The organism is Paenibacillus sp. BSR1-1, assembly GCF_030403775.1.
Taxonomy (GTDB): domain Bacteria; phylum Bacillota; class Bacilli; order Bacillales; family Cytobacillaceae; genus Neobacillus.
The window spans coordinates 1-57,671 of sequence record NZ_JAQMWQ010000008.1 but is presented as its reverse complement, the minus strand read 5'-3'; the positions used below and the strand labels follow the sequence as shown (position 1 = coordinate 57,671).

At 40.9% G+C, this 57,671-nt stretch carries 43 protein-coding genes (1 of these 43 running past the window's edge); 41 read left to right on the top strand and 2 right to left on the bottom strand.

What is annotated here, in order from left to right:
• The 3 genes in view from PH210_RS13920 to PH210_RS13910 are tightly spaced (at most 23 nt apart) and all read left to right on the top strand, a layout consistent with a single transcriptional unit that may run on beyond the window.
• On the top strand, positions 1-701 hold the 3' portion of the coding sequence (locus PH210_RS13920) for a carbohydrate ABC transporter permease (RefSeq protein WP_289986244.1). The gene continues 190 nt to the left of window position 1, outside the view; the window shows 701 of its 891 coding nt (coding positions 191-891); its start codon lies off the left edge, out of view; its stop codon occupies positions 699-701.
• A gap of 6 nt (positions 702-707) precedes the next feature.
• Positions 708-1,538 (top strand): carbohydrate ABC transporter permease, encoded by an 831-nt coding sequence (locus PH210_RS13915; protein WP_289986242.1) that lies wholly within the window; start codon positions 708-710, stop codon positions 1,536-1,538.
• A 23-nt stretch (positions 1,539-1,561) separates the two neighbouring features.
• A complete protein-coding gene (locus PH210_RS13910; RefSeq protein ID WP_289986241.1) occupies positions 1,562-3,370 on the top strand; it encodes a glycoside hydrolase family 2 protein in 1,809 nt (602 codons plus the stop codon).
• A gap of 45 nt (positions 3,371-3,415) precedes the next feature.
• Here PH210_RS13910 and PH210_RS13905 read toward each other — a convergent pair whose 3' ends face one another.
• Entirely contained in the window at positions 3,416-4,639 is a 1,224-nt protein-coding gene (locus tag PH210_RS13905) for an ROK family transcriptional regulator (protein ID WP_289986239.1), read from the bottom strand.
• Between the two features lie 174 nt (positions 4,640-4,813).
• Between PH210_RS13905 and PH210_RS13900 the strand changes: the two genes are divergently transcribed.
• The 25 genes from PH210_RS13900 to PH210_RS13780 all read left to right on the top strand — a co-directional run bounded on the left by PH210_RS13900 (position 4,814) and on the right by PH210_RS13780 (position 38,897).
• Positions 4,814-6,346, top strand: a complete 1,533-nt coding sequence (locus PH210_RS13900) for a response regulator transcription factor (protein ID WP_289986238.1) — start codon at positions 4,814-4,816, stop codon at positions 6,344-6,346.
• Between the two features lie 12 nt (positions 6,347-6,358).
• On the top strand, positions 6,359-8,131 hold the full coding sequence (locus tag PH210_RS13895; RefSeq protein WP_289986237.1) for a sensor histidine kinase: 1,773 nt from the start codon (positions 6,359-6,361) through the stop codon (positions 8,129-8,131).
• A gap of 184 nt (positions 8,132-8,315) precedes the next feature.
• Positions 8,316-9,605 (top strand): ABC transporter substrate-binding protein, encoded by a 1,290-nt coding sequence (locus PH210_RS13890; protein WP_289986235.1) that lies wholly within the window; start codon positions 8,316-8,318, stop codon positions 9,603-9,605.
• Between the two features lie 148 nt (positions 9,606-9,753).
• Positions 9,754-10,683 carry a carbohydrate ABC transporter permease gene (locus tag PH210_RS13885; protein ID WP_483312114.1) on the top strand — a complete coding sequence of 310 codons (930 nt, stop codon included), beginning with the start codon at positions 9,754-9,756 and terminating at the stop codon, positions 10,681-10,683.
• Positions 10,676-11,494 carry a carbohydrate ABC transporter permease gene (locus PH210_RS13880; protein WP_289986234.1) on the top strand — a complete coding sequence of 273 codons (819 nt, stop codon included), beginning with the start codon at positions 10,676-10,678 and terminating at the stop codon, positions 11,492-11,494. The genes PH210_RS13885 and PH210_RS13880 overlap by 8 nt, the downstream gene beginning before the upstream one ends.
• 33 nt (positions 11,495-11,527) lie before the next feature.
• Positions 11,528-14,572: a beta-galactosidase, LacZ type gene (lacZ, locus tag PH210_RS13875; RefSeq protein WP_289986232.1), complete on the top strand. Its 3,045-nt coding sequence runs from the start codon at positions 11,528-11,530 to the stop codon at positions 14,570-14,572.
• Positions 14,573-14,642: 70 nt separating this feature from the next.
• A complete protein-coding gene (locus tag PH210_RS13870) occupies positions 14,643-16,883 on the top strand; it encodes an alpha-galactosidase (RefSeq protein WP_289986230.1) in 2,241 nt (746 codons plus the stop codon).
• Between the two features lie 143 nt (positions 16,884-17,026).
• Positions 17,027-17,863, top strand: a complete 837-nt coding sequence (locus PH210_RS13865) for a DMT family transporter (RefSeq protein ID WP_289986228.1) — start codon at positions 17,027-17,029, stop codon at positions 17,861-17,863.
• Positions 17,864-18,023: 160 nt separating this feature from the next.
• Positions 18,024-19,205: a galactokinase gene (locus PH210_RS13860; RefSeq protein ID WP_289986227.1), complete on the top strand. Its 1,182-nt coding sequence runs from the start codon at positions 18,024-18,026 to the stop codon at positions 19,203-19,205.
• Positions 19,205-20,194 (top strand): UDP-glucose 4-epimerase GalE, encoded by a 990-nt coding sequence (gene galE, locus PH210_RS13855; RefSeq protein WP_289986225.1) that lies wholly within the window; start codon positions 19,205-19,207, stop codon positions 20,192-20,194. The genes PH210_RS13860 and galE overlap by 1 nt, the downstream gene beginning before the upstream one ends.
• A gap of 4 nt (positions 20,195-20,198) precedes the next feature.
• On the top strand, positions 20,199-21,680 hold the full coding sequence (galT, locus tag PH210_RS13850; protein ID WP_289986223.1) for a UDP-glucose--hexose-1-phosphate uridylyltransferase: 1,482 nt from the start codon (positions 20,199-20,201) through the stop codon (positions 21,678-21,680).
• 30 nt (positions 21,681-21,710) lie between these two features.
• The gene (locus PH210_RS13845; protein WP_289986220.1) at positions 21,711-22,769 is read left to right on the top strand and encodes an aldose epimerase family protein; all 1,059 of its coding nucleotides are present in this window, start codon (positions 21,711-21,713) and stop codon (positions 22,767-22,769) included.
• 3 nt (positions 22,770-22,772) lie between these two features.
• On the top strand, positions 22,773-23,765 hold the full coding sequence (locus tag PH210_RS13840) for a LacI family DNA-binding transcriptional regulator (protein WP_289986219.1): 993 nt from the start codon (positions 22,773-22,775) through the stop codon (positions 23,763-23,765).
• A gap of 145 nt (positions 23,766-23,910) precedes the next feature.
• Positions 23,911-24,912, top strand: a complete 1,002-nt coding sequence (locus PH210_RS13835; protein ID WP_289986217.1) for a sugar-binding protein — start codon at positions 23,911-23,913, stop codon at positions 24,910-24,912.
• A complete protein-coding gene (locus tag PH210_RS13830; protein ID WP_289986215.1) occupies positions 24,912-26,396 on the top strand; it encodes a sensor histidine kinase in 1,485 nt (494 codons plus the stop codon). The genes PH210_RS13835 and PH210_RS13830 overlap by 1 nt, the downstream gene beginning before the upstream one ends.
• Positions 26,368-27,948, top strand: a complete 1,581-nt coding sequence (locus PH210_RS13825; RefSeq protein ID WP_289986213.1) for a response regulator — start codon at positions 26,368-26,370, stop codon at positions 27,946-27,948. The genes PH210_RS13830 and PH210_RS13825 overlap by 29 nt, the downstream gene beginning before the upstream one ends.
• Before the next feature lie 224 nt (positions 27,949-28,172).
• Positions 28,173-29,237 (top strand): galactose/glucose ABC transporter substrate-binding protein MglB, encoded by a 1,065-nt coding sequence (gene mglB / locus PH210_RS13820; RefSeq protein WP_289986212.1) that lies wholly within the window; start codon positions 28,173-28,175, stop codon positions 29,235-29,237.
• Positions 29,238-29,588: 351 nt separating this feature from the next.
• Positions 29,589-31,091 (top strand): galactose/methyl galactoside ABC transporter ATP-binding protein MglA, encoded by a 1,503-nt coding sequence (gene mglA / locus PH210_RS13815; protein ID WP_289986210.1) that lies wholly within the window; start codon positions 29,589-29,591, stop codon positions 31,089-31,091.
• Between the two features lie 12 nt (positions 31,092-31,103).
• The gene (gene mglC, locus PH210_RS13810) at positions 31,104-32,126 is read left to right on the top strand and encodes a galactose/methyl galactoside ABC transporter permease MglC (protein ID WP_223594386.1); all 1,023 of its coding nucleotides are present in this window, start codon (positions 31,104-31,106) and stop codon (positions 32,124-32,126) included.
• 438 nt (positions 32,127-32,564) lie between these two features.
• The gene (locus tag PH210_RS13805) at positions 32,565-32,954 is read left to right on the top strand and encodes a GntR family transcriptional regulator (protein ID WP_289986208.1); all 390 of its coding nucleotides are present in this window, start codon (positions 32,565-32,567) and stop codon (positions 32,952-32,954) included.
• Positions 32,947-33,849 (top strand): ABC transporter ATP-binding protein, encoded by a 903-nt coding sequence (locus PH210_RS13800; RefSeq protein WP_289986205.1) that lies wholly within the window; start codon positions 32,947-32,949, stop codon positions 33,847-33,849. The genes PH210_RS13805 and PH210_RS13800 overlap by 8 nt, the downstream gene beginning before the upstream one ends.
• Positions 33,824-35,788: a multidrug ABC transporter permease gene (locus PH210_RS13795; protein ID WP_289986202.1), complete on the top strand. Its 1,965-nt coding sequence runs from the start codon at positions 33,824-33,826 to the stop codon at positions 35,786-35,788. Before PH210_RS13800 ends, PH210_RS13795 begins: the two co-directional genes overlap by 26 nt.
• A gap of 12 nt (positions 35,789-35,800) precedes the next feature.
• Positions 35,801-36,322 (top strand): RNA polymerase sigma factor, encoded by a 522-nt coding sequence (locus tag PH210_RS13790; RefSeq protein ID WP_289986200.1) that lies wholly within the window; start codon positions 35,801-35,803, stop codon positions 36,320-36,322.
• 155 nt (positions 36,323-36,477) lie between these two features.
• Positions 36,478-38,103 carry an ATP-binding protein gene (locus tag PH210_RS13785; protein ID WP_289986195.1) on the top strand — a complete coding sequence of 542 codons (1,626 nt, stop codon included), beginning with the start codon at positions 36,478-36,480 and terminating at the stop codon, positions 38,101-38,103.
• A gap of 38 nt (positions 38,104-38,141) precedes the next feature.
• Positions 38,142-38,897, top strand: coding sequence for an NRDE family protein (locus tag PH210_RS13780; RefSeq protein WP_289986193.1), 756 nt, complete (start codon positions 38,142-38,144; stop codon positions 38,895-38,897).
• A 670-nt stretch (positions 38,898-39,567) separates the two neighbouring features.
• Here the strand turns inward: PH210_RS13780 and PH210_RS13775 are convergent.
• Positions 39,568-39,810, bottom strand: coding sequence for a hypothetical protein (locus PH210_RS13775; RefSeq protein WP_223594356.1), 243 nt, complete (start codon positions 39,808-39,810; stop codon positions 39,568-39,570).
• Between the two features lie 284 nt (positions 39,811-40,094).
• Here PH210_RS13775 and PH210_RS13770 point away from each other — a divergent pair, with 284 nt between their 5' ends.
• The 13 genes from PH210_RS13770 to gcvPB all read left to right on the top strand — a co-directional run bounded on the left by PH210_RS13770 (position 40,095) and on the right by gcvPB (position 57,405).
• The gene (locus PH210_RS13770) at positions 40,095-42,281 is read left to right on the top strand and encodes an alpha-galactosidase (protein WP_289986187.1); all 2,187 of its coding nucleotides are present in this window, start codon (positions 40,095-40,097) and stop codon (positions 42,279-42,281) included.
• A 113-nt stretch (positions 42,282-42,394) separates the two neighbouring features.
• Entirely contained in the window at positions 42,395-43,294 is a 900-nt protein-coding gene (locus tag PH210_RS13765) for a GNAT family N-acetyltransferase (RefSeq protein WP_289986186.1), read from the top strand.
• A 17-nt stretch (positions 43,295-43,311) separates the two neighbouring features.
• Positions 43,312-44,124 carry a VOC family protein gene (locus PH210_RS13760; RefSeq protein ID WP_289986185.1) on the top strand — a complete coding sequence of 271 codons (813 nt, stop codon included), beginning with the start codon at positions 43,312-43,314 and terminating at the stop codon, positions 44,122-44,124.
• Positions 44,125-44,506: 382 nt separating this feature from the next.
• Positions 44,507-45,682 carry an ABC transporter substrate-binding protein gene (locus tag PH210_RS13755; RefSeq protein WP_289986184.1) on the top strand — a complete coding sequence of 392 codons (1,176 nt, stop codon included), beginning with the start codon at positions 44,507-44,509 and terminating at the stop codon, positions 45,680-45,682.
• 139 nt (positions 45,683-45,821) lie between these two features.
• Positions 45,822-47,534, top strand: coding sequence for a sensor histidine kinase (locus PH210_RS13750; protein ID WP_289986181.1), 1,713 nt, complete (start codon positions 45,822-45,824; stop codon positions 47,532-47,534).
• Complete coding sequence (locus tag PH210_RS13745; protein WP_289986180.1) at positions 47,534-48,658, top strand: response regulator; 1,125 nt, start codon at positions 47,534-47,536, stop codon at positions 48,656-48,658. Before PH210_RS13750 ends, PH210_RS13745 begins: the two co-directional genes overlap by 1 nt.
• Before the next feature lie 136 nt (positions 48,659-48,794).
• Entirely contained in the window at positions 48,795-50,060 is a 1,266-nt protein-coding gene (locus PH210_RS13740) for an ABC transporter substrate-binding protein (protein WP_289986179.1), read from the top strand.
• A 60-nt stretch (positions 50,061-50,120) separates the two neighbouring features.
• On the top strand, positions 50,121-51,020 hold the full coding sequence (locus tag PH210_RS13735; protein ID WP_289986435.1) for a carbohydrate ABC transporter permease: 900 nt from the start codon (positions 50,121-50,123) through the stop codon (positions 51,018-51,020).
• A gap of 35 nt (positions 51,021-51,055) precedes the next feature.
• Positions 51,056-51,886, top strand: a complete 831-nt coding sequence (locus tag PH210_RS13730) for a carbohydrate ABC transporter permease (protein WP_289986178.1) — start codon at positions 51,056-51,058, stop codon at positions 51,884-51,886.
• Positions 51,887-51,901: 15 nt separating this feature from the next.
• Positions 51,902-53,584, top strand: a complete 1,683-nt coding sequence (locus PH210_RS13725) for an amylo-alpha-1,6-glucosidase (protein ID WP_289986177.1) — start codon at positions 51,902-51,904, stop codon at positions 53,582-53,584.
• 15 nt (positions 53,585-53,599) lie between these two features.
• On the top strand, positions 53,600-54,379 hold the full coding sequence (locus tag PH210_RS13720) for an SDR family NAD(P)-dependent oxidoreductase (RefSeq protein ID WP_289986175.1): 780 nt from the start codon (positions 53,600-53,602) through the stop codon (positions 54,377-54,379).
• 46 nt (positions 54,380-54,425) lie between these two features.
• Positions 54,426-55,814 carry an aminomethyl-transferring glycine dehydrogenase subunit GcvPA gene (gene gcvPA, locus PH210_RS13715; RefSeq protein WP_289986172.1) on the top strand — a complete coding sequence of 463 codons (1,389 nt, stop codon included), beginning with the start codon at positions 54,426-54,428 and terminating at the stop codon, positions 55,812-55,814.
• A gap of 16 nt (positions 55,815-55,830) precedes the next feature.
• Positions 55,831-57,405, top strand: coding sequence for an aminomethyl-transferring glycine dehydrogenase subunit GcvPB (gene gcvPB / locus PH210_RS13710; protein WP_289986171.1), 1,575 nt, complete (start codon positions 55,831-55,833; stop codon positions 57,403-57,405).
• The last annotated feature ends 266 nt before the right edge of the window (positions 57,406-57,671 follow it).

Sequence of the window (57,671 nt, the reverse complement as noted above, 5' to 3'; positions counted from 1 at the left end):
CTTCCTATCTAAATGACTTGTTTTTGGAAGGTCTTAAAAATACGTTCCAATTCGTTGTATTTAGTGTTCCTTTATTAGTAGCTGTGGGATTAGGGCTGGCGTTGCTGGTGAATGCCCTCCCAGGAAAATTTAAAGGATTTTTCCGTACCGTTTACTTTATCCCATACGCAGTTTCCGTTTCAGTTGTGGCGATCATTTGGTTATGGCTCCTCGATACAAACAGCGGTCTGATTAATCAATACATGCAAAAGCTTGATTTGCCAATGATTCCTTGGTTGACAGATATGCCATGGGCCTGGATTTCACTTGTGATCGCAACACTCTGGTGGACAATCGGCTTTAACATGGTCATTTTCATTAATGCCCTAAATGATGTGTCCGAAGAGTTATATGAAGCGGGATCCCTGGACGGCGCATCCCGTTGGCAGCGATTTATTTACATTACTTTACCGAGTATTAAACCAACGATGTTGTTTGTCGTTATTACATCAACGATTGCCTCTTTTAACATTTACGGTCAACCATTCTTGATGACGCGCGGAGGTCCGGGAACTTCTACAAAAGTGCTTTTAATGAACATTGTAGATGAAGCGTTTAAGCAGCGGCAATTAGGAAATGCAGCCGCGATGTCATTACTTATGGCATTAATCATGATTGTTATTTCGGTATTTCAATTCAAAATTTCTAATCGAAAGGAGTAGTGCAGCATGCAAAGTAAAGGGTTTAAGGTCTTCATTATTATAATAGCGATTATTGTTGGCTTAATTTTTATCGTACCAATTTTATGGATGCTGGCTACTTCCTTTAAAACCGATCAGGAAGCCTTTACAGCCGGTATTAAGTGGATTCCTAAAGTATTTACACTAGAAAATTACCAGTTCAGCTTAGCAGGGAATTCAGATACACCAGTAATTCAATGGATGGGTAACTCTCTATTTGTTGGTATTGTTGGGACGTTAATTGTTCTTTTTGTCGATACATTAGCAGCGTATGGCCTCGCTCGTTTAGATATTCCTTTTAAAAAATTGCTTATTAGTATCTTTATTGGCTCCTTAACCATTCCGTGGGTTATTACGTTTTTACCATTATATATGGAGTTTAATAAGCTGGGGCTTTTAGATACGTATGCTGTATTGATACTTCCGTATTCAGCCAATGCATTTGGTGTATTTCTTCTTTATCAGTATTTCCGCGGTTTTCCAAAAGAGCTGGAGGAGGCTGCATTTCTTGATGGCGCTAATAAATGGCAGGTGTTTGTAAAAGTCGTTCTTCCTTCTGCACGCCCAGTCATTTGGACTCTTGCCATTTTCACTTTTATGGGGATTTACAATGACTTCCTATGGCCGCTTGTTACAACGAATTCTCCTGAAATGCGGACGATTACAACAGGAATTGCCATCATGCAGCAAGGAAGCTTTGTTTCTTCACCTGGCAGGTTGATGGCCTTAACTTCGATTGCAACCATACCAGCCGTACTATTGTTTATTATTGGTCAGCGTTCCTTTATTAAAGGCGTGACGCAATCAGGAATTAAATAGGATTAGTAGGAAGGATTGATAATATGTCTACACCCCGCAATGAGTACCCAAGACCACAGTTGGTGAGAAAAGAGTGGGTCAATTTAAACGGCGAATGGGACTTCGCCTTTGATGATGATAATGTTGGCTTAAAAAATAAATGGTTCCAAATAGAAGCTCCATATGATAAAAAAATAAATGTGCCTTTTGCTTATCAAACAAAATTAAGCGGAATCCAGGATCCATCCTTCCATGACTTTGTATGGTATCGCCGGGATTTTACTGTGCCTCAAAACTGGAAAGATCAGAGGGTGGTCCTTCATTTTGGAGCAGTAGATTACCGCGCTTGGGTATATGTAAATGGGCAGTATGCTGGTTTTCATGAAGGAGGCCACGTTTCCTTCTCACTAGATATTACCCATCTTTTAACTTGGGGTAATGAGACCGTGGCAGTAAGAGTGGAAGATCCGTCAATAGACGAAACAATACCACGAGGAAAGCAATTCTGGGTGGAACAATCGGATTCCATTTGGTACACACGTACAACTGGGATATGGCAAACCGTTTGGCTGGAGCCGGTAAGCCTTACAAGTATTTCTAAATTGAGATTAACGCCAGACATAGACCGTGGCGATATTATTGTAGAGTTCGAGGCTGCAGGTGAATTTATTCACAAAACAGCAGACATTGAAATTAGTTTTAAAGGGGAAAAGGTAGCAAAGGACACGATTGAACTATTTGAATCCTATAACAAGCGTGCTATTAACCTCTATAACCGCCAAATTTTCAGAACTTCTTTCCATCATATTGGCTGGAATTGGTCACCTGAGAATCCAAATTTATTTGACATTAAAGTCACGCTAAAGGACGAAGCAAATCAAATCGTTTTAGACGAAGTAGATTCCTACTTCGGGATGAGAAAGGTTCATATTGAAAATGGCATGGTCTATTTAAATAACAAGCCATACTATCAAAAATTAGTTCTTGACCAAGGGTATTGGCCAGAGGGTTTATTAACGGCCCCAACCGATGAAGATTTAAAAAGGGATATTGAATTGGCATTAGAAATGGGCTTTAACGGGTGCAGAAAGCATCAAAAAGTAGAGGATCCGCGCTTCCTTTTTTGGGCAGATAAGCTAGGTTTCCTAGTTTGGGGAGAATGTGCAGCATTCCCATCTTATAGTGAAGATGCGGCTTCAAGATTAACAAAAGAATGGCTCGAAATCATTGAACGGGATTACAATCATCCATCTATCGTCGCTTGGGTTCCTGTAAATGAAAGCTGGGGAGTACCATTTATTAAAGGCAACAAACAGCAGCAACACCATTCTTTAGCAATGTACCATTTGATTCATTCACTTGATACGACTCGTTTAGTCATCTCAAATGATGGCTGGGAGCTAACAGAAACGGATATTTGCGCAATCCATAATTATAATCATGGATCAGACGATGAAAAAGCAAAGTATGAAGCCTTTAAAGATTCATTGGCCACAAAAGAGAATCTACTAAACTCTAAGCCAGCTAACCGTGGCATTTATGCCGATGGATTTGAGCATAAAGGAGAACCAATTCTTTTAACTGAGTTCGGAGGAATTGGCTTTAAAGTGGGCGAAGATAATGGCTGGGGCTATACATCTGTAAGAGATGAATCCGAGTTTATTGCCGATTATCGCAGGGTGATGGAAGCAGTTTATGCTTCAAAAGCGTTACATGGCTATTGTTACACGCAGCTAACGGACGTGGAACAAGAAATCAATGGCTTATTAACCTATGATAGAAAGCCAAAATGTGAATTGGCGAAGATAAAAGAATTAAATGATATTTGGCATTCTAATATTGTCAGAATCTAAAATAGAAATGCAAAAAAGAGTTGGATCATCCGTATCCAACTCTTTTTATATTTCATCTGTTTTGAACATTTTTTGTAATACCAAGGTTACTGCCCCTAATACCATACCGGTTTTTCCTAAGTTTGAACACACAACAGAAATATCTTCATTGGAACTTTTAAAAGTATATTTTTCGATACTTTTTTTGAGTGGAGCTAAAACAAAATCTCCTGCTTCGAAAATACTTCCTTCCACAATCAGTTTTGCTGGCTTAAGAATATTAATCATGTTGGCTGCAGCTAGCCCGAGGGATTGGCCGGCTTCTTCTAATACTAATTTAGCAAAGAAATCATCTTCCCTTGCAGCTTTAAAAATCATTTTTAAATCAAGCTCATCTATTCTATCCTTCAACCATTCATGAAGAAGCGAATCAGAATGATTCCTTAGCTCAGCCTTTACTCTGTTAAGGATGGCTGATTCTGATGCATAAGCTTCCAAACAGCCGTTATTCCCGCATTGGCATTTTGGACCGTTGACATCTAAAATGGTATGTCCTATTTCTCCTGCCGTATTAAATGAGCTTTTATAAATTTCATTATTAATATAGATACCTGAACCAATCCCTCGTCCTACACTAAGAGAGATAAAATCAGACACACCTTGTCCTTGTCCAAACCAACTTTCCGCTTTGGCTAATGCGCGTACATCATTTTCGACTATAACAGGAATATCGAACTCATTTTCTAAGGTATCTTTTATCGGTATATTTTCTAAATGTAAATGAGGAGAAAAAATGGCTATGCCTTTATCCGGGTCTACTAGGCCGTGCATGGCAAAACCAATGCCAAGGATTAAATCCTTCTCTACATTTGTATGTCTTAGGATTTGATGAATGGTCTCAATGATCATGCTCATAAATTCAACTTTAGAAGGGAGCTCAGTAATATCCTTACTAAAATCGGATACTATGTTCCCATCCATTGTAGTCAAAATAACTCGAATAACCTCCGCTGCAGCATAGACTCCGATTATATAATGGGCAGAATAGTTGATTCGAAGCATGATTGGCTTTCTTCCGCCTGACGTTGAGCTGGTAGATTGTTCCTCTGTAATCAGATTTTTTTCAATTAATTCACTAACTAATGAACTTACTGTCGGTGGAGTTAACTTTGTTAATTTGGCAATTTCCGCTCTTGAAATCGGTTCTCTTAATCGAATCATGTTTAAAACAGTGGATTGATTCAGCAATTTCATTCTTTCAAAACTTCCGGTTTTGGTATCGAAACTCATATTACATCACGCCTTTTTTTGCAGTACCTTCCTTTAATCATATCATATGTAAGCATTAAAAAGTAACCGCCTTCAATAGGTGGGAATTTTTTCAACGCTATTTCAGATGATTATTGTATTATAAAATAAATATTAGATATTTCAAAAAACATGGAACCATTAGGGGGGATTGGGATGACAGCAGTGAACCAATGCAGGACGCTGATTGTTGACGATGAAATGCTAATCAGACAAGGGATTAAACATTATATCGATTGGGAGAAGGAAGGTTTCACGGTTGTGGGGGAAGCTTCTAATGGACAAGAAGCACTTGAATTGATAGAGTCGGCTAATCCCCATATCATCATTACCGATATTGTCATGCCCATCATGGATGGAGAAGAATTAACAAGAATCGTCAAGGAAAGATACCCTCAGATTGAAATCATCATCCTGAGTAGTTTTGGTGAATTCGACTATGTTCGTTCCACTTTCCAAAATGGAGTGGTTGATTACATTTTGAAGCCGAAGCTGGATGCACAAATCCTATTAAAAGCTTTGAAGACAGCATCAAGCCGAATCCCTGCGTTTCAGAAAGCAGACAAACAAGCAGATGCCCGCCTCTCAATCGGTCAAATTATCCAAAAGTTAATATCGGGGTATGAAGCAAATTTTGATGTGGGTTCAGTATCAGAAGCCTTTCCATACAGCCATTACTGCCTATTAGGTGTTGACCTTAAAAAACAGCAGACCGACATACTAAAAAAATTGGAGGAGGCGCTTCTCCATTCTATCGGTCAAGTTGCACATTATTCATATAGTGTTGACCTCAATATTCAGGTCCTATTATTAAATGTTAACGAAGAAAATATAACCGAAGTGATGAACTTCGCCTCAACATTTGCAATTGCGAATCCTGGGATTGGCTTAGTGCTGACTGAAGAATTTTTGGATTTTTCTCAAATAGGAACAATCTACAAAGAAAGTCTGTTAAAACTAATAAACTATCGTTTTTATTTCCCTCAACTGCCATTCTTATCGAAAAAGGATTTGCCGGAGCTTCCGATTAAGAAAGAAAATTTCAATTTGGATTGGTTTACGGAAGAATTTAAACGGAAGAATTTTGATGCGGCTATCCAAAATTTACATGATCATGTTTCCTTTTTATCAAAGTGTTACACAACAGATGTTTATGAATATAAGGCTTTCTTTGGAAACATTATTTTTAACATAACTATCCTGTTAAGTAATATGGAATATAACGTTAAACAATTAGAAGATGCCAGGTATTCCTATTTTAAATCGATCGAAAATGCAAGTAATGCAGTAGAAGTTGCGACCCTGTTGAATCAGTTTATCGAGGAAGCCAAAACATGTATAATTTCGACCAAAACGGAGCCTGACAATCTAAACATGAAAAAGATAATGGAATATATACGGAACCATTATGCAGAACCGATTACCCTGAAGGATGTCGCCAAACAATTTCATTTTAATCCTTCGTATCTATCAAACTATTTTTCAACCCATAATAATAAAGGGTTTATTGAATATTTGAATAAGATTCGGATTGAGGAAGCGGCTAAACTACTTATCCAAGGGACAGTATCCATTTCTGAAATCAGCGGAATGGTCGGCTACTCTGATCACAGTTATTTTTGTAAGGTATTTAAGAAAATTAAGGGAGTATCACCGAGCCAATACAAACGAAAACAAACCTTAAGATAAGAGATGATATCCATGATGCTTATTCCAAATCGCTTTAAACATAACAACCTGTTTATCATTATGTTCCTCATTACAGTTCTTATGATTGTAATCGTTTCCGTCACAATCACGTGGATGACCATTCGCATGTCAGAGCAATTCTTTTTTGAAAAGTTCAGTATTACGAATTCGAAGGTTATGAATCAAGTAAAAGAGAGCTTCGAGTCGTTTCATTATTCAATCGTAATTGCGTCAAACAACCTCCTGCAAAGCGGCAATCTCAAGAAAATACTAACGGAGGAAGGCTCCAATACGGAAAAAATGAATGCCATTTTTACGATAGGCCAGCAAATGGAACATATCCAATCCAATTTAAACGCCTATGAAGTTGAAATCATTGTTACCGGGAAAAATGGGCTAAGCTATGCAACTGATCGCAGGTACTGGCCAATATCAGATGAAGAATTAAAGTATAGTCATCTGACTCGCAATACGTTTAACAACCCGAAAAGGCTCTTGTATCAGTATGACCACCGATTAGTCCAGACTTCAGAGGATGGTGATGGAAATGTCATTGTTGCCTCCAAAGCACTGATGGACCGTTTATCAGGAACGATTTATGGTTCAATGTATTTTGCGATTCAAGAGAGAGAGTTCAGAAAGTTTTACTCGAGCTACACCACACCTGGAAATAATGTTGTCATGGCAGACAGGCAGGGAGTGATTGTGTCGAGTAACATATCGAAGCTCATTGGGAAAAAAGATGAACAGCTTGTAAACTATGCAGCAAAAATCGAAAAAGGCTCTAACAATTACACCATCGAAAAATTCATGGGAAAGGATCAAATTATCACGATGGAATACCTTCCATCCTTCGATATGTTCCTTTTTAATATCATTGATAAACAAAAGGCAGTCGGCGATCTGATTAATAAAAAGGCGATTGTTCTGATCTCGATGGGAATTGTTTTTGCTGCTCTAATTATCGTGTTTTTAGCCTCTAGACGAGTAACAAATTCGCTTTCGAAACTGGTGAAGCAAATCGGAAATGCTCCGAAACACAACTTCGACCAATATGTTGCTGTTACCGGCACATATGAAACAAGACAAATTGGCAATGCCTTTAACTCGATGCTTGATGAACTGCATGATTATGTTAAGCAACTGGTTTTGGCACAGAAACAACAGCGTAACGCCGAACTGGCTGCCCTTCAGCAGCAAATTAATCCACATTTCTTATACAATACATTGACTTCCATTAAATTCATGGTTCAGCAGGGTGTGAAGGAAGAAACAGAGGAAGTTATTAATGCCCTTATATCCTTGCTGCAGAATACGATTGGTAATGTCAGTGAAACCATTACAGTTCAACAGGAATTAGAGAACTTAAAAAATTACGTGTTAATCAATCAAAAACGATATGGGAACCGAATAAATGTAAACTATTTCGTTTCACCGGATTGCAGGGAATATCCTATCCCAAAATTAATTTTACAGCCTTTCATCGAAAATTCTTTCTTTCATGGTTTTAATAAAAAGGCTAATGGGTATATCAATGTTCTTGTTTGGCAGGAGGGGGCCAATCTAATTTGTGAAGTGGTCGATAACGGAGACGGAATGGAAGTTTCCTCAGAAAACAAACTTCCGAATACAAAGAGGAAACAGGCGCTTTTCTCCGGCATTGGAGTCCGGAATGTCCATGAACGCATTCAGCTTATTTATGGGGAAGCATTCGGGGTAACCATTTCCAGTGAACTGGGTGAAGGGACAAAAGTTCGGATCACGCTTCCTTGTTCGACTTTGTAAAAAAAATCTTAGAATCTAAAAAAAGTACAAATTTAGTAAAATGGAAGCGCATTCAACTCGTAAAAATATTACCAACTCTAAAAAATATCGTCCTAACGGTAAAGCCCCAGCAGGTGCTACGATAGTACTTGTAAGGAGATAACGCTTACAAAAACACATTAGATACGCTTGGGGGGAATATTGAATGAAAAAAGTATTAGCACTATTTTTAGTAAGTATTTTACTTTTAACTGCTTGTTCTTCTGGATCAAAGGATAAACAAGCTTCAGGCGAGTCAAAAGATACGAAGGAAATTACCGTATGGGCATGGGACCCGAATTTTAACATTAAAGCAATGAATCTGGCAAAAGAAGCCTATAAATCTGAAAATCCTGATCTTAAGATTAAGGTAGTTGAAAATGCTCAAGCAGACATCGTTCAAAAGCTAAACACCAGCTTAAGCTCTGGAACTACGAAAGGCCTGCCGAATATTGTGTTGATTGAGGATTATCGGGCGCAAAGCTTCTTGAAAGCCTATCCGGACATGTTCCAGGAACTGACTGGTTCTTTCAACCCAGAAGACTTTGCTCAGTATAAAATGGCTCCAACCAGCTTGGACGGCAAAAACTATGGACTTCCATTCGACACTGGCGTAACTGGATTATATGTTAGAACGGATTATTTAGAAAAAGCCGGCTACAAAGTAGCTGATTTACAAAATATCGACTGGAATAAGTACATTGAGATTGGTAAAAAGGTAAAAGCAGCAACTGGTAAAGTCATGCTGACACAGGATCCAAAAGACCTTGGACTTATCCGCATGATGATTCAGTCAAGTGGTGCTTGGTATTTAAAGAAGGATGGGGTTACACCTGACTTAGCTGGTAATGCAGCTTTAAAAGAAGCATTCAAAACATACAAAGAAATTTTAGATGCTGATTTAGTGAAACCTGTTTCTGACTGGAGCCAGTTTGTCGCAGGATTTAACAGCGGGGATGTTGCAACTGTTCCAACTGGGAACTGGATTACACCATCCATTAAATCTGAAGCCTCCCAATCTGGCAAATGGGCAGTTGTGCCAATGCCAAAACAATCTGGAATTGCAAGTTCGGTAAACGCATCAAACCTAGGTGGAAGCTCTTGGTACGTCCTTAACGTTCCAGGAAAAGAAAAAGCAGTGGATTTCCTTGCTAAAACCTTTGGTTCCAATGTTGACTTCTACCAGACTTTGAATAAAGAAATCGGTGCCATTGGTACCTATAAGCCAGCTGCAGAAGGGGAAGCCTATAAGGCATCCGATGATTTCTTTGGAGGACAAAAAATCATTACTGATTTTGCTAACTGGACTGAGCAAATTCCACAAGTAAACTATGGTTTGCATACGTATGCCATTGAAGATATTTTAGCAGTTGGAATGCAGGACTACCTTAAAGGAAAAGACCTTGATAAGGTGTTAGAGGACGCTCAAAAACAAGCCGAAGAACAAATTAAATAAACCTAACATCTAAAAAATAATAAAGAAGTAAGCCTCGGAAATTCGCCGGCTTCTCCTATACGGTTTAACGGTAACGGAGCTAACTGTTTGATCAGGCGATTCGTTCTGAGGCTGTTTCTTTTATTGACAAGGTAAGGAGTCGATCGAAGTGATTACAGCTAAAGTTAATCAAAACCAGGCGCTGAAAACGGCAAAATCAGGCCGAAAAATTCGAGCGAAAAATACTGCAATCGGCTGGTCCTTTGTGACGATTGCATCTCTCATGATTTGCTTATTTTATTTCTATCCAATGGTTCAAGCACTTATCTTATCCTTTCAATCTGGTACTGGCGCGAATCTGACCTTTACAGGTCTTGATAATTATGCACGGTTATTGAAGGATCCGACATTCTTAACGACAGTGAAAAATACTGTTATTTATCTCGTCATTCAAGTGCCTATCATGATCATTCTTGCTTTATTTCTTTCTGTTTTACTGAATAATAAAACGCTGAAGTATAAGGGATTATTCCGAACTGCTATTTTCCTTCCCTGTGTAACCTCGCTTGTCGCGTATTCGGTTATCTTTAAGTATCTGTTCGGACAGGATGGCATTATCAACATTATGTTAATGAAGCTTTCGCTTATTTCTGAGCCGATCCAGTGGCTGACAGATCCCTTCTGGGCAAAAATTGCCATCATTGTGGCGATTACATGGAGATGGACTGGCTATAACATGATCTTTTATTTATCTGCTTTGCAAAACGTGGATGAATCAATTTATGAAGCAGCGAAAATCGATGGAGCTTCATCGATTCAGCAGTTTTTCAAAATTACGATTCCGATGCTTAAGCCGATTATCTTGTTTACGTCGATTACCTCAACAATTGGTACGCTTCAATTGTTTGATGAAGTCATGAACATTACAAAGGGTGGACCGGGAAATGCGACGATGACGATTTCTCAATATATTTATAATCTATCATTTAAATATACACCTGACTTTGGCTATGCAGCTACTGTCTCCTATGCCATCGTCATCATGATTGTCATTTTCTCTATCATTCAGTTTAAAGTGGCAGGTGATAAAAATGAGTAAACGGATCTTTAGTTATACAGTCCTTATTATCGCTTCCATTGTATCGATATTCCCATTTTTATGGATGATTGTTAGTTCCACCAATAAGTCAGTGGATGTAACGAAAGGAAGATTGCTGCCAGGCACTCATTTTATCGAGAATCTTCAAAATCTGTTGAATACGGTCGATCTTATCCCGGCATTAATCAACTCAACTAAAATCTCGATTATTACAACGGTTCTTGCGATGCTGATTGCCTCCTTAGCTGGATATGGATTTGAAATTTTTAAAAGCAGGACAAAAGACTTTTTATTCAACTTTTTGCTCCTTTCCATGATGATTCCTTTTGCAGCGCTGATGGTTCCGTTATTCCGGATGTTTGGGACAATATCACAATCTGTTCCGATTATCGGCATTGATACTAAGACAGCTGTTATCCTACCAACGGTTACTACTGCTTTTCTTATCTTTTTCTTTCGACAAAGTACTAAAATGTTCCCGAAGGAAATATTGGAAGCAGGGAGGATTGACGGATTAACCGAATTAGGAGTCTTTTTTAGAATTTATGTTCCAACGATGAAAACGACCTATGCGGCAGCAGCGATTATTACATTCATGGCTAGCTGGAATAGCTATCTATGGCCCCTTGTTATTTTGCAATCTCCTGAAAATCAGACGATTCCGCTGCTCATTTCCAATCTTGGTTCCAGCTATTCACCCGACTTTGGAATGATTATGACTGCGATTGTGATTGCAACCCTGCCAGCAGCACTTATTTTCTTCATTATGCAAAAACATTTTGTTGCGGGTATGATGGGCTCTGTGAAATAGTGGAATAAAAATAGTTAGGAAGTGTACTAGATTATGTCAACGATTTCAAAAATAAAGAAAACCATTCCATCATTAGACTGGCTGACCGATTTAAATGTGTTCGCTGTTAATCGACTCCCGGCACACTCGGATCACTATTTTTACGAGACAATGGAAGAAGCGAAAAATGCAGCCCCAATGAAGTGTCGTTTTGATTTAAACGGAGATTGGAAATTCATTTACAATATCAATCCGAACAACCGTCCGGCCGATTTTTATAAGCTCGAATTTAATTGTTCCGGCTGGGGAAACATCTCCGTTCCTGGACATATTCAGCTACAAGGGTATGGGAAACCGCAATATGTAAATACGATGTACCCTTGGGATGGGCATAATGAAATCCGTCCGCCGGAGATTCCTGCGGATCATAATCCAGTCGGCAGCTATGTGAAGTTTTTTAATATTCCAGCCAATATGTTAAATAAGCCGGTTTATATTTCCTTTCAAGGAGTAGAATCTGCCTTCTATATGTGGGTGAATGGTGAATTTGTCGGCTATAGTGAGGACTCATTTACCCCTTCAGAGTTTGAGCTTACTCCTTATCTTGTAGAAGGAGAAAATAAGCTTGCCGTAGAGGTCTACCAAAGAAGCACGGGCAGCTGGCTTGAGGATCAGGACTTTTGGAGATTTTCAGGTATTTTCCGTGATGTGTATCTTTACACCGTTCCTGAGGTACATGTTACAGATTTACATGTTCGTCCAGAGTTGGACGCAACTTTTACAAAAGGTACACTTGCTGCGGATATCAAGATTCAAGGGACTGCTTCCAAGATCACTGCGGAATTAGTTGATGCCAATGGAGTTCGGGTGGCAAGCACAAATGGTGAACAGCTTAATGGAAAATGGACGGTAACACTTCAACTGGACAATCCAGAGCTATGGAGTGCAGAGAGTCCATATTTATACAAATTATATATTCAACTCTTTAATGAATCTGGAAGTTTGGCAGAGGCAGTACCCCAAAAGGTCGGCTTTAGAAGGTTTGAACTTGTGGATAAGATTATGTGCTTAAATGGGAAACGGATTGTGTTTAAAGGAGTAAACCGTCATGAATTTAATCCACGCCGCGGCCGGGCGATTACAAAGGAAGATATGCTGTGGGATATTAAAACCCTGAAGCGTCACAATATGAATGCCGTTCGGACCTCACATTATCCGAATCAGAGTTATTGGTACGAGTTATGTGATGAGTACGGAGTCTATGTCATCGACGAGATGAATTTGGAAACACATGGATCATGGCAAAAGATGGGAGCTGTTGAGCCATCCTGGAACATTCCGGGCAATAAGCCCGAATGGGAGCCCATCGTCATGGACCGTGCGATCTCGATGGTTGAGCGGGATAAGAATCACCCATCCATTTTGATTTGGTCCTGTGGCAATGAATCTTATGCCGGGGAAGTCATCCTTAATGTCTCAAAATATTTCAAGAAGGCAGACCCAAGCCGCCTTGTCCATTATGAGGGTGTTTTTCACAATCGCGCTTACAATGATACAAGTGATATGGAAAGCCGTATGTATGCAAAACCTGCGGACATTGAAAAGTATTTAACGGAAAACCCAGAAAAGCCTTATATTAGCTGTGAGTACATGCATGCGATGGGAAATTCGCTTGGCGGCATGTACAAATATACGGACTTAGAACAAAAGTATCCAATGTACCAAGGCGGATTTATTTGGGATTACATTGATCAGGCAATTTATAAGAATGACCGTTATGGAAGAGAATTCCTTGCATATGGGGGTGATTTTGGGGATCGTCCGACTGATTACGGCTTCTGTACGAATGGTATTGTGTATGCGAATCGTAAACTTTCACCAAAAATGCAGGAAGTAAAATTTTTATATCAAAATTTCAAGCTGGTACCAGATAAGAATGGGGTTACAATCAAAAATGAAAGCCTGTTCTCCAATACAGAAGACTTTGTGCTTGAATATGGTCTTTTCTTTGAGGGCCAAGAATTGTACCGAAATACTCTTGAAGCGGCTGTAGAACCTCAAAGTCAGGGGTACTATGAATTCAATTTACCTGATAACATTGATACCCTTTCGGGTGAGTATTCTGTTCAAGCATCATTAAAGCTTCAGGAAAACACACTTTGGGCAGATGCAGGGTATGAGATTGCCTTTGGACAGTTTGTATATCAGGCGGGTTCAAGGGAAACTGTTCCTGTTAAGGGAGAGTTGAGGGCAGTCAATGGTGACGTCAATATTGGTGTTCACGGCCGAGATTTTACGGTGATGTTTTCGAAGCAAGTTGGAAGTTTAATTTCACTGAACTATGCTGGCAGAGAAATGATTGCTCTTCCACCGGCACCATTATTCTGGAGAGCGACAACGGATAATGATCGAGGCTTTTCTCAGAGCTACCATTCAGGGCTTTGGTACGCTGCGAGCCTGGCTCGAAAGTGTGTAAAGATCGAATTGGAAGAAAAGGGCGGTCATGTAAGCGTTGGGTTTACTTATAAATTCTCAATTAATGATGATATTGAAGTAATTACTGTTTACACTGTTTATCCAGATGGAAGCGTCAAGGTTCGTTCTAAGTATAAAGGTGCTGAGAAATTGCCGCAGCTGCCCATTTTTGCAGTGTCCTTTAAGGTTCCAGCTAATTATGACCAGCTTGAATGGTATACGATGGGGCCAGAAGAGAATTACTCTGACCGAAACAGGGGAGCAAGATTAGGTATTTATAAAAATCATGTAGCAGATAATCTTTCAGGCTATGTGTTGCCGCAGGAATCGGGCAACCGAACCGGAGTACGCCGTGTGAGCGTGACAGACAAAGAGGGAAAAGGAATCCGAATTTCTTCAGTGACAGAACCGCTTGAATGCAATTTCTCACCTTATACAGCATTTGAGCTTGAGAATGCTCAGCATGTTTTCGAGCTGCCGAATGTTCATTATACCGTGGTGACGGTGGCAGGCAGGCAGATGGGTGTTGGCGGGGACGACAGCTGGGGGGCGCCAGTTCACAGCGAACATCTCATTCAGGCAGAACAGGATATGGAATTTGAGTTTATGATTCAGCCAATTTGAATATTAAAATAGGGGGTATCATGAGCCCCCTATTTTCAAATCGACATCAATTTGAAAAAGGTGATGTTTTATGCAGATACATACGAATTTAGAAAAACAGCAATTTCATTTAACAAACGGTCAGATAAGCTACATTTTCCACGTGATGAAGAATGGACAGCTAGGTCATCTTTATTATGGCAGGGCAATACGGCATCGAAACGATTTCTCTCATTTGCAGCAGTATGATGTGCCAACACCCGCCAGCTGTCATGTTTATGCAGACGATCCAGCTTTTTGTCTCGAGACACTGAGGCAGGAATACCCGGCATACGGAAATTCAGATTTCCGGGAACCCGCCATCACTCTAACCAAAGCGAACGTAAACCATGTTCCCGATTTTAAATATGAATCGTTTCGTTTGCTGGAAGGTAAGCCTCATCTCGAGGGTCTGCCGGCAACCTATGCAGAAGACAATAGCGAAGCCAGCACCATCCAAATCATCTTAAAGGATGAGGTTTTAGAAGCCGAATTAGTTTTAAATTATACGATTTTCCGCGATAAACCAGTCATTTCAAGAAGCGCCTTGTTAAAAAACAATGGTCAAGAAGAATTGGCCATTGAAAGATTAATGAGCGCCTCACTCGATTTGCCTGATAAGGATTTTGAGTTTGTCCATTTAGCCGGGACATGGTCAAGGGAACGGCATGTAAAGGAAAGAAAACTAGAAACAGGAATTCAGTCTATTTCTAGTCTGCGCGGGGCAAGCTCCCACCATCATAATCCATTTTTAGCATTAAAAAGACCATCTGCGACGGAGCATGCAGGCGAGGTATACGGATTTAATTTTGTATATAGCAGTAATTTTCTTATGCAAGTAGAAGTGGACCATTATGACACGGCCAGGTTGACCGTTGGGATTCATCCATTTGGCTTCAAGTGGTCATTAAAGCCGCAGGAGTCCTTTCAAACACCTGAAGCAGTGATTGTGTATTCAGATCAAGGGCTAAATGGAATGAGCCAGGCATTTCATGCTCTTTATCGAAAAAATTTAATCCCCGCTCAATGGCGGAAGAAAGAACGGCCAATATTAATTAATAACTGGGAAGCCACCTACTTTGATTTCAATGAGGAAAAGCTGGTGAACATTGCAGAATCCGCTAGTGAATTAGGAATCGAATTGTTTGTGCTCGACGATGGCTGGTTTGGAAAACGAAATGATGATACATCCTCACTCGGAGACTGGCATGTAGATTTAAATAACCTTCCCAATGGGTTAGAGAGCCTGGCTCAAAAAATTTCTGCGCTCGGCATGAAGTTTGGTCTGTGGTTTGAACCTGAGATGATCAGTCCAAACAGTGATTTATTCAGAGAACATCCGGATTGGGCGGTCGGGATGCCGGAACAGCGTACGCTTGGCCGCAACCAGCTGGTGCTTGATTTTTCAAGGCAGGAAATTGTTGATTATCTTTATGAAAAGATGTCCGATTTCATTAAACGGGCAGGTCTTTCTTACATTAAATGGGATATGAATCGAAATATTACGGAACCCTTCTCACAAAAATTAGCACCAAATCAGCAAGGGGAATTTTTCCACCGCTATATTTTAGGCGTATATCATCTATACGACCGGTTAACAAGTGAGTTTCCTCATGTGTTGTTTGAATCGTGTGCGGGCGGGGGCGGACGGTTTGATCCGGGAATGATGTATTATGCACCACAGGCCTGGACAAGTGATGATACGGATGCCATCGAAAGGCTCAAGATTCAATACGGAACGTCATTTGCTTACCCGTTGTATAGCATGGGTTCTCATGTTTCAGCCGTTCCGAATCACCAAACATTAAGGACCACGCCATTATCGACGAGAGCGAATACCGCTTACTTTGGAACCTTTGGCTATGAGTTAGATCCTCTTCATTTAACTGAAGAAGAACGTCTGGAAATTAAAGAGCAGGTCGCTTTTTATAAAAAGCACCGAGGGTTAATGCGCGATGGCCAATTTTATCGCCTGCTGAGTCCTTTTAACGGAAATGAAACAGCATGGATGGTCGTCTGCCAAGATCAATCGGAAGCTTTAATTGGTTACTATAAAGTTTTGGCAACCCCAAATTCTCCGAAGCAGCAAACATTAAAGCTTTATGGGCTGGACGAAGCGAAAGTCTATCAAGTGGCTGAGAGTGGTCAGTGGTATTATGGGGATGAACTGATGCACGCAGGGCTTCAGCTTCCAGTCGAGTTCAATGGTGCAAACAGCCAAAGTGCCGAGCGTGGTGGAGACTTTCAATCACATGTTTTTTATTTAACGAGTACAGAGGGCCGGATAGATTAATAGAATGGAGGCTAATCCAATTTTGGATTCAGCCTCTTATTTTTGCAAAATCTTCTTTTTTCGCAACTTAAAAAAATTATTGCGAATACTTTACTTCAGGAATTAAAATGAGTATGTAACTTGATAGGGAAGAAGGTTTCAGCATGTGGATTGCTGCAGCATTGATAACAACCTTAAGCTTCGGAACGAACAATACTCTATTTAAATGGAGTACAAGCCGCGGCTTGTCAAAGGTGCATATTCAGTTTTTCTTTTATTTTACGGCTTTTTTGCTTACGCTCGGGTATGGGATTTCTACAGGGAAATTCCAATTTAATCTTTATGCCATCATCCTTGGCGGGTTGATTGGAATCTTAAATGCTAATGGCAATATTCAAATGTCAAAGGCCTTTGAAAAAGGGCCAGCCAGTCTAACTTCACCGCTGATCGGCGCAAATGCCATCCTTCCGATCTTCGGGGCAGCGATTATTTTTCATGAAAATATCACCCTTCTCCACTGGATAGGGATTGCGGTTATCTTAGGATCGGCAATGGCCATTCAATATTCGCCGGGGCAGAGCCGGGGCACAGAGTACGGTCCATGGCTATTCCGAGTACTTTTGGCTATCCTGTCCTTCGGTATCCTGGGCATATTAATGAAAACAACGTCCTATATGCACATCAGCTCGTTCAATACAATCATTTGTATGTACGGTGTAGGAAGCGTGTATTTAGGAATAACAAGTATTCGGGAAAAGGAAACCTGGCAGAGATCCGAAGCCAATATCGGTTCATTTGTTGGATTGGTCAGTGTAATAGGCTACAGTTGTTATTTTTACGCGCTGCAGATTGGGACCGCAAGTATCATCTTTCCAATTGTCAGCTTGAACTGTCTCGTTGTGATCCTTGCAGGCTGCTGGTTTTTTAAAGAAAAATTAAAACGATATCAGCTCGTAGGCATATTTTCTGCTATTCTTGGAATTATTTTTACAAAAATATGAGATAGGAAGCAGCTCCATTTGGGGCTGTTTTTTTATATTCAAAGATTAGAAAATAAATTGGTTAATTTTTTAGTAAAAATTTTAGTAAAAATAATTGCGTAATTTTACTGACGGAATTAAAATGGAATTAAAGATAATTTGCCTGGAGGGGACTATACCCATGAACTTGACGATGCTAAACACAACATTTGAAAACGTATTCTATACTTTACCTGAAAGATCCTTTTTTGCCCCTGGCCGGATTAACTTAATAGGCGAACATACCGATTACAATGGCGGCCATGTATTCCCATGTGCGATTACTTACGGAACTTATGCGGTTGTAAGGAAGCGCGAGGATCAGCTTGTACGTTTATATTCCATGAACTTCGCCGAAAAAGGAATCATCGAATTTAACCTAAATGAACTTGAATACGATAATAATCATAATTGGGCCAACTATCCAAAAGGCATGATCCGCTACGTGAAAGAAGCGGGATACGAGATTCCAACCGGATTTGAGTGTGTAATCCAAGGAAATATTCCGAATGGAGCGGGACTATCTTCTTCAGCATCGATTGAGCTGTTAACAGGAGTTCTTGTGAACGGTCTTTTCAACTTAGAGATACCCCGGCTTGATCTCATCAAGCTTGGTAAGAAAGTAGAAAACGAATTTATTGGTGTTAACAGCGGGATCATGGACCAGTTTGCTATTGGGATGGGCGTGAATGATGCGGGTATTCTATTAGACTGCCAAACTTTGAAATATGAATACGCACCGATTCAACTTGAAAATCACAAAATCTTAATCATGAATACAAACAAGCGCCGCGAACTAGCAGATTCTAAATACAATGAGCGTCGAGCCGAGTGTGAAGAGGCATTAGCTTTGCTTCAGCAAAAGCTCCCGATTGAAGCGCTTGGTCAGCTATCGGAAGAGGAGTTTGATACAAATCAAACCTTGATTACCAATGAAACCGTCCGTAAGCGGGCGAAACATGCAGTCTATGAAAATGTTAGAACCCTGAAGGCTTTGAAGGAACTAAAAGCCGGGAATGTGGAGGCCTTTGGCCAATTGATGAACCAATCGCATATTTCCTTGCGAGACGACTATGAAGTAACGGGCGTTGAACTCGACACGTTAGTGGAAGCGGCTTGGAATCATCCAGGAGTTCTTGGAGCGCGGATGACAGGAGCAGGCTTTGGCGGCTGTGCCATTGCCATTGTTGCCAATGAAGAGGTTGAGAGTTTTATTGCAAACGTTGGCGCATCCTATCTTGACAAGATTGGCTACGAAGCCGATTTTTATGTTGCCAGCATTGGGGACGGAGCAAAGGAAATTGAAATGAAGGAGGCACTATAATGAGTATCCTAGTTTTAGGCGGGGCCGGTTATGTCGGTTCGCATGCTGTTTACCAGTTAATCGATCAAGGTTATCCGGTAGTAGTCATTGACAATCTGCAAACAGGTCACCTGGGTGCCGTCCATCCGGAGGCTCGTTTTTATCAAGGAGATATTCGCAGCCGAGATTTTATGCGATCTGTATTTGAAAAAGAAAAGGTTGAAGCCATCTTGCATTTTGCCGCCAACTCCCTTGTTGGCGAATCGATGGTCGAGCCGTTAAAATACTTTGATAACAATGTATATGGCACCCAGATAGTCCTCGAAATGATGAAGGAATTTGGCGTTAAGCACATTGTCTTTTCGTCCACGGCTGCCGTGTACGGGGAGCCGAAGGAAGTGCCGATTACAGAAACAGCCCAGACCATGCCGACCAACACCTATGGGGAAACCAAATTGGCAATGGAAAAAATGATCTCCTGGTGCGAGCAGGCATTTGGCATCAAATACGTATCCTTAAGATATTTTAATGTTGCCGGGTCCAGAGGAGACGGGCAAATTGGCGAAGATCACAACCCTGAAACACATCTTATTCCTGTTGTCCTAGAAGCAGCATTGGGAAAAAGACCGGCAGTTACCATCTTTGGGGATGACTACGAAACAGAAGACGGTACGTGTGTCCGTGACTATATCCATGTCGAGGATTTAATTGCTGCCCATATTTTAGCGCTGAAATTTTTACAGCAAGGTGGAGAAAGCAGTATTTTCAATCTCGGTTCTAGTCAAGGCTTCTCTGTTAAAGAAATTGTCGAGACCGCTAAAGCGGTAACAGGAATTGATATTCCAGTAAAAATGGGTGAACGGCGATCCGGTGATCCAAGTACATTAATTGCTTCTTCGGAAAAAGCAAAACAAGTGTTAGGCTGGAATCCAACAAGAATATCCATCGATCAAATTATTAACGATGCCTGGAACTGGCATAAGCAGAATCCGAACGGATATCAGAGGTGAGGAAATGATTTATCAATTGGTCCAACAACTAGTGGAAAAAACGCTCGAAGCACAGCTGATTGAACAGGAAGATGAAGTTTTTGCACGCAACCAAGTTCTTTCACTGCTGAAATTAGCAGACTTTAAGGAAACCAAATCGGGAAAGAATCTATCCATTCCGGACGTGCTTGATGAAATCGTTGATTATGCCTGCGAACACGGTATTATTGAAGATCTCTTTGATGAAAAAGAAATTTTTTCAAGTAAAATCATGAACTGCTTTATGGCAAGGCCATCCACTGTGAATCAGCTTTTTTATGAAAAATATCAACAGGATCCACAGGAAGCAACGCAGTATTTTTATGATTTGAGTAAAAACAGCAACTACATTCAAATGAACCGGATTCGAAAAAATATTGAATACAAGGCTGAAACGGAATACGGTGAATTGGACATTACGATTAATTTATCGAAACCGGAGAAGGACCCAAGAAGTATTGCGGCCGAACGGGCAGCCGTGAAAAATGAATATCCGAAATGTCTGCTTTGTAAGGAAAATGAGGGCTATGCAGGGCGAATCGGCCATCCGGCTCGCTCCAATCACCGCATGATCCGGATGAATTTGTTAGATGAAAATTGGTATCTCCAATATTCTCCCTATGTTTACTACAATGAACATTGTATTGTTTTATCGGAAAAGCATACCGATATGAAAATTAGCCGGACGACGTTTCAACGATTATTATCCTTTGTCGAGCAGTTCCCACATTATTTTCTTGGTTCAAACGCGGACATTCCGATCGTGGGTGGTTCGATTTTATCGCATGAACATTACCAAGGCGGTAATTATGAATTTACGATGGCGAAGGCAGAATCTGATTGGACATTTAAAATGGCTGGTTTTCCGAAAGTAGAAGGTGCAGTTGTGAAATGGCCAATGTCTGTGATTCGTCTGCGGTCAGAAGATAGGGCCGAACTCGTTGAGGCCGCGGACCATATTTTAGCCAACTGGAAAAATTACAACGATGAGGCAGTTAGAGTTTTAGCATGGACGGGAGAGACTCCGCATAATACCATTACACCGATTGCCCGCAAAAAGGGTGACGTGTTTGAACTCGATTTGGTTTTACGAAACAACCGGACGAGTGAAGAGCATCCGCTGGGCATCTTCCATCCGCACAGTGATGTTCATCATATTAAGAAGGAAAACATCGGTTTGATTGAAGTAATGGGATTGGCTGTGCTTCCAGCCCGCTTAAAGGATGAGCTCAAAGAAGTGGAGAAATTCATTCTTGGGGAAGAAGCAATGGTTGCAGACTATCATTTGAACTGGGCAGTAGAATTAAGAGACCGCTATCAAGCTGTTGCGGATGAATCGAATGTGGAGTCACTGGTAAGAGAAGAAGTAGGAAAGAAATTTTTAAAGTGTTTAGAGGATGCCGGTGTGTTTAAATGGAATGAAGAGGGTGCTTCTGGATTCCGCAGGTTTATTCGAACCTTATCATGAAAAGCCTTCGAAAAAATGGAGTGAGATTTGATGAAGATAATGGATAAATTAGTTGGCAATTATGATGGACAGTCTGTAATTGAATATACGCTTACCAATGATTCGGGGATGACGGTCTCATGTCTTAATTACGGATGTGTAATCACCAAAATCATCGTTCCAGACCGGCAAGGAAATTTTGAAAATGTGGTGCTCGGTTTTGAGGAGTTTGAGGACTATCTTGATTTGTCCCCTTACTTTGGTTCCGTTGTCGGCCGGGTAGCTGGAAGAATTAAAGGTGCTAGATTCGAATTGGACGGACAAGAATACTTACTCGCAGCCAATGAACATCCTAACCACTTACACGGCGGGAAAAAAGGCTTTAATTCAGTGGTTTGGAGAGTGGAAAAGATAGAGGAAGATGAAGCAGTTGGTCTAAAGTTTTATTATCATAGTCCAAATGGGGAAGAAGGCTATCCAGGAAATCTGGACATCTTTGTAACCTATCTATTAAACGATAAGAACGAATTGGTTATTACCTATGAAGGGAAAACCGATCAAAAGACATTGGTCAATTTAACGAATCATTCCTATTTTAATCTGAGCGGCAATCTAAAAAGAGATTGTACCGAGCATATCCTTCAATTAGAAAGCGACCGGTTTTTAGAATTGGGTGAGGATTTGATTCCGACTGGAAAAATGCTTGCGGCAAAGAATACTCCTTTTGATTTTCAGCATGGCCGCAGAATCCTTTCAGGAGTGAATTCCGTACATCCACAAAATGTGCTCGCCGGAAGCGGCTACGATCATCCGCTAATTTTTACGGAAAAAGGTGAAAATAGCATCGTATTGAGTGATGAAGAAAGTGGACGGACGCTGATGGTTACGACGGACCAGCCATGTGTCGTTGTTTATACCTCGAATCAGTTAGAAGGGCCGTTTTCGATTTCAGGTGTCCGGGCCAGAAATTATCTGGGTGTCTGCCTGGAGACACAAGGCCTGCCTGATGCCATTCATCATGCGGATTTTCCATCTGTCATTTTAAACCCGGAGGATGTATACTATACCACAACGAAGTATCGCTTTTTTGCCAACACATTAGGAGATTAAAATATGGCTACCATAAAGGATATTGCACAAATAGCGGGGGTATCGATAGCCACTGTTTCACGTGTGCTCAATTATGATACGACGCTTTCAGTCAGCGATGAAACGAAAAAAAGGATTTTCGAGGTTGCCGAAGAGCTTTCTTATAAGAAGAAACCATCGGTCCGAAAACAGGAGTCAGGCAGAATTGCTCTCTTACAATGGCATTCAGAGAAAGAAGAGCTGGAAGATTTATACTATATGTCCATCCGGCTTGGGGTGGAGAACCGCTGCAGGCACCATGGAATCCAAGTGGTAAAGTATTTTCAAGATAATTATGGGGATTTAAAGGAAGATGAGATTCAAGGGCTCATCGCCATCGGCAAGTACAGCAGCAAGCAAGTGCAAGACTTGCTTGCAATTACGAAAAATATTGTCTTTGTCGATTCATCTCCAGATGAAGAGAAATTTGATTCCGTTGTGATTGACTTTGAGAAAGCAACCGAAAAGATCCTTAACTATTTTCTGGCAAAAGGTCATGAACGAGTTGGGTATATTGGCGGCAGGGAAGTTTTCAAAGATAAAACTTCCAAAATAGAAGACCCTAGGGAAAGAGCGTTCAAGCGCTATTTAGCAGAAAAAGGCTTATTAAATGAAGCGTTTATGTACATTGGAAATTTCTCCGTGGATGCCGGCCATACTTTGATGAAACAAGCCATCCAGGAACACGGAGAAAACCTGCCCACCTCTTTTTTTGCCGGGAATGACTCGATTGCCGTCGGTGCTCTCAGGGCTTTACTGGAGGAAGGAGTCTCTGTTCCAGATCGTGTGAACATCATTGGTGTAAACGACATCAGCATATCCAAATATGTATTTCCTTCGCTCAGCACCATAAAGGTTTATACCGAACTCATGGGAGAAACCGCCGTTGATACATTATTGGAAAGAATAGAAGGCAGAAAAACAGCCAAAAAAACATTCATCGCAACAAAACTCATAATAAGAAATAGTAGTTTCTAAACTAGAAAAGGGCAAAATGTCCGCCTGAGGCGGACATTTTGCCCTTTTGTCTTTTTGTGGTGCCTGACACCATATTCCATTGTCGAATTTTGGTGTGTTACGTATAATATGCTTATCTAATCAGATAATGGAATGGTGGTGTTTTATGAGCAGGTTGTCCATCATGGCGTATTCGTTTGGGATTTTGTTTTTTCTTGTGAGTTGCTCATTTGCTAGTTTTTATGGATATAAGGTTGTAACCCATGATTTGCCTAAAGAGGAGAAAACAGTAGAAAAGTATAATTATCATTTTGTACTTGTATCCCAGGAATTGGATAACGAATATTGGAGACTTGTCGAGAAAGGGGCACGGGCGGCAGCAAAACAATATGGCGTTCTGCTTGAATATGCCGGCCCCAAGCAGGCTAACATTGAAGATCATGTAAAAACTATTGAAATGTCGGCAGCTTCTAAAGTCGATGGAATTATGACACAGGGGCTGAGTGACGAACAATTTACCCCTCTGATTAATCGGGTTGTTGCCAAAGGAATCCCTGTCATTACGGTCGATACGGATGCAGCTAATAGCAAGCGATTAGCTTATATTGGAACGGATAATTATTATTCCGGGTATTTAGCCGGAAATGCTTTGATAGCGGATACAAAGGGAAAAGCCAATGTCGCAATCATCACGGGAAGTTTTTACGCTAATCATATGCAACAACGGGTAAAGGGGTTTCAGGATGCAGTAAAAGGAGAAAAAGGAATCCATATCGTTACAATTCAAGAATCAGAGATTAGCAGAGTAAAAGCAGCAGAAAAGGCAAATCAAATTTTACAAGATCACCCTGAGGTCAACGCATTTTTTGGGACAAGTGCTTTAGACGGTATTGAAATCGCCCATGTGGTCGAGAAATATAAAAAACAGGATCAAATTTATATCATCGCCTTTGATACACTCCCGGAAACTCTTGATTACATTCGAAAAGGCACAATTAAGGCAACAGTTGTTCAAGAACCCTATGAAATGGGATACAAAGCTGTAAAAATGATGATTGACCTAAGAGAGGGGAAAACCGTTCCTCCAATTGTTCATACAGATACCCGGATTTTGAGAAAAGGGGATTTACCGGTTAATTACCACGTGAGATTGGAGGTGAACCGGTAATGTTATTCCGCATCAGATCGAAATTACTTCTTTACTTTATCGTTCTAGTGGTATTGCTGACATCTGTAGGATTCTTTTTTTATAGCAGCAGTGAAAAATTAGTGAATGAATATGATAATAGCTTCGAACGATTTCTCCTGCTTAACAATATCTCACAAAGAACAAATTTAATTACCGAAAATCTCCACGCTTATATTTTAGAAAAAGATGAATCCTATCTTAAAGACTATCGAAAAGAAAAGGTAAAGCTGATAAAGGACCAAAAGCGGCTTTTTAAAGTCATTAACACAAATGATATTACACTCTCAAATTATAACAATATGATTGACAGCTTTTTGGATGAAGGTGATGCGACTGTTGGCGCATCTCAAAAAGATGAGATTGACCAATATTCAAGTCATTTTACTGAAGTATTAAAAATTAACTCCTTCCTTCAAGAGAGCACACTAGCATTGTTAAATAATAAGCTAACGGACTATCAAAAGTTTTATAACCAAATGGAACAGCAAAACCATTATTATAGGCTCATGTCGATTTCCTTGTTTGCAGCTGCGTTTTTCCTTAGCACGTTGCTGGCCTTATGGATATCTGGCGGGATTACTAAGCCGATTAGATTATTATCACAGGCAGCGAAGCAAATTTCGAAGGGAAATCTGTCAGGCGAGGATATTAAAATCACCACAAAAGACGAGCTCAAGCCTTTAACGGAAACGTTTAACCAAATGCGGGCAAACCTTAGGCAGCTCGTGACAGAAATCAAACAACAGGGAGAATTGGATAAGCTTTTAAAAGAATTGGAGTTAAAGAGTCTGCAAAACCAAATCAATCCTCATTTTTTATTCAATACATTGAATACGGTTTCAAAAATGGCGTACTTGGAGGAAGCGGAACATACCTCGAGGTTGATAGAAGCCGTTGCGGCCCTGCTTCGGTATAATTTGAGTGATTTAGATAAAGCGGCAACGCTTAGAGATGAAGTCCGGATTGTAAAAGAGTACTTTTTTATCCAAACAACGAGATTCGGAGAGCGCATTCAATTTATCACGGATATTGAGGATGATTGTTTGGATATCGAGATTCCGAGTTTAACACTGCAGCCGCTCATCGAGAACGCTTTTATACACGGTGTTGAGGAATATGAAGAGAATGCCGAAATCCGCTTAAATATATACAGGCAGCGGGACCGGATTTATGTGGAAGTCATTGATAACGGCGAAGGAATGGACACCGCCACAAAGAACAAATTGCTTCAATATGCGGAGGGAGCCATCACTGAAGATGGATATGAACGTGAAAAATCAAAAGGGCATTCCAACGGGATTGGCGTGAAAAATGTAATTAGAAGACTACAGCTTTTTTACCAGCGAAAAGACATAGTTGAAATTGAGTCAGAATTGAAAAAAGGAACAAACTTTAGACTGACAATTCCTGTCGCGGCCAAAGGGGGAAGCGAGCTTGTTGAAAGTTCTTATAGTGGACGATGAAGTTCTTGAAAGAAAAGCGGTTGCCAAGATTTTAAAAAACTCTTCAGAAGACGTAACGGTGATTGGCGAGGCCCCTAATGGGAGAAAGGCGATCGAAATGGCAGCGGAGCTGCTGCCGGATATCATTTTTATGGATATCAAAATGCCCGGCATCGATGGCGTACAAGCCGTGAAGGAAATTAGAAAATTCGATGCGAACATCCGCTTTATCATGGTTTCTGCCTTTAATACCTTTGAATATGCCAAAGAAGTGATGCAGCAGGGAGTGAAGGAGTACATCTTAAAGCCGAGCAGCAAGCAGGATATTCTTGAAGGCCTTAAGCGTGTAGCTGATGACATCCATGCAGAGAGAAAACAAACAGAAGAGCAGCACAGCTTGCGGGAAAGCTTGAACAGGGCCGTTTCGATTGCTCAAAAAGAATGGGTAACATCGCTGTTAATGAACCAAGTCCAGGATATTTCCTTTGATGAATGGGGGCAGCTGCTGGGAGCAGAAATTATTTCGGGCCACGTGATGCTCTTTTCCCTGCAGCCGGCAGGTAAAGCTGATTTCACGAACAACGTAAAACAAAATTGGTATTCGTGGCTCAAGGATACCCTTAAATCCGCTGTGAAAAAGCATGAAATCATTATTGGACCCATTACAGACCTACAAGTGCCAGTTTTATTCCTAACATCGGAAAAACTCCATTTCAAAACGAATGCCCAACTTATCTGTGATAACCTGATTAATTTTTTCAAAAAAGAAAACTTTTCAGGAGATATACGGATCGGAATCGGACATCCGTACAGCCAGGCAAAAGAGCTCAATAAATCCTATCATGAGGCAGTTTTGGCGCTAGAGCAGCTTGCTAAAACACCTAATCGTAAGTATTTATTTTGCGATAAGCAGGGAAATTCCTTTGAATTGCCTACTGAATCTGGTTTTCTTGAGATAGAAAAGAAGCTGTTAGATGCCGTTCGGCAGGGGGATGTCAATCAGGTGTTGTTCATATTTGATTCGTTTGTGACCAAGGTTGAAACGAACAAGGATTTAAAAGCTTCATTGGTGAAAAAATCTTTTAATGAATTGTTTATTCTCATATCTCGCATGCTCCATGATTTAGGCATCGTTTACGAAGGTACTCCTGAAATCGAAGGACAGGAGGATATCAGGTTGATTTTTGAAAAAGGGAAAAAGCATTTGCTTGCGGTCGTACAGCAGGTTCAGATTTGGCGCAACAATCATGCTAAGGGAATGTTGCATAAAGCGAAGGAATATATTGAAGAGCATTATGCAGAAGCGATTACCTTGGAATCCGCAGCAGAATATGTGGAACTCAGCCCGTTTTATTTTAGCAAGCTTTTTAAAGATCGATTCGGGATGACGTTTATTGATTACTTGACGGAAATTCGAATCAAACATGCTAAGGCAGAAATGGTCGACCCGGCCAAAAGCTTAAAAGAAATCTGCTATTCAGTCGGCTACAAGGACCCCAACTATTTCAGCCGTGTATTTAAGAAGGCAACAGGCCTATCCCCAACAGAATTTCGTAAAGTTACAGTAAGTTAATCTTTAACATCCCAATCATCAATGATTGGGATTTTTTTATTACAGTATTGTTGCAAACGATTACAAAATAATCTAGATAATCACAAATATGTGCTATAGTTTTGAACTATTGCGAACATTCTCCTGATGCTAACATATGTGTAAGGGCTTACAGTGGGGCTGAGTTAAACAGGTTCATAGTGCTATACCAGAGTCTTTATAAAAAGCAAAAGGAGAATGATGACATGTTGAAAAAGAAAAAAGGCTTAGTTTTATCATTAACAATTGCATCTAGTATTCTATTAGCTGCAGGCTGCAGCAGTTCAACTAGCGGGTCTGGCGATTCTGCAGGCAGCAAAGACAGTAAACTTCCTGCAGTAGGTGCAACCATCTATAAATTTGACGATAACTTCATGAGCTATGTACGCCGTGCGATGGAGAATTCCGCAAAAGGCAAAGTAAACCTAATGCTGAACGACTCGCAAAACGACCAAGCAAAACAAATTGAGCAAGTGGATACATTGATCGCAAAAGGTGCAAAATCTCTTGCTATTAACCTAGTAGATCCAAAAGCTGCACAAACTATCATTGACAAAGCAAAGCCAAAGAATATTCCAGTAATCTTCTTTAACAAAGAGCCGGATGCTAATGTTTTAGCAGGCTATGACAAAGCTTACTATGTAGGAACAACTTCTTCTGAATCAGGTGTCATCCAGGGTGAATTAATTGCAAAAGCTTGGGAAGCAAACAAAGCTAAATGGGATAAAAACGGAGATGGCAAACTTCAATACGTATTACTAAAAGGTGAGCCAGGACATCCAGATGCGGAAGCACGTACGAAATTCGCTGTTGATACTGTAAAAGAAAAAGGTATTCAAGTTGAACAATTAGCAATGGATACAGCTATGTGGGATGCAACAAAAGCAACTGAGAAAATGGATGCTTGGTTAGCAAAATACAGCGACAAAATTGAATTCGTTATCGCAAATAACGATGGTATGGCACTTGGAGCAATTGCTTCTCTTGAAAAAGCTGGATACTTCTCTGGCGACAAATTCATGCCAGTTGTAGGTGTTGACGCGATTCCGGAAGCACTTGAAATGATTGAAAAAGGCAAAATGGTTGGTACAGTCTTAAATGACGCGAAAAACCAAGGTAAAGCAACAGTCGAGCTTGCTACGAACGCAGCAAAAGGCAAGGATGTTCTAGACGGAACTTCTTGGAAGCTTGACGATAAGAAAGCAGTCCGCGTTCCTTACGTTGAAGTAACAAAAGACAACATCCAAGTTGGTAAAGACGCTTATAAGTAAGAAAAGCGGAAGCGCCTTGTACAGGGGTGACAGGCATAAGACGAGCCGGCGGGAAGGTTGCTTTTTAACCTTCTCGACGGATTGGCTTATGACCCCGAAAACCTAGGCGCTGGAGCTAGACAGTAAGAACTAAATGTGGAAGCGCCAGTCCAGGGCTCAGCCCTCAGGCGCTCCTCGAACGAAGGAAAAGAAGCTGCTTTTCCTTCGTTCGGGGCATTGCTTCAAAGAGTACCCCCTTTGAAGCAGGACTTCGCCCTAAATATTTTGATAAATGAATCCTTTTAATGAATAGATATGAGACGAACTTTCAGGGTCTCATATTTTTTAAATGGTTAAGTGAGGAGGTTCGTCATGTCAGAAGCTAGTTCAACAAATTTACTCGAAATGCTGAATATAACGAAACGATTCCCTGGAGTTATCGCCCTTAATAATGTTTCTCTCAAAGTGAAGCCGGGATCAGTGCATGCTTTGATGGGTGAAAACGGGGCAGGAAAATCAACCTTAATGAAATGCCTATTCGGAATTTATTCGATGGATGAAGGCAAAATTCTTTTTGACGGAAAAGAGGTTTCCTTTGTCAATTCAAAGCAGGCGCTTGAAAACGGCGTTTCCATGGTGCACCAGGAATTGAATCAGGTACGCCAGCAAAATGTTATGGATAATTTATGGCTCGGCCGTTATCCGAAAAAAGGTATTTTTATAGATGAAAAGAAAATGTACGAGGATACGAAGGCGATTTTCAAAAGCCTTGATATTAACATCGACCCGCGCAGCAAGGTCAGCACGCTTTCCGTTTCTGAGATGCAGATGGTGGAAATCGCCAAAGCCGTCTCTTACGGTTCTAAAATCATCGTAATGGATGAGCCTACATCATCTCTAACAGAGAATGAAGTTAACCATCTTTTTAAAATCATCAAAAAGCTGCAAAGTGATAATGTTGCCATCATCTATATCTCGCACAAAATGGAAGAGATTTTAAAGATTTCCGATGAAGTCACCATCATGCGTGATGGTCAGTACATTGCAACAAAAACTGCGAAAGAACTAACAACTGACGAAATCATCAAACTGATGGTTGGCCGTGATTTATCACAGCGCTTCCCTGCAAAAATCAACAAGCCAGGCGATATGATTTTAAAGGTTTCTAACTTAACAGCAGAAACGCAGCCTTCCTTTGTGGATGTGAACTTTGAACTCCGAAAAGGAGAAATTTTAGGAATTGCAGGACTCGTTGGCTCGAAGCGGACGGAAGTAGTCGAATCGATTTTTGGAATGAGAGCCTTGAAATCCGGAGCGATTGAATTACATGGTAAAGCGGTCAACAATCATTCACCGCAGCATGCCATTAAAAACGGCTTTGCCCTTGTGACGGAAGAGCGAAGATCCACTGGAATCTTTCCAGAGCTAAGCATCAGCTTTAACTCGATTATTTCTAATATGGGTCAGTACCGTAAAGGTCCATTCTTGTCTGATAGTAAGGTGAAGGAAGATACACAATGGGTGATTGATTCGATGAAGGTGAAAACACCTACACAAAAGACATCAATCGGAAGTCTTTCAGGCGGTAACCAGCAGAAGGTTATTATCGGCCGCTGGCTGTTGACTAAGCCGGACATATTGTTGCTCGATGAACCCACACGGGGAATCGACGTAGGAGCTAAGTTCGAAATCTATCAACTTATTAACCAATTAGCGGCAGACGGAAAAGGCATCATCATGATATCTTCCGAGATGCCAGAGCTTTTAGGAGTTACAGATAGAATTTTAGTAATGAGTAATGGAAAAGCAGCTGGAATCGTGGAGACATCTTCAACTTCGCAAGAAGAAATCATGCGATTAGCGGCTTTGTATTAGGAGGCGATGGAAATGAATACGCAAGCTTCAAAAAAATCGAATGTATCAAAATGGCTTGTTGATAATGTTATTTATGTAGTTTTAATCCTATTGGTAGTCGGTATCGTCGTTGCTTCTCCTGATTTCTTATCGATGACCAACTTAATTAATATTTTGGCTCAATCTTCATCAAGGATTATTATTGCACTTGGGGTTGCAGGTATCCTGATTACAGCCGGTACGGACCTGTCTGCTGGACGTATGGTCGGTCTTGCCGCCGTTATTTCAGCATCCATGCTGCAGGCTGGCGATTATGCGTATAAAATGTATCCTAACTTGCCTGATCTGCCACTATTTGTACCGATTTTAATCGCAATGGCTGCAACTGGCCTAATCGCTGCCTTGAATGGTGTGATTGTATCTAAATTTCATGTTCCTCCTTTCATCGCTACATTAGGTATGATGATCGGTGTATATGGTTTAACTTCGATTTACTTTGACCGCCCTCCATATGGAGCACAGCCTATCGGCGGATTAAGCGAAAAATTTACAACCTTTGCCCAGCGTGGAATTAAAGTTGGTTCATATGAATTCCCGTATCTCATTCTTTATGCCATTATCGTTTCTATCATTATTTGGGTGATTTGGAATAAAACACAGCTTGGTAAAAACATGTATGCGATTGGCGGTAACCCAGAGGCAGCTAAGGTTTCTGGTGTAAACGTCGCAAGAAATCTTATCATTATTTATACGATTGCCGGTCTTCTTTACGGCTTAACTGGTACACTTGAAGCAGGCCGTGTCGGCAGTGCAACGAACAACACTGGTAACATGTACGAACTAGATGCGATCGCAGCCTGCGTAGTCGGCGGCGTATCCCTATCAGGCGGTATCGGATCCGTTCCTGGCGTAATCACAGGGGTTCTCATTTTCCAAGTTATCAACTACGGACTAGCCTTCCTAGGAGTAAGCCCGTACATCCAATTCATCGTAAAAGGACTAATCATCATCGTCGCAGTCGCCTTCGACATGCGGAAACACGCAAAGAAAAAATAATAAAATATTTGGGTGTCAGGCACTATTTGTGGACATTTGTCCTCTAGTGGCGGACACCCTTTTTTTGTGTTCAGTCACATAAACCCGCTACGTGACTGAAATCTTATCCTACGCTTGTTTTGGGTCATGTAGAACTTCTCTAGGTGACCGAAAATGCATCTCGACCTTGTTTTGGGTCACGTAGAACTTCTCTAGGTGACCGAAAATGCATCTCGACCCTTTTTTGGGTAACATAGAACCTCCCTACGTGACCGAATCTCCTCCGAAACCCTGTTTTAAGTCACATAGAATCCCTTTAAGTGATCATTCGACTAATTCCAGTCCCTAAAATAAAAAAAATCACAATAAAAAAACCCTTTTCTTTTGGTAAGAGATGGAATATAATCAAACTGTATTACGAATGATAGTACACTTAGTACAGATTGGGGGCCTCCCGTAATGTTTGAACTGGACATGAGGAGCCGAAAACCTATTTATGAACAGTTGGTGGATAAAATGAAGGAGCTAATTATGAATGAGGTAATCAAGCCGGATGAACAGCTGCCATCAGTTAGAACTTTAGCAACAGAGCTTACGATCAACCCGAATACCATCCAAAAGGCTTATCGGGAGCTTGAAACCCAAGGGTTTATTTACTCCATTAAAGGCAAAGGAAGCTTCGTTAATCCAAACAATCAGATAAAAGACTTAGAGAAAATAGAGACAGTAAAAAAGGAACTTGAAAAACTTGTCATCGAAGCCTTATATCTTGGAATCCCGGCAAGTCAGCTTATCAAATTAATCGAAGAGCTGGACGCATCAAAAGGAGGAGGGGACAGCGATGATTGAAATGAAAGAGGTTAGCAAAAAATTTGACCGTTTTACCGCGCTGGAAAAGGTCAACTTATCCATCCAAAAAGGCTCGATTTACGGTTTGATTGGGTCAAATGGGGCCGGCAAGACGACATTAATTAAGCTTCTTGCAGGGATCTACCGTCAGGATTCTGGAGAAGTGACCATTAATAATGACCCAGTCTATGAAAATATCAGCATAAAGCAAAAGATCTTTTACATACCAGATCAGCCCTATTTTTTCTCGCAATATACAACAAAGCAAATGGCCCGGTTTTATAAAAGCTGTTACCCAGGCTGGGAAGAGGACCGTTTCCAGAGACTTGCTGAGCTATTTGAAGTGAACCTGAACAAAAAAATCCACACTTTTTCAAAAGGCTGGCAGAGACAGATTGCTTTCATTCTTGCCCTTTCCTCCAATCCCGAAATTCTCATATTGGATGAGCCGCTGGATGGCCTTGATCCTGTTGTAAGGAAAAAGGTCAAGAATCTATTAATTCACGATGTCGCCGAAAGAGAAATGACGATTCTCATATCATCACATAATCTTCGCGAGTTAGAAGACATATGTGACTATATCGGAATTATCCATAAAGGAACACTCTTAATGGAAAAAGAACTAGACGACCTGAAAGCTGATATTCATAAGATACAGGTGGCGTATAAAGACGGTACTCCTCCAGACAAGCTGCTTCTTAATCTCAATCCGCTTCATACAGAGAAGCGAGGAAGCGTCTACCTTTTCATTGTCAGAGGTGAAGAGGCAGCCATCACAAAACAAATTCGTCAGACGAACCCTGTCATTTTTGACCTGCTGCCTCTTACTCTCGAGGAGATCTTTATTTACGAAATGGGGGATATTGGCTATGCCATCCAAAATGTCATGGTTTAATAAAGAAATAATGCTTCAAATTGGACGAAGTACAGGCTGGGTTTCGGTTGTCTACTTCCTTGGCTTGCTCTTTATCCTTCCCATTGAACTATTAATGATTTACTCCGATGAGACAGAAAGGGTTTACCAAGATACAGACAATCTCTTTCGCTATAATTTTGAATTTCAAATTGGAATTATTGCGGTTGTGCCAGTCATCCTGGCTGTGTTCCTGCTCCGCTTTTTGCATGCAAAACAGGCTGCTGACCTTATGCACAGCCTCCCGCTAAAAAGAGACAGGATATTTCATCATTATGCTCTGACAGGGACGCTATTGTTAATCATACCTGTCGCCGCCGTCACTTTTATTATCCTTCTTATGCATAACACTCTAGACCTAAGCAGCCTGTTTAGTGTAAAGGATCTTTTTTACTGGGCCGGCACGACAATTGTCATTACCTTACTTTTGTACACAGCAGCTGTGTTTATCGCGATGATGACCGGAATGTCAACCGTTCAGGCAGTCTTAGCGTATGTGTTTCTCTTTTTTCCAGTAGGGATAACGTTATTGATGTTTTATAACTTGAAAATATTACTTTATGGATTTCCTAGCGACTATTTCATTAGTCGGCAGTTAGAAAAATTATCCCCGATTACGTATGCGGCCGTCCTTGACAGCAAAACGTTTCATTGGAATGATGGGGTGCTCTACATCATTTTAATAATAGTCCTGTATGGACTCGCGCTGCTTCTTTATAAAAAAAGAAACCTAGAAACAGCCTCAGAAGCGATTGCTTTCTCAAAATTACGTTCAGTTTTTAAATATGGGGTTACGTTTTGCATGATGCTGCTTGGGGGTTCGTACTTTCATGCAGTTTCCTTTAACAATAATAACTGGACGATCTTTGGTTATGCCATTGGGGCTGTGCTTGGCTATTTAGCCGCTGAAATGATCCTGCAAAAAACCTGGAGGGTTTTCGGCCGTGTAAAAGGGCTAATCATCTATTTAGCAATCATTGCCGTTGCCGGGATAGGTATACGAATTCTTGGAATCTATGAAAATAAAATACCGGAAGAGGCTGAAATTAAGAATGTTATTCTAAGTAATAATTTAGGTTATTATCTGGGTGATGATGATGTTTATTCAGAGTTTTTTTCTCCGTTACCCATGAAGGAAAAAGCCAACATCGAGGCAGTTCGGAAGCTTCATAAGCAGATTGTTGCAGATAAAAAAATCAATCAGCAAAGGCAAAACGATGGATCAGTAAATTTCTTTTTTCGCTATGAAATGAAAGATGGAAGCTATTTAACCAGGGGATATACCATAAATGAGCGGCTTTATGACGAATTTTTCAAGCCTATTTATGAATCGAAGGAATATAAGCTGACGAATAAAGAGGTTTTTAAATTAAAGGAAAATAAAATTAAGAAGCTCACTATTGGAGGAAATGGACCGATTACAAAAGGTGTAACCTTATCGAATCCAGCCGAAATTAAAGCAGCGATTACGGCATTAAGACAAGATGTACTGGCGGAATCCTATGAAGACAGCCTGTATTTTGAAGGGAAAGGGTCCATGGTGGAGGTATATGTAGGCAGTGACCACTATATAAACTTTGAAATTAAGCCTACTTATCAGCACTTTACCGAATGGCTGAAACAAAAGGAATTGTTAAAAGGAACGATGGTAACAGCTGATGATATCACTCATGTCCTCGTTGCCAAAAGGGATACTTCTAAAAATGCAGAGCTTGAAAATATAAAAAATGAAGTGGAAAAAAGCACGGATAAATTAGACATAACCGATAAGGAACAAATTCAAAAAATGTTAGATAATGCAAGCCCGAACACTAAGCACGAATATGTGGCTGTCTTTTATTATCATTTTGGCAATTATTTTGAGGCCATGTTTTTTGATGAAAAGCATGCTCCGGATTTTATTAAAGAACATTTTAAATAGGGGGGCAGCAGTTTGAACTCCATCGATTTTAATCAAGTGTATTCTATTTACGCGAAGCGCCTGCACGGTCTTGCCTATAAATATACAAAAGACTGGCTTTGGGCGGAAGATATCGTCCAGGAATCATTTATAAAAGCCTTTAAAAAAATAGATACAATAGAAGATACTAGAAAATTAGGTGCTTGGCTGTCGGCCATCACTGCCAGGACGGCCATCGACTTTCTAAGGGCAGAAAAAAGAAACAAACGGATACCTGTTGACATCGCTGATTTAGAACTTTTGATTGGGCAGGATCATAACGGGATAAACACGGAGGAAGCAGTTAGCATCCGCCTTTTCCAAGAGGACTTTGGCCGTTCGATGGAGCACCTATCTAAAGAATTCCAAGAAGTGCTTATTCTAAAAGTGACTTATGGTTTAAAGGAAAATGAAATTGCCAGCCTGCTCGATTTGAAGGCTGCAACCGTGAAGACTCGGCTTTACCGGGCGAGAAAACAACTAAAACGGGTCTTTGAAGTGAAGGAATCCGCATAAGGAAAAAGGGACATATCCAAAGAAGGATATTGCCCCTTTTTTTTGCTTTTAGAAGTTACCAGATAAAAGCTGTTAAATAGTATGGAAATAGTTAATTCACTAGTTTATCATTAAAGAAAAAACGATGAATTCAACGAAGTATGGGTGGGAGTCTGTTGGTTCTTTTAGACTATATTAGTAATCTCTCAATTTTTTCACTATTGGTAAGTGCCCCATTAGTGATCCAGTCAATCTTTAAAGATAAGCTGATCAAGCCGGTTCGCCTTTGGGGCGGTTTATATGCCGGATTGGTATCAATTATTCTTGTTATGTTATCGTTTCAACAGCAGGGATATTCATATGATATACGATATGCATCGGTTATTTTAACCTTTGCCTACCTGGGGCCAGCAGCAGGAGCACTTGCTGGGACGTGTGCACTTGTCGCAAGGCTGTTTTCCAGCGCCCATTGGCCACCTGCCATAAGTGGCTGGCTATTCATTTTGATTGTTTTTTTAATTGTCCATTTCTCCTGTAAACGTTTTACACCAGTAAAAAAATGTCTCATTCTATTTAGTGCGTATGTGGCTGTTTATGTCATTACGGTGCCATTCATTTTTAATGTATTTAGGGATAAGCCATTTTTTCATATTACTTATATGTTGTTTGTGATGCTGGGAGTTATCCTTGGGGGACTATTAATCGAGTCCTATATGAAATTGTACAGAATCATATCAGAGAAAAAGGATATGGAGATGACGCTTGCGTCTAGTGAATCCAAATACCGACTTATTGCTGAAAACACATCAGACCTGATCATGGTGATGAACCAAGATCATAGCATTAGTTATTTTTCTCCTTCCCATGAGGTAGTGTTAGGTTATCAAAGTGCTGAACTGGAAAAGGTTGAATTATGTAAGTTTATCCACCCGGATGATGTCTGCCTGTTTAAAACGGCTTTAAATAGGATGTTTGACAATAAAGAGTCGTACTCAATTGAATTCCGTCTCCGGCATCGTAAAGGAAATTGGATCGAATTTGAGTCTCGGTGTATGCCAGTAGAGGGTGAAAAACAAGCCGTTGAGCATATTGTGATCATTAGCCGAGACATCTCTGAGCGAAAAAAATCAGAAGAAATTCTTCTCCAATCTGAAAAGTTATCTATTGTTGGAGAGCTAGCTGCCGGAGTGGCCCATGAAATCAGAAATCCATTAACAACGATAAAAGGGTTTGTTCAGCTTTATAAAAGCGGGATTCAGACCTTTGATTTTAATGAATTGTTATTAAGTGAACTAGATCGGATTGAATCGATTACTACTGAGCTTTTATCATTAGGAAAACCGCAAGCGGTACAGCTTAATCAGATAAATGTACGCGATTTAATTGAAAATACCCTTGAGCTGATGGCTCCTGAGGCCTTAATGTACGACATTCAATTTCAGCTTAATTCCGAAGAATCTTCTTATTATATTACCGGTGAGAAAAATCAATTAAAGCAGGTGTTTCTAAACATCATTAAAAATGCGATGGAAGCCATGAAAGATGGCGGCGATATTCACATCAGTCTTTCAAAGGGGGCAGAAGGAGATTGTGTTATTTCTGTTCAAGACCAAGGCTGCGGGATTCCTGAAAATCTGCTTCCAAGATTAGGTGAACCATTTTATAGCCTAAAAGAAAAAGGAACAGGCCTCGGCGTCATGATCTGCCACAAAATTATTAAACAGCACAACGGCACCATCACCTACACTAGTAAGGAAAATGAAGGAACTCTAGTTCAAATCAAGCTGCCACTGGTAAAATAAATTTTTTTGTAAAATTGACATAAAGGCTGTGGTTGTTAATGTGTTTAATTTTGTTTGCCTATAATGTTCATCCGGAATATAAGTTGATTGTGGCGGCAAATCGAGATGAGTTTTATAATCGGCCTACTGCACCGGCTCATTTTTGGGAGGATAGCCCGGAAATTCTTGCCGGAAGGGATCTAGAAAAGATGGGAACGTGGATGGGGGTGACCGACCAAGGTCGTTTCGCTGCTTTAACCAATTATCGCAACCCCAAAGAGTTAACTGAGGGAAAACGATCTCGAGGTGAATTGGTAGCAGATGCTCTTAAATACGATGGCAATCTGGAGGACTATATGGCACAGCTTGCGGAGAACAATGCCCAGTATCCCGGCTATAACTTACTAGCAGGAGATAGTGATGAACTCTATTATTATTCGAATATTGGGCAGAAGCTGCAAAAGCTAGAGCCTGGTATTTATGGTGTCAGCAATCATTTACTAAATACCGAATGGCCTAAAGTTAAGATCGGTAAGGATGGCTTATCAAAAATTATCGGCGGAAAGCAGGAGGATATGGTTGAAAATCTCTTCACGCTTCTCCAATATTCCGAAGCGGCTCCTGATGAACTTCTGCCAAACACAGGTGTTCCATTAGATATGGAAAGAATGCTCTCTCCTTTGTTTATCAAAAGCGGGCATTATGGAACTCGAAGCTCTACCATTATGCTAATGTCAGATAAAGAAATAAAGTATATTGAGCGGGTATTCACAAATGGTCAGGTCAATGACCAACACTATACAATTGAACTTTAAGAACTAATCAAACGTTTGATTAAATAGACTTGAACCCTTGGTACACAAGGGTTTTTTGTTTGTAGAAAAACTAATCAAACGTTTGATTACATTTTTAGGTTGTTAGGATTGGCTTTTCATTTACTAGGCGGACATTTATTTTCTGGTTTGTGTAAATGAACAGTTATTTCATTGCCCGAGAGAGCGATGATTTTCGTTTTGGGGTAAATGAACGGGTATTTCATTGCCCAAGAGAGCGATTAATTTCATTTTTGGGTAAATGAGCGGGTATTTCATTGCCCAAGAGAGTGATAATTTTCATTTTGGGGTAAATGAACGGGTATTTCATTGCCCAAGAGAGCGAAAATTTTCGTTTTTGGGTAAATGAACGGGTACTTCATTGCCCGAAAGAGCTATAATTTTCGTTTTTGGGTAAATGAATAGGCTTTTCATTGACCGTGAGAGCACATATTTTCTCGCTTGGGTAAATGAACCAGCTCCATCTGTTATTCAATGTTTGTTTTTAGCTAATCAAACGTTTGATTAAATGGACATTGATCCTTGGGTCGCAAGAGTTAGCGGAATTTCTTCAAGAACTAATCAAACGTTTAATTAAACCGACTTGAGCCCATGTTCCACAAGGATTTGGACCATTGCGTTAAAAACTAATCAAACGTTTGATTATATTTTTTTAATGAGATAAATGCCCAAAAAACCCTAAAGCATATTTAATGCCTTCTTCCACTTCATTCGTCTCATATCCCTGTAAATCCTCATGCGTAATTTCCAACTTTGTGCCGGTTAATGAATAACCGCTGTCTAAGTTAATATCCAGCAGCACTTCATAACCCATTGCCGTTTGGGTAACCTCAATAATGTCATAATCGCGCACGGCAGTTCCTGTTTCATATTCCACTGGCTCTAGTTCTGACATAAAAACACCTCCAAATTCATATCGAACATAGCATATACAAAAAGCAGGTAACATAAACAGATAATATTACATTGTTTTATAAGTAAAGGCTATTTTCGCAAAGGTTGTTGTTTTTCGTATAGGTTCTTCAACACGTAAAAAATGATTCTTCGTGGCATCTTTTCGTAAGAACATTTGCGAAAATTGACTACAAACTTTGTATATGACCCTTAATAAGTTCTAGTAGTAACAAAAGTTTACGAAAAGAGCCTAAGTAAATAAACAAGTAGGAGGGAAAGAGCCGATTGCCAATCACTTGGAATGAAAAGGAAGGAATCTTCCATTTATACAATAACAAGATAAGTTATCTCATTCAGATTGTTCATGGGAAGTATCCGGCCCATCTATACTGGGGGAAGCGGGTACTGGTGATGCAGCCATCTTCCATCCTCCAATTTAAAGGCAGAGCATTTTCGCCAACAACAGAACCAGGTAAACCGGCATTTTCACTCGACACCCTGCCACAGGAATATCCAGCGTCTGGTAACGGAGATTTCAGGACACCGGCATACCAGTTCCGTACAGCTGTTGGTTCTACTGTTACGGAATTTGTCTATGATTCACATGAGATTATTCAAGGGAAACCGAGACTAATGGGACTGCCACAAGTGTATATCGAAGATGAGTCTGAGGCGGAAACGCTAATTATCACCTTGGTAGATTCCATGCTGGGAGTGGGGATGAATCTCCATTATACAATTTACCGCGACCTTGATGTAATTACGAGATCTGTTTCGTTTGAACATCATGGCACCCAGAAAGTTGAAATTCTGAAATGTATGAGCATGTCAGTCGATTTCCACCAATCGAATTGGGACTGGCTCCATCTATATGGAACATGGGGACGCGAGCGTCATATCGAGCGAAAGTCATTAACCCATGGAATTCAATCCATTTCCTCGTCAAGAGGGGCGAGCAGCCACCAGCACAACCCTTTTGTTGCCCTGCTTTCCAAAAACGCTGACGAGGAGCAGGGGGAAGTTTATGGCTTCAGCCTGGTTTACAGCGGGAATTTCCAAGCCTCCATTGAAGTAGACCTTTTTCAAACCACAAGACTCTCCATCGGCATTAACCCCTTTAATTTTCAGTGGAGGCTAAACCCAGGAGATGTCTTTCTAACACCAGAAGCAATAATGGTTTTTTCCTCAGAGGGCCTTGGCGGAATGTCAAGAACGTATCATAAATTATTGCGAACGAGAGTTTGCCGCGGCGTTTACCGCGACAAAACACGCCCGATTCTTATCAACAACTGGGAGGCTACCTATTTTCAATTTAACGAAAAAAAATTAAAGGAAATTGCAGATGCCGGTAAAGAACTTGGAATTGAACTGTTTGTACTTGATGACGGCTGGTTTGGGCATCGTGACAATGATAAGACCTCACTGGGCGATTGGAAAGTTTATCAGAAAAAACTGCCAAATGGTCTAGCTGGACTTGCTAATTATGTCACGAAAAAGGGAATGAAATTCGGTCTATGGGTAGAACCGGAAATGGTTTCCCCCGACAGTGATTTATATCGGAAACATCCTGATTGGTGTCTGCATGTGCCAGGACGGAACCGGACACTTTCAAGAAATCAGCTAATCTTAGATTTAAGCAGGGCAGATGTATGCGATTATATAATTGAAACACTCACCAGCATCTTCACCAGTGCCCTTATTTCCTATGTGAAATGGGACATGAACCGAAACATGACCGAAGTGGGCTCATCTGGATTGCCACCTGAAAGACAGCAGGAAACAGCCCACCGCTATATGCTTGGGCTGTATCGGATACTGGAAACATTGACAACGCGTTTTCCACATATTTTATTTGAAAGCTGTTCCGGCGGCGGCGGACGCTTTGATCCGGGCATGCTTTATTACATGCCGCAAACCTGGACGAGTGATGATACCGATGCTGTCGAAAGGTTAAAAATCCAATATGGAACAAGCATTGTCTACCCAGCAATTACAATGGGGGCCCATGTTTCCGATGTCCCGAACCACCAGGTAGGCAGAGTAACTCCATTAACAATGAGATGCCATGTGGCCATGGCCGCGAATTTTGGCTTTGAATTAAATATAGATAAGCTTAGCAGCCATGATAAACAGGTGGTTACTGAGCAAATCAAACTCTATCATCAAATTAAAGATCTCGTTTGCTTTGGCGACCTGTTCAGGCTGTTAAGTCCATTCGAAGGAACGGTTACAGCATGGATGTATGTAGCACCAAATAAGGAAAAGGCGGTTGTTTTTTACTACAAAACACTGGCAGAACCGAATCCGCCCTTTATGCGTCTCAAACTATCCGGACTTCATCCGTTGCTGAAGTACAGAATAGACGAAGGCTTGAACGAATACTATGGTGATGAACTAATGAAAATTGGCATCAGACTTCCATTGATTAAACAAGATTATGCTTCCTTTATATTTCAGCTAAAAGTCTCCTAATTGAATGGAGCGTGTATTCACGCTCTGTTTTTATTCACAATTTTCAGCATTTTTAATAAAATTAATTCGTGATAAAATGGTGATGGCTTAACGATAAAAGGGGTGAGGGGCAAATGAAAATCGAAGCCTTGCAAAGTGCCAGTGTTCAGGATTTCGTTGAATACTGTAGGATGCATAGAAAAGAAGTTGATGATTCATTTTTATATGATGAGCATTTAAAAAAGTTTGAGCCTGATTCCGAAAATCCTACATACATTGCAACCAATCAACAAGGGGAGATTCGAGCCGCAGCCTCACTGATTATGGATGAGTACAATCGAAGAGGCAAAAGGGCGCGTTTTCGTATTTTTCATTCAGAAATCGAGGATCGAAAACTCTACGATCAGCTGCTAGAATCACTAATAAAACATACTAGCGGATTAGACAAGGTGTTTATTTTTATCCCATTGGCAAATAAGTCATTAGCGGAGATGATGGATAAGCTGAATTTTAATGTAGAACGGTATGCTTTTCTACTGGTTCGAGAGGACTTAGACGTATCTGAAGTCCGTTTGCCAGAAGATTATAGAATACGAAACTTTGTGCCAGGTAAGGATGAAGAAATTTGGTGTAAAGTACGGAATGCCGGTTTCGCAACACTGAAAGGAAATGAAACACCTGTCACGCTGGAGATGGTGGCCAAGATGGTTTCAAGCAGTGATTACCTTGATGGAGGAATGAAAATCCTGTTTCATAAAGAAAAACCTGTCGGTGTCGTAAGGGGAGCGGCAGACGAATACGAGGATGCCCCAATTATGAATATCGGCCCGCTGGCTATTCTGCCGGAATACCAAGGCAAGGGCTTGGGAAGACAATTATTAAGAGCATCCCTACAATTTGCTAAAGAAAACTCCTATAAAAGAATCATCCTTTCCGTCAACGGAGAAAATGAGCGGGCACAGGCCTTATATGTTCAGGAAGGATTTAAACAGGTTGAGGGTGTAACCTGCTATCAATTTGAATTAGAAAAATAAAGAAGGTGCAATAAGCAATGAAATTTTCTTTTGATCATCTAGTCTGGTTTTCTAAGAAACCTGAAGAAGCGATTCCTATTCTTAAAGAAATGGGAATTCACGCAGCGAATGGCGGCCGGCATGAAAAATGGGGGACCTATAATACTCTTAGCTATTTTGGCTTAAGCTATATCGAGTTTTTAGGGATTGATAATGAATCGATTGCTGAAAAACATGATGAAAACCGATTGATTATCCATATCGTCGAACAATTGCCAAAAGCACGCGGGGAGGGCCCTGCCAGAATTGCCATTCGTACCGATAGCATTGAAAAATTGGCAATAAAGCTGAAAGCGGATGGGTTTACGGTTTATGGTCCAATCCCAGGAGAAAGAGCTCGGGCGGATGGTGAAATCATTAAATGGTCACTGCTGTTCCCGGAAATCACCGGCAATGAGCTTGCTCTTCCCTTTTTTATTCAATGGGAAAAGTCTGATGAACAGAGAATGTCCGAATTAGAGAAGCAAGGTTTAATCGGAAATCATATCCTAGGACAGCCAAAATTTGCGGACGTCGGTTTTGCCGTCCGGGATTTAGAACAAACGATGAAAACATGGGAGCGGATGTTGGACCTTCAGCCTGGTGCCGAGTTTATTGACCAAGAATTAAAGGCCAGATGCAGAAAAATAGAATTGTCTGGAACAAATCTGTTGTTCTGTACGCCTATAGGAGAAGGTTATGTAGAAAAGGTGTTAAAAGAAAAAGGGGAAACACCATTTATGGTAAACCTTTTTGAAACGAATCAAAGTCGCTTTTTTAAAAAGCTGGATGGATACTGGAGTTTCAACTAATTTAAATTAGAAAGCCCGCTGAATCTAACTCAGCGGGCTTTCTGAGTTATGAAATAATAAAAACCTTCTGTAATCAATAACGTTACATAATGAAACTATTATTTTAGAAACAGACTTGGTGTTTTTTGAAAAGATGGAAATCCCTTACTGGTATAGTTTATATATAGCAATTCCAAATGAAAACGCTACCAAAATTACAGATAAATCAATAATTTCAGAAATATTTAAATAAATAAAATAATATACTAGACGAAAGTAATAACTTGTACTAGAATACTATTTATAGATTAAGTAAATTGACTAAACAAAAGCATTAATAAAATGATAGGGTACCATTCCACGATTTGTTTTGTCAGAAAAATCAGATAAAGGGGAGTCATACATGATGAAGAAAAAATGGGCAAAGACGTTTATGGCCTCAGCATTATTGGCCGGTGTATTAGCAGGTTGTTCCGGTCCAAAGGAAAATGCAGCGGGGGGCAACACAATTAAAGTAGGTGTAAACTTAGAGCTTTCAGGCGGTGTCGCTTCTTACGGGGAGTCACTGAAAAAGGGAATAGATATTGCCGTTGATGAAATCAACAAAAAAGGCGGAGTAGATGGCAAAAAGATAGATCTTGTCAAGGTAGATAATAAGTCAGAAGCAGCCGAAGCAACAAACGGCGCAGTGAAACTAACAAGCCAGGACAAAGTAACTGCAATTATTGGTGCTGCAACTAGCGGTGATACAGTGGCACAGGCGCAGATTGCTAATGATACAAAAACAGTTCTATTAACCCCATCTGGGACAAGCCCAAATGTAACAGTGACAGATAAAGGGAAATTAAACGAATACGTTTTCCGTACTTCTTTCATTGATCCATTCCAAGGAACAGTAGCAGCAAACTTTGCGGCGAAAGAATTAAAGGTTAAAAATGTAGCTATTTTTGCTGACAGTGCCAGTGACTATGCGAAAGGTCTAGCAGCATCTTTCAAAGAAACATTTGAAAAAGAAGGCGGCAAGATTGTAGCGGAAGAAGCTTATGTTGGTAAGGACACAGACTTCCGTGCTACATTAACTCGTATCAAATCCAAGAATCCGGAATTCGTCTTTATTCCAGGATATTATGAAGAAGTGGGCTTAATTGTTAAGCAGGCTCGTGAACTTGGCCTTAACGTTCCGTTAATGGGTGCAGATGGCTGGGATTCTCCAAAGCTAGTAGAATTAGCTGGTGCTGATGCATTAAATAACACATTCATCACAAACCACTATTCTTCTGAAGACCCAGATAAGAAGATTCAAGATTTCGTTTCTACCTTCAAAGAAAAGTACAATGGCGAAGCACCAAATGCGTTCAACGCTCTAGGCTATGATACTGTTTATCTATTAGCAGATGCCATCAAGCGTGCAGGCAGCACAGATACTACTAAAATCAAAGATGCTTTAGCAAAAACAAAAGACTTATCTCTAGTTACCGGTGTTGTAACAATCGATAAAAATCATAACCCAGTAAAATCAGCAACAGTTTTAGAATATAAAGACGGCAAACAAGTATTTAACACAAAAGTTAATCCTTAAAGAAGTGTGAAAGTGAAATGGAAGGGTCGTCCTTCTGTTTCACTTTTTCTATTTCCCCTTTTTTTCCACAATAATATTCTCACTCTATTTTTAATGTTTTTGATATTATTAGGTTTAAAGAAACCTCAAGGTGATTCCGATGAAAAATTTTCTAAACATGATAGCTTTAAAGGTGAAAACGCTGTCCTTTGGCAGCATTCGTACAAAAATGGTGTTGTTTTTCCTGATGGTAGCCTTAATTCCATTAGGGCTTTTTGGGTATTTATCCTATGAAAAATCCTCGGAGATCGTAAATAAACAATATAACGAGTATGAGAAGTTTTCTGTCTCCCAGCTCGACAAACAAATCGAAAATACTTTTGAGCAAATGTATGTCATTTCAAAAGATATTAACCACTATTTATCAGATCCTACCCTGGTCATATTAAAAGAAGAGATCCCCCGTACGTATGCGGGATTTATTGAAAATAAAAATTTTGAAAGATATTTAGAGGCACATAAGACCTTTAATACGAAGGGAATCTATTTAATCACCAACACAGGCTACTATTATGGCAATGATCGTGTTGATATTCATAAGCTCGTTCAAAAGCCCTTCTGGAAGGAAGCGAATCGCGTAAAAGAGGGGGACCTCTGGATCGGGTTTTATAATTCTGACCATTATTATACCGGAAGAAAAGATGAAAAGATTATGGGACTTGTTTTTCCGATTGAAAGTCAGTTTGGTGTATTAAAGGGAAGTAAGCTGTTAGTCGAAACAAACGCAGAGGAATTGTTTTCTTATATTAACTTTTTAGAAAATAAACTTCATGCCTCTATCACTCTTAAAAATGGAAAGCATCAGGTTGTATATCAAACAAAAAACGCTCCGGAAAAATTAAAGTCCGATATTGTCTGGAATAATCATTTTGAAGCATATGGCTGGGATATCGTTGTCCGGATACCGCAAAAATACTATTATCAATCTTCTAATGTCATCTACCAATATACATTATTGGCCATTTTATTTTCGATTCTCTTAGTCTGTATTCTGGCGGTATTTCTTTCAGTCCCGCTGTCGAAAAGAATCAAACGCCTGAAGTTCTCGATGGAGCGAGTAAGTGAAGGGGATTTAAATACCCAGATTGTGGTTACATCAAAGGATGAATTAGGAGTATTGGCTCAAAGCTTCAATGACATGGTCAATCAAATTAAAGGCTTAATCGAGCAAATGAGCGAGACAGAGCGGCTAAAAAGACATGCGGAGCTGCGGGCTTTCCATTATCAAATTAATCCGCACTTATTATTTAACACCTTAAACTCAATTCAGTGGAAGGCTAGGCTGTCAGGAACAAAAGAAGTTCAAGAAATGATCTATCATTTGACAGAGGTTCTCCATGAGAATTTAAATTTTTCGGACGAGTTAATTCCGTTGAAAAAAGAACTTGAGACGATAAAGCATTATTTGAAAGTTCAAGAGGTTCGTTATGGACCTACCTTTGAATATATCGAAAAAATCGATTCAGGATGCTTGGACTATTTTATCCCGAGAATGACCCTGCAGCCGCTATTTGAAAATATCTTTTTCCATGCTTTTGAAGACGGGCAGGGAAGAATCGAGCTCATAGTATCAGAAAAACCTGACCATTTAGAACTAACCTTAACGGATAATGGAAAAGGCATGAATGAAGAAACGGCAACGAAACTGTTAGCCCCGGCACATCCAAATGATAAAGGAAGAGGTATTGGCGTTTATAATGTCGATCAGCGTGTAAGGCTCCATTTTGGATCAGAGTATGGCTTATCAATTGAATCTGTTGTAGGGATAAAGACAATTTTTAGGATTAAATGGCCGAAAAGGAGGCAGCTGTGATGATCAAAGTATTACTTGCAGATGATGAGTTGATTGTAAGAAAGGGATTAATCGCCACAGTCGATTGGGCAAAATTTAATATGGAGGTTATTGCTGATGCTCCAAATGGGCAAAAGGCATGGGAACTTTTTCAGGAGCATTCCCCTGAGGTGGTCATAACAGATATTGTCATGCCTGAAATGACCGGAATTGAACTCGCGAGAAAAATAAAACAGACTTCCCCTGCTGTAAAAATATTATTGTTAAGCTGTCACCGGGACTTTACTTATGCACAAGAGGGGATGAATATTGGCGCTTCCGGGTATATCTTGAAAACAGCCTTCCAAGACCAGGAGTTTGAGGAATACCTGGAACGCTTTGAAAATGAATTAACAAGCTCCGGGAAAGCTCAGTCTTCTTCATCATTAGAAAAGGATTTTTATGAATGGCTATGTGGTTTTGAAAACTCCTTTCTTGCACAATTAGACGAGAAATTTCTTGAAGATTGGAAATGGATGAAGGAACCCTTTTCCATTTTTCTCGTAAATGGACTAAATTTTCATAAAAAATGGCCTGTTGGGGAAAAACAATTGGCAAAGATTCATTGCGGTCAAGATCAAGCCTTTATCTTTATCCCGGAAACAGCCAAAGAGGCGTTTGAACATCAGCTGGTTGAAGCCAGGAGCAAAGATGCCTCCATCCGCTGGAACGTAAATGGCCCTAACCAAGGGATAACGGAATGGATGAACGGAGTATCAGCCCTATACCGGCAGTTAAAGTTTGAAAAACAATTTAAGATTTCGATGAAGGACTGGCCGCAGCCAATCCAAAAAGCTGTGCAAATCATCATGGAGCATTTGCATGAATCCCTTTCCTCTACCTTTATCGCCAATGAAGTTGGATTAAGCCGGAGCCACTTTAGTACAATGTTTAAAAAAACGGTTGGGGAAAGCTTTATTTCCTTTACAGAAAAACTAAAAATCCAGGCGGCTTGCGACCTCCTTGAAAATACGTCTTTGACCCTGCAGGAAATCGGGGAGAAAATAGGCATTCAGGACGGAAAATATTTAAGCAAATGGTTTAAAAAATGTATCGGTGTTACCCCATCGGATTACCGGCAAAACAAAAAGACGAATAGAAGCTAACAAATTTCCCTCGTTTTGGGAAAATTCAAACAATATTACCAAAAGAATAAGATGAAATTAAGTTCAAGACCGCTTTCATTCACGTTACAATGAAAGCGGTTTCTATTATGTTTACAGAAAAAAAGGGGGATTTTAGATGAGAAAATGGCTCACGACATTACTAGTATTGATTTTGGTCTTTGCTCTAGCCGCTTGTTCGGACAATAAATCAAGCAGCGGATCTGATCAATCAACAAAGGATAGCAAAGGAAAAACCACCCTTCGCTTTGCAACGTGGGATTCAGGGGAAGCCTTGAAAATTCAAGAAGAAATCGCGAAGAAGTTTGAAGAAAAAAATCCGAACGTAAAAGTGCAGGTTGAAGCGTACGGAGATGGATTTGATCAAAAGCTGGCCGCATCCTTTGGAGCGAAAAATCCTCCTGATGTCATGTATATGTGGAATTTCCCGGCCTATTTTCAATCGCTTGAGCCACTCGATAACTTTGTCAAAAGCGATCCGGAAATGGACATGGACGACTTTTACCAGGGCCTTTTCAACTATTCAAGCATGTATGGAAAAGTGTACGGCATGCCAGCTGGATTTACGACAAGGGTAGTCTACTATAACAAGGATTTATTTGATGCAGCGGGTGTTCCTTATCCTAAGGATGGCTGGACCTGGGATGACTTTAAAGCAGCAGCTAAGAAGTTATCCGATCCAGCGAAGAAGCAATACGGATTTGGGGTAAGACCAGAGCCGGATACCTATGATCTTCAAGGATTTGTATGGAGCAATGGCTCAAGCTTTATCAGTGAAGATGGAAAGAAAATCAACGGCTACATGAATAGTCCGGAAACGATTGAATCCATCAAAATATTCGGAGATATGGTGAAGGATAAAAGTGCTGTCCTTGTAGGGGGCAAAAACCAACAAAGCGGCGACGATATCTTTAAAGCAGGAAAGCTTGCGATGTGGGAAAGCGGAATTTGGCCATTAGAGGGCTTTAAAGAAGCAAAGGTTAATTTTGGAACAGTGGAAATGCCAGCTTTTAAAGGGAAACCAGTCAAAGGAGTTATTGCTTCTTCAGCAGTTTCTGTTGCAAAGGATTCTAAAAACAAAAAGTTGGCATGGGAATTTGTCAAGTTCTATTCCTCCGCTGAAGCGATCAAAATGAGAACAGCAGATTTACCAGTACGCATCAGTGTCGTAAAAGAAATGAAAACGGAACAAGACCCATTAATCAGTCCATTCTACAAAATGCTTGAGAGATCCAATGACACACCAGCATTCCTGTTAAACAAAAACTGGGATGAAATCAACCGAAATCTATCAGCTGCCATAAATGCCGTCATGCTTGGCCAGGACGCCGATAAATTGATGAATAAAGCAGTGAAGGACTCAGAGAAATACGTTGGACAGTAAAAAATAAAAGAGGTGTTTTTGTTGAAACCCGTTTATGCCGCAGCCGCACCTGTCGAAACCATCAAAAAAACAAAAAAACGGTGGGACATCATTGTCCCCCTCCTTTTTATCGCACCATGGATCATCGGATTTTTAGCTTTCACGCTCGGACCATTGCTATACTCCTTATTTATTAGCTTCTTTGATTGGCCGATCGTTGGCGAGGCAAAGTTTATTGGTCTAGATAACTATAAGACTATGTTTACCGAAGACCCGTTATTTTGGGAATCATTAGGGGTAACCGTAAAGTTTGCTGCCCTTTTTGTCCCGCTTAATATCATTACCTCCCTTTTCTTGGCCATTTTATTGAACCAAAAGGTAAAAGGGTATTCGTTCTTCCGGACCTTCTTCTATTTGCCGTCAGTGATTTCAGGTGTCGCTCTCGCGATGATCTGGGCATGGGTCTATAACGGAGAATATGGGATTCTAAATTACTTTTTATCCCTTATCGGGGTAAAGGGTCCAGATTGGCTCAATAACCCGAACTGGGCTTTAATCGCGATGGTCATTGCCAGCCTTTGGGGACAGGGCACGATGATGCTCATCTTTTTAGCCGGACTAAAGGCAATTCCAGGCGAGTTATACGAAGCGGCTTCAATTGATGGGGCAAATAAAATTCAGCAATTTTTCAAAATAACGATTCCGATGCTGACACCGACAATTTTGTTTAATTTAATAACAACTATTATCAGCGCCTTTCAGCAATTAACGCTGGCACTAGTATTAACGGGGGGAGGCCCGCTCAAATCCACTTACTTCTATGCGATGTATGTGTATGAGAATGCGTTTAAGTATTTTAAAATGGGCTATTCCTCTGCTAATGCTTGGTTTATGTTTGTCATTGTCTTAGTGTTAACGCTTATTGTATTCAAGTCATCATCTGCTTGGGTGTATTACGAAGGAGAAGTCAAAAATAAATAGTCGGCATGACCCAAGACTAGGCAGGAGCGTCTCGCATGAAAACTAAAAGAAGAATTGAAAAATCAACCATTTATATCTTATTAATCTTTTTTTCACTCTTGTTTTTAGCACCGTTTTTCTGGATGCTGAGCACTTCAGTGAAATCGCCGGAGGAACTTTACCTGTTCCCGCCAAAATGGATTCCGTCCACGTTTGAATGGAGCAATTTTAAAGAGGCTTGGATGTCGCAGCCGTTTAATCAATTTTTTATGAATACTGTGATCGTGACAGGAATGTCGACGATTGGACAGCTTCTTTCATCTTCATTAGTAGCTTATGGTTTTGCTAGATTCAAGTTCAAGGGAAGGGATTTTTTATTTATCGTCCTCCTTTCATCGATGATGATTCCATGGGAGGTAACGATGATTCCGCAGTATATGGAATTTAATTATCTTGGCTGGATCAATACCTTAAAGCCGTTGTTTGTTCCATCCTGGTTCGGTGCCCCGTTTTATATTTTCTTAATGCGCCAATTCATCATGTCGATTCCAAAGGAACTGGATGAGGCAGCAAGAATGGACGGAGCGAATCCGTTTCAGATCTACTATAAAATCTATCTGCCATTAATGAAGCCTTCTTTGATTTTGGTGGCGGTCTTTAATATTTTAACCTGCTGGAATGATTATCTCGGTCCACTGGTTTTCTTAAATGATCAAAGTAAATATACGCTGACCCTTGGTCTAGCTCAATTTAAGGGAATGTTTGGCGTCGATATGGAGGGCATTATGGCGGTCACATTCTTAATCAGTATTCCGCCGCTGATCTTATTCTTCTTTGCCCAGCGCTATATTGTCGAAGATACTTCAAGGTCTGGTGTGAAGGGATAAGAAAGGAGACAGAATATGATGTTTGATATTTCAAAGGTTCCGTTCAGCCGTTACGGATCGTATATCGTGATTTCCCCTCTGCACGGAAAGGATGAAAACCATCTTTATTTGCGTAATATCCGAAATGGAGATCACGATTTAGGGGAAGTTTTTCGCCTCGAGCTTCTATTGGAAGGTCAGGTTGTGCCTTATCAATCCCAAATGTTCCCAGATGCTCTAAGGCTGGAGGCAGATGGAGGCTTTGTAGAAATTATTATCTCTGAAGCAAGGGTGTTACAGGTTAGAGGTCTAGGGGCAGGACTCCGCTTAACCGGGATGACTGGAGCCTACGATTATGCCGTTCCCGCTCATCAGGGCTGCTGGGAGGTTAACCATTCCAGTCAGGAAATCCGCTATATGTTAACGCCGATTAAGGGTATTCTTCTGGTGGATGCTCCCTTTCAAGAACAGCGCTGTGTAGAAATTACCGCTGACTTTTTACCAGATCCCGAAACGAAGGAAATGGAGGGCGCGATTGAGGAGTTCTTTACGGTATACACCGAACGTTCCTACTTGTCATTTTCAGAGGGGCAAAAATGGGTCCGGAAGGAATATCAGACCTGGAGTGAACACGTTCTAGAATGTGATTCCAGGTGGAAAAATGGGAGAGAGCTAGCTTCCTATATTACTTGGTCCTGTGTGGTGCAGCCGGAGGGACTTCTAAACAGGCCTGCAATGTATATGTCGAAAAATTGGATGACGAATATTTGGAGCTGGGACCATTGCTTTAACGCGCTTGCACTTGCGGAGAATTCCCCGGAATTAGCATGGGACCAATTCATGATCTTTTTCGACCATCAGGATGAATCGGGAATGCTGCCTGATTTTCTGAATAACCGCTTTGCCTTATGGAATTTTACTAAACCGCCAATCCATGGCTGGACATTAAAGCAGCTTATGAAAAATCGTGAGTTCGTTACAGAAGAAAAACTTCAAGAGGTATATGAACCACTGGTCAGGTGGACGGAATGGTGGTTCAAGTATAGGGATGATGGGGAAGGGCTCCCGCACTATCATCACGGCAATGACAGCGGCTGGGATAACAGCACGATTTTTCATAAAGGAACACCGGTGAAAAGCCCTGATTTATCAGCGTTTTTACTTATTCAAATGGAAGTGCTGGCAGAGATTGCCGAAGAATTAGGAAAAAAAGAGGAAGCAGAAAAATGGGCAAGTGAATCTATGCATTTGCTGGGCCGAATGATAGGCATGTTTTGGAAGGATAATCGGTTTATCGCGGTTATGTCTGGAAATCATGCTGAAATTCAAGCCGACAGCCTAGTTCTCTATGTTCCTATTATTCTCGGTAAAAGATTGCCAGAATCGTTTAGAAAAAGTTTAGCTGAAGGATTGGTTTCAAATGGCTTTTTAACCGATTTTGGTCTGGCTACCGAAATGCCAAGCAGCCCATTTTTTCGGGAGGACGGCTACTGGAGAGGGCCGATTTGGGCTCCGACCACTTTGCTGATTTACAAAGGTTTAATAGACTCAGGTGAAACGGAATTGGCTAGAGAAATTGCTGAAAAGTTTTGCACGATGGCTAATAGGTCAGGAATGGCTGAGAATTTCCATGCTATTACGGGCGAAGGCTTACGGGACCCGGCTTTCACATGGACATCCAGTGTCTTTCTGCTATTGGCTCATTCACTAATGGATTAAACAGGAGGTATTACGATGGTAACGAAAGATTATTTCGGCTTAAAGGATAAAGTATGTGTTGTTACAGGAGGAGCATCAGGAATTGGATTGGCAACGGCTACATTATTAGCAGAAGTCGGCGCAAAGGTAGTGATGTTAGATATTAATGAGGAAAATGGCCAAAAGGCAGCGGCTGACCTGCAATCAAAAGATTATAAGGCTGCGTTTTTCCGCTGTGATGTAACCAAGGCCTCGGATTGTATGGCCGTAAAAGATTATCTTGAAAAAGAACATGGTTCGGTTGAGGTTCTTTTTAACAATGCCGGTGTTATCCGAAGAAAAACGGTTGTGGAGTTAGAAGAGGCTGACTGGGATTTAGTGATTGACGTTTCTTTAAAAGGAATCTATTTACTTTCCAAATACCTCATTCCACTAATGGCAGAGAGCGGAGGCGGCAGCATTATCAATACTGGGTCCGGCTGGGGAATCAAGGGCGGCGATCAAGCCGCAGCCTACTGTGCGGCCAAAGCAGGGGTTGTCAATTTAACAAAAGCAATGGCGATCGATCATGGGCCGCAAAATATCCGGGTGAATTGTATTTGTCCAGGGGATACCGATACCCCGTTATTAAGGGATGAAGCGAAGCAATTAAACCTAAAAGAGGATGCTTTCCTAGTTTCATCGGCAAAAGGCCGGCCATTGGAAAGACTAGGCACCCCAAGAGATATTGCCAAAGGCGTTTTATTCCTCGCGAGTGACCTGTCAGCATGGGTAACTGGGACAGATTTAATTGTGGACGGCGGCGGATTAGCTTAATTTTTCAAAAAATTCAAAAATCAATTTACTACAGGAGGTAATGGTCATGGCACAAAAGGTGCACCCTTATATACCGAATATGGTACCAGAAGTACAAGCCGAGATGCTAAAGGTCATCGGAGCCAAATCGATTATGGAGTTATATTCTTGTATTCCTGAGGAGCTTCAGCTAAAGGAATCGCTAGACCTTCCGCCGGCTTTAACGGAATACGAGCTCAGACGGCATATTGAAGGCATTCTGGGTAAAAACACCAGTACAAAGGAATATATCAACTTCCTCGGAGCAGGCTGCTGGCAGCATTTTATTCCGGCGGTTTGTGATGAAATTAATCAGCGCTCCGAATTTTTAACCGCCTATGCAGGCGAGCCTTATGAGGATCATGGAAGATTTCAGGCACTTTTTGAGTATCAAAGCCTAGTAGCCGAATTAGTTGATATGGATGTGGTCAATGTTCCAACCTTTGACTGGGGTCAGGCAGCGGCGACGGCTATTAGAATGGCTGCCCGTATTACGGGGAGGAAGAAGGTTTTATTAGCGAGAACGGTTGCACCGGAACGAAGCAAAATTATCATTAACTACGGCACACCGCAATTAGAATTCGAATTTGTACAATTTGATACAACATCCGGTGCGATGGATTTAAGAGACCTACAGTCAAAATTAACCGAAGATGTGGCCGCCGTTTATTTTGAAAATCCATCCTATCTTGGTTTTATTGAAGCGCAGGGCTTGGAAATTTCTAAACTGCTTAAGGCAAATGAGAGCTTAATGGTGGTTGGGGTTGACCCAATTTCACTTGGTGTTCTTGCACCGCCAAGTCATTATGGAGCCGATATTGTCTGCGGCGACTTGCAGCCGCTTGGCATGCACATGAATTACAGCGGCGGTCAGGCAGGCTTCATCGCAACCCGTAATGAGGAGAAGTTTGTTCATGAATATCCATCTCGATTGTTTGGGATCGTCCCTACTGTGAACGAAGGAGAATATGGCTTTGGCGATGTCGCCTATGAGCGGACCTCATTTGCCCAAAGAGAGAAGGGCAAAGAATCGGTCGGAACCCAGACTGCCTTATGGGGAATTACGGCAGGGGTCTATTTAGCGCTGCTGGGGCCAGATGGCATGCAGGAAGTGGGTCAAACCATTATGCAAAATAGTCAATATGCGGTACAGCAATTAAACCAAGTCGAAGGTATAAAAGGCTCCCGTTTAGACTCACCATTTTTTAAAGAATTTATTGTTGATTTTAATCAAACGGGCTGCAACGTAGAACAAATTAATCAAAGATTGATAGAAAAGAAGGTTTTTGGCGGCAAAGATCTTTCACAAGAGTTTCCAGAGTTTGGCCAGTCGGCATTGTTTTGTGTAACAGAGGTTCACACGAAAGAGGATATCGACCATCTCGTTCAATCCATTCAAGAGATTTTAACGAAATAGAGAGGAGTTTTTTCACATGCAAAGGATTCAACGTACGAGCAAGACCCGCGACTTTCATCAGGCAAAATGGAATGAACCGATTATTTTCGAACTTCATCAGCCTGGGGAAAAGGGAGTAGAGCTGCCGCCTGTCAATGAACATATTGCCTTGGCAGTAGGTAATGGAACATCGGCGATTCCGGCGTCAATGCAGCGGAAAAACAAGCCGAATCTTCCGGAAATTGGCCAGGCCCGTGTATTAAGACATTACTTAAGACTTTCACAGGAAACGCTTGGTTCCGACTTTAACGTCGAAATCGGGCAAGGGACCTGTACGATGAAATACATTCCGAAAATCAATGAATTGCTGATTCGGGATCCGAAAATGATGGAGCTGCATCCTTTGCAGCCTGAAGTTACCGTTCAGGGAATGCTGGAGATTTTCCATAAACTCGATCTATGCATGAGGGAAATTTCCGGAATGGACTGTTTCTCCTTCCAGCCGAGCAGCGGCACGCAGGCGCTATTTGCCATGGCATCGATCGTTAGAAAATATCATGAACAAAAGGGCGAGGGCGAAAAACGGGATGAAATCATTACAACGATTTTCTCCCACCCATCTCAAGCAGCAACAGCAGCGGTAAAGGGCTATAAGATTATTACTCTGCATCCAGACGAAAACGGCTTTCCTGATATTGAAAAGTTAAAAGCGGCAGTATCCGAGCGGACAGCGGGATTTGTTGTAGCCAATCCAGAAGATACAGGCATTTTCAATTCGAAGATAAAAGAGTTTACCGACATTGTTCACCAAGCCGGCGGTCTTTGTTTTTACGATCAGGCGAATGCCAACGGTCTTTTAGGAATCACGCGTGCAAAAGAGGCCGGCTTTGATATGTGCTTCTTTAATCTGCACAAAACCTTTGCCGCCCCGCATATGTGCGGCGGGCCAGCGACCGGCGCCCTTGGAGTGACATCAGAATTGAAAGAGTTCTTGCCAGCGCCGATTGTGGAATTTGCCAATGGAAAATATACTCTGAAGAACGATTTAGAGCATTCGATTGGAAAGGTCCGCTCCTTCCACGGTGTCGCCCAAACGGTGCTGCGCGCTTATGCCTGGATTCGTGCTCTCGGTGCAGACGGTCTGAAGGAAGTGGCGAAAATAGCCGTACTAAACAATAACTATATGTATCACAGGGTGTTAGCGATTCGCGGCGCAGGAGCACCATATGTCAAAGGACACCGACTTGAGCAGGTGCGCTACAGCTGGGAGCAGCTGACAAAGGAAACGGGGGTAACCACTGAGGATGTTACGTTAAGGATGACGGATTTTGGCCTCCATTATTGGACCAGTCATCATCCTTATATCGTCAAGCAGCCATTCACCCTTGAGCCGACGGAATCGTATTCCAAAGAAGATTTAGATGAATATATCCATGCGCTCGAGCAAATTTCTAAAGAAGCTTATGACAATCCAGCAATCGTCAAAACGGCCCCGCATAATAGTACCATTCACAAAATCGACGAGCAGGATTACTTGGAACATCCTGAGAAATGGTGCATCACCTGGCGCACGTATTTAAAAAATACGGAAGCCTGTGAATCGGTTAAATAAAACGACATTTATTTAGAAAATGGCTGTGTTATAGGCAGTTGTTGATTTTTAACACGGTTGATTGGAGTGGAAGGCATGAAGACTCCTCGAAAATGCTATCGCATTTTCTTCGTGCGTGGGCGGATTCAAGGATGCCATTCAATGTCCTGCGGGAGTACGGGACAGGGAGACCTCGGAGGCGCCAAAGCGCCGAGTTATCATGAACGAAACTAGCTCCTACTCGTAAATACGTAGGTTAATTTGGTTAGAATGTTTATTGGAAAAAA

Coding starts and splice junctions, on each gene's coding strand:
- PH210_RS13915 (WP_289986242.1), top strand. CDS start 708: ATGCAAAGTAAAGGGTTTAAGGTCTTCATTATTATAATAGCGATTATT.
- PH210_RS13910 (WP_289986241.1), top strand. CDS start 1,562: ATGTCTACACCCCGCAATGAGTACCCAAGACCACAGTTGGTGAGAAAA.
- PH210_RS13905 (WP_289986239.1), bottom strand. CDS start 4,639: ATGAGTTTCGATACCAAAACCGGAAGTTTTGAAAGAATGAAATTGCTG.
- PH210_RS13900 (WP_289986238.1), top strand. CDS start 4,814: ATGACAGCAGTGAACCAATGCAGGACGCTGATTGTTGACGATGAAATG.
- PH210_RS13895 (WP_289986237.1), top strand. CDS start 6,359: ATGATGCTTATTCCAAATCGCTTTAAACATAACAACCTGTTTATCATT.
- PH210_RS13890 (WP_289986235.1), top strand. CDS start 8,316: ATGAAAAAAGTATTAGCACTATTTTTAGTAAGTATTTTACTTTTAACT.
- PH210_RS13880 (WP_289986234.1), top strand. CDS start 10,676: ATGAGTAAACGGATCTTTAGTTATACAGTCCTTATTATCGCTTCCATT.
- lacZ (WP_289986232.1), top strand. CDS start 11,528: ATGTCAACGATTTCAAAAATAAAGAAAACCATTCCATCATTAGACTGG.
- PH210_RS13870 (WP_289986230.1), top strand. CDS start 14,643: ATGCAGATACATACGAATTTAGAAAAACAGCAATTTCATTTAACAAAC.
- PH210_RS13865 (WP_289986228.1), top strand. CDS start 17,027: ATGTGGATTGCTGCAGCATTGATAACAACCTTAAGCTTCGGAACGAAC.
- PH210_RS13860 (WP_289986227.1), top strand. CDS start 18,024: ATGAACTTGACGATGCTAAACACAACATTTGAAAACGTATTCTATACT.
- galE (WP_289986225.1), top strand. CDS start 19,205: ATGAGTATCCTAGTTTTAGGCGGGGCCGGTTATGTCGGTTCGCATGCT.
- galT (WP_289986223.1), top strand. CDS start 20,199: ATGATTTATCAATTGGTCCAACAACTAGTGGAAAAAACGCTCGAAGCA.
- PH210_RS13845 (WP_289986220.1), top strand. CDS start 21,711: ATGAAGATAATGGATAAATTAGTTGGCAATTATGATGGACAGTCTGTA.
- PH210_RS13840 (WP_289986219.1), top strand. CDS start 22,773: ATGGCTACCATAAAGGATATTGCACAAATAGCGGGGGTATCGATAGCC.
- PH210_RS13835 (WP_289986217.1), top strand. CDS start 23,911: ATGAGCAGGTTGTCCATCATGGCGTATTCGTTTGGGATTTTGTTTTTT.
- PH210_RS13830 (WP_289986215.1), top strand. CDS start 24,912: ATGTTATTCCGCATCAGATCGAAATTACTTCTTTACTTTATCGTTCTA.
- mglB (WP_289986212.1), top strand. CDS start 28,173: ATGTTGAAAAAGAAAAAAGGCTTAGTTTTATCATTAACAATTGCATCT.
- mglA (WP_289986210.1), top strand. CDS start 29,589: ATGTCAGAAGCTAGTTCAACAAATTTACTCGAAATGCTGAATATAACG.
- mglC (WP_223594386.1), top strand. CDS start 31,104: ATGAATACGCAAGCTTCAAAAAAATCGAATGTATCAAAATGGCTTGTT.
- PH210_RS13805 (WP_289986208.1), top strand. CDS start 32,565: ATGTTTGAACTGGACATGAGGAGCCGAAAACCTATTTATGAACAGTTG.
- PH210_RS13800 (WP_289986205.1), top strand. CDS start 32,947: ATGATTGAAATGAAAGAGGTTAGCAAAAAATTTGACCGTTTTACCGCG.
- PH210_RS13795 (WP_289986202.1), top strand. CDS start 33,824: ATGCCATCCAAAATGTCATGGTTTAATAAAGAAATAATGCTTCAAATT.
- PH210_RS13780 (WP_289986193.1), top strand. CDS start 38,142: ATGTGTTTAATTTTGTTTGCCTATAATGTTCATCCGGAATATAAGTTG.
- PH210_RS13775 (WP_223594356.1), bottom strand. CDS start 39,810: ATGTCAGAACTAGAGCCAGTGGAATATGAAACAGGAACTGCCGTGCGC.
- PH210_RS13765 (WP_289986186.1), top strand. CDS start 42,395: ATGAAAATCGAAGCCTTGCAAAGTGCCAGTGTTCAGGATTTCGTTGAA.
- PH210_RS13760 (WP_289986185.1), top strand. CDS start 43,312: ATGAAATTTTCTTTTGATCATCTAGTCTGGTTTTCTAAGAAACCTGAA.
- PH210_RS13755 (WP_289986184.1), top strand. CDS start 44,507: ATGATGAAGAAAAAATGGGCAAAGACGTTTATGGCCTCAGCATTATTG.
- PH210_RS13750 (WP_289986181.1), top strand. CDS start 45,822: ATGAAAAATTTTCTAAACATGATAGCTTTAAAGGTGAAAACGCTGTCC.
- PH210_RS13745 (WP_289986180.1), top strand. CDS start 47,534: ATGATCAAAGTATTACTTGCAGATGATGAGTTGATTGTAAGAAAGGGA.
- PH210_RS13740 (WP_289986179.1), top strand. CDS start 48,795: ATGAGAAAATGGCTCACGACATTACTAGTATTGATTTTGGTCTTTGCT.
- PH210_RS13730 (WP_289986178.1), top strand. CDS start 51,056: ATGAAAACTAAAAGAAGAATTGAAAAATCAACCATTTATATCTTATTA.
- PH210_RS13725 (WP_289986177.1), top strand. CDS start 51,902: ATGATGTTTGATATTTCAAAGGTTCCGTTCAGCCGTTACGGATCGTAT.
- PH210_RS13720 (WP_289986175.1), top strand. CDS start 53,600: ATGGTAACGAAAGATTATTTCGGCTTAAAGGATAAAGTATGTGTTGTT.
- gcvPA (WP_289986172.1), top strand. CDS start 54,426: ATGGCACAAAAGGTGCACCCTTATATACCGAATATGGTACCAGAAGTA.
- gcvPB (WP_289986171.1), top strand. CDS start 55,831: ATGCAAAGGATTCAACGTACGAGCAAGACCCGCGACTTTCATCAGGCA.